The 57,671-nt window shown below is 64.9% G+C and carries 45 protein-coding genes, 2 tRNA genes and 1 pseudogene (1 of these 48 running past the window's edge); 16 read left to right on the plus strand and 32 right to left on the minus strand.

The features are described 5' to 3' along the window. From AC1DGP_RS22465 to AC1DGP_RS22490, 6 genes and pseudogenes are all read right to left on the minus strand, one after another. Window positions 1-163, minus strand: a pseudogene (locus AC1DGP_RS22465) (amino acid ABC transporter ATP-binding protein); the annotation flags it as partial. A gap of 41 nt (window positions 164-204) precedes the next feature. Beyond that, complete coding sequence (locus AC1DGP_RS22470) at window positions 205-1,581, minus strand: amino acid ABC transporter permease (protein ID WP_441490027.1); 1,377 nt, start codon at window positions 1,579-1,581, stop codon at window positions 205-207. Window positions 1,582-1,591: 10 nt separating this feature from the next. Beyond that, entirely contained in the window at window positions 1,592-2,785 is a 1,194-nt protein-coding gene (locus tag AC1DGP_RS22475) for an amino acid ABC transporter permease (RefSeq protein ID WP_441490026.1), read from the minus strand. 135 nt (window positions 2,786-2,920) lie between these two features. Beyond that, a complete protein-coding gene (locus AC1DGP_RS22480; protein ID WP_441505481.1) occupies window positions 2,921-3,943 on the minus strand; it encodes an amino acid ABC transporter substrate-binding protein in 1,023 nt (340 codons plus the stop codon). 159 nt (window positions 3,944-4,102) lie between these two features. Then, the gene (locus tag AC1DGP_RS22485) at window positions 4,103-5,125 is read right to left on the minus strand and encodes an amino acid ABC transporter substrate-binding protein (RefSeq protein WP_476832537.1); all 1,023 of its coding nucleotides are present in this window, start codon (window positions 5,123-5,125) and stop codon (window positions 4,103-4,105) included. Between the two features lie 156 nt (window positions 5,126-5,281). Further along, entirely contained in the window at window positions 5,282-6,295 is a 1,014-nt protein-coding gene (locus tag AC1DGP_RS22490) for an amino acid ABC transporter substrate-binding protein (protein ID WP_476832548.1), read from the minus strand. A 274-nt stretch (window positions 6,296-6,569) separates the two neighbouring features. On the opposite strand from AC1DGP_RS22490, the gene metC reads away from it, so the two are divergent. Both metC and AC1DGP_RS22500 read left to right on the plus strand, forming a co-directional pair. Further along, window positions 6,570-7,760: a cystathionine beta-lyase gene (gene metC, locus AC1DGP_RS22495; RefSeq protein ID WP_441505478.1), complete on the plus strand. Its 1,191-nt coding sequence runs from the start codon at window positions 6,570-6,572 to the stop codon at window positions 7,758-7,760. Window positions 7,761-7,780: 20 nt separating this feature from the next. Next, entirely contained in the window at window positions 7,781-8,503 is a 723-nt protein-coding gene (locus tag AC1DGP_RS22500; RefSeq protein ID WP_441505477.1) for a transporter substrate-binding domain-containing protein, read from the plus strand. Between the two features lie 46 nt (window positions 8,504-8,549). Here AC1DGP_RS22500 and AC1DGP_RS22505 read toward each other — a convergent pair whose 3' ends face one another. From AC1DGP_RS22505 to AC1DGP_RS22550, 10 genes are all read right to left on the minus strand, one after another. Next, the gene (locus AC1DGP_RS22505) at window positions 8,550-8,894 is read right to left on the minus strand and encodes a lipid-A-disaccharide synthase N-terminal domain-containing protein (RefSeq protein WP_113519074.1); all 345 of its coding nucleotides are present in this window, start codon (window positions 8,892-8,894) and stop codon (window positions 8,550-8,552) included. Continuing rightward, window positions 8,894-9,643 carry a glycosyltransferase family 2 protein gene (locus AC1DGP_RS22510; RefSeq protein WP_441505476.1) on the minus strand — a complete coding sequence of 250 codons (750 nt, stop codon included), beginning with the start codon at window positions 9,641-9,643 and terminating at the stop codon, window positions 8,894-8,896. The genes AC1DGP_RS22505 and AC1DGP_RS22510 overlap by 1 nt, the downstream gene beginning before the upstream one ends. A 64-nt stretch (window positions 9,644-9,707) precedes the next feature. Beyond that, window positions 9,708-11,396, minus strand: coding sequence for an ArnT family glycosyltransferase (locus AC1DGP_RS22515; protein WP_441505475.1), 1,689 nt, complete (start codon window positions 11,394-11,396; stop codon window positions 9,708-9,710). Window positions 11,397-11,767: 371 nt separating this feature from the next. After that, entirely contained in the window at window positions 11,768-11,983 is a 216-nt protein-coding gene (locus AC1DGP_RS22520; protein ID WP_441490018.1) for an alkylphosphonate utilization protein, read from the minus strand. 66 nt (window positions 11,984-12,049) lie between these two features. Beyond that, window positions 12,050-12,126, minus strand: a tRNA-Arg gene (locus AC1DGP_RS22525). 37 nt (window positions 12,127-12,163) lie between these two features. Beyond that, the gene (locus AC1DGP_RS22530) at window positions 12,164-12,469 is read right to left on the minus strand and encodes an ETC complex I subunit (protein WP_441490017.1); all 306 of its coding nucleotides are present in this window, start codon (window positions 12,467-12,469) and stop codon (window positions 12,164-12,166) included. A 66-nt stretch (window positions 12,470-12,535) separates the two neighbouring features. Then, a tRNA-Pro gene (locus AC1DGP_RS22535) sits at window positions 12,536-12,612 on the minus strand. 1,452 nt (window positions 12,613-14,064) lie between these two features. After that, on the minus strand, window positions 14,065-14,775 hold the full coding sequence (locus tag AC1DGP_RS22540; RefSeq protein WP_476832538.1) for a hypothetical protein: 711 nt from the start codon (window positions 14,773-14,775) through the stop codon (window positions 14,065-14,067). Between the two features lie 83 nt (window positions 14,776-14,858). After that, window positions 14,859-15,497 carry a transglutaminase-like cysteine peptidase gene (locus tag AC1DGP_RS22545; protein ID WP_476775430.1) on the minus strand — a complete coding sequence of 213 codons (639 nt, stop codon included), beginning with the start codon at window positions 15,495-15,497 and terminating at the stop codon, window positions 14,859-14,861. 251 nt (window positions 15,498-15,748) lie between these two features. Further along, window positions 15,749-16,225 carry a DUF192 domain-containing protein gene (locus tag AC1DGP_RS22550; protein ID WP_441490015.1) on the minus strand — a complete coding sequence of 159 codons (477 nt, stop codon included), beginning with the start codon at window positions 16,223-16,225 and terminating at the stop codon, window positions 15,749-15,751. A 182-nt stretch (window positions 16,226-16,407) separates the two neighbouring features. Between AC1DGP_RS22550 and AC1DGP_RS22555 the strand changes: the two genes are divergently transcribed. The 3 genes from AC1DGP_RS22555 (at window position 16,408) to AC1DGP_RS22565 (ending at window position 19,820) form a co-directional block, all read left to right on the plus strand. Beyond that, on the plus strand, window positions 16,408-18,249 hold the full coding sequence (locus AC1DGP_RS22555; RefSeq protein ID WP_476775431.1) for a hypothetical protein: 1,842 nt from the start codon (window positions 16,408-16,410) through the stop codon (window positions 18,247-18,249). Then, window positions 18,239-18,934, plus strand: a complete 696-nt coding sequence (locus AC1DGP_RS22560; RefSeq protein ID WP_441490013.1) for a CatB-related O-acetyltransferase — start codon at window positions 18,239-18,241, stop codon at window positions 18,932-18,934. The genes AC1DGP_RS22555 and AC1DGP_RS22560 overlap by 11 nt, the downstream gene beginning before the upstream one ends. A gap of 67 nt (window positions 18,935-19,001) precedes the next feature. Next, on the plus strand, window positions 19,002-19,820 hold the full coding sequence (locus AC1DGP_RS22565) for a class I SAM-dependent methyltransferase (RefSeq protein WP_441505397.1): 819 nt from the start codon (window positions 19,002-19,004) through the stop codon (window positions 19,818-19,820). Window positions 19,821-19,933: 113 nt separating this feature from the next. Here AC1DGP_RS22565 and AC1DGP_RS22570 read toward each other — a convergent pair whose 3' ends face one another. From AC1DGP_RS22570 to aspS, 4 genes are read right to left on the minus strand one after another with little or no spacing between them, the layout of a single operon-like run. Beyond that, window positions 19,934-20,833: a glycosyltransferase family 2 protein gene (locus tag AC1DGP_RS22570; RefSeq protein WP_441505396.1), complete on the minus strand. Its 900-nt coding sequence runs from the start codon at window positions 20,831-20,833 to the stop codon at window positions 19,934-19,936. Between the two features lie 43 nt (window positions 20,834-20,876). Further along, a complete protein-coding gene (locus AC1DGP_RS22575) occupies window positions 20,877-21,179 on the minus strand; it encodes a hypothetical protein (RefSeq protein WP_441505395.1) in 303 nt (100 codons plus the stop codon). Between the two features lie 12 nt (window positions 21,180-21,191). Then, entirely contained in the window at window positions 21,192-21,539 is a 348-nt protein-coding gene (locus AC1DGP_RS22580; protein ID WP_441505394.1) for a hypothetical protein, read from the minus strand. A gap of 33 nt (window positions 21,540-21,572) precedes the next feature. Next, the gene (gene aspS / locus AC1DGP_RS22585) at window positions 21,573-23,348 is read right to left on the minus strand and encodes an aspartate--tRNA ligase (RefSeq protein ID WP_441505598.1); all 1,776 of its coding nucleotides are present in this window, start codon (window positions 23,346-23,348) and stop codon (window positions 21,573-21,575) included. 327 nt (window positions 23,349-23,675) lie between these two features. Here aspS and rnd point away from each other — a divergent pair, with 327 nt between their 5' ends. After that, a complete protein-coding gene (gene rnd, locus AC1DGP_RS22590) occupies window positions 23,676-24,815 on the plus strand; it encodes a ribonuclease D (protein ID WP_441490008.1) in 1,140 nt (379 codons plus the stop codon). 198 nt (window positions 24,816-25,013) lie between these two features. Here rnd and mfd read toward each other — a convergent pair whose 3' ends face one another. Beyond that, complete coding sequence (gene mfd, locus AC1DGP_RS22595) at window positions 25,014-28,562, minus strand: transcription-repair coupling factor (RefSeq protein ID WP_476832539.1); 3,549 nt, start codon at window positions 28,560-28,562, stop codon at window positions 25,014-25,016. A 20-nt stretch (window positions 28,563-28,582) separates the two neighbouring features. Beyond that, window positions 28,583-28,879 carry an FAD assembly factor SdhE gene (locus tag AC1DGP_RS22600; protein ID WP_441490006.1) on the minus strand — a complete coding sequence of 99 codons (297 nt, stop codon included), beginning with the start codon at window positions 28,877-28,879 and terminating at the stop codon, window positions 28,583-28,585. A gap of 145 nt (window positions 28,880-29,024) precedes the next feature. On the opposite strand from AC1DGP_RS22600, the gene recG reads away from it, so the two are divergent. Together recG and AC1DGP_RS22610 are read left to right on the plus strand one after the other, a co-directional pair. Further along, window positions 29,025-31,127: an ATP-dependent DNA helicase RecG gene (gene recG, locus AC1DGP_RS22605; protein WP_441505393.1), complete on the plus strand. Its 2,103-nt coding sequence runs from the start codon at window positions 29,025-29,027 to the stop codon at window positions 31,125-31,127. Between the two features lie 189 nt (window positions 31,128-31,316). Continuing rightward, window positions 31,317-32,150, plus strand: coding sequence for an AraC family transcriptional regulator (locus AC1DGP_RS22610; RefSeq protein WP_441505392.1), 834 nt, complete (start codon window positions 31,317-31,319; stop codon window positions 32,148-32,150). 37 nt (window positions 32,151-32,187) lie between these two features. On the opposite strand, the gene AC1DGP_RS22615 is transcribed toward AC1DGP_RS22610, so the two are convergent. Continuing rightward, window positions 32,188-32,871: a DUF502 domain-containing protein gene (locus tag AC1DGP_RS22615; RefSeq protein ID WP_441490003.1), complete on the minus strand. Its 684-nt coding sequence runs from the start codon at window positions 32,869-32,871 to the stop codon at window positions 32,188-32,190. Between the two features lie 166 nt (window positions 32,872-33,037). Here AC1DGP_RS22615 and AC1DGP_RS22620 point away from each other — a divergent pair, with 166 nt between their 5' ends. After that, window positions 33,038-33,436, plus strand: a complete 399-nt coding sequence (locus tag AC1DGP_RS22620) for a YbaN family protein (protein WP_441490002.1) — start codon at window positions 33,038-33,040, stop codon at window positions 33,434-33,436. Window positions 33,437-33,455: 19 nt separating this feature from the next. Here AC1DGP_RS22620 and glmS read toward each other — a convergent pair whose 3' ends face one another. Then, window positions 33,456-35,282, minus strand: a complete 1,827-nt coding sequence (gene glmS, locus AC1DGP_RS22625) for a glutamine--fructose-6-phosphate transaminase (isomerizing) (protein ID WP_441490001.1) — start codon at window positions 35,280-35,282, stop codon at window positions 33,456-33,458. Between the two features lie 107 nt (window positions 35,283-35,389). After that, window positions 35,390-36,769, minus strand: a complete 1,380-nt coding sequence (gene glmU, locus AC1DGP_RS22630) for a bifunctional UDP-N-acetylglucosamine diphosphorylase/glucosamine-1-phosphate N-acetyltransferase GlmU (protein WP_441490000.1) — start codon at window positions 36,767-36,769, stop codon at window positions 35,390-35,392. Window positions 36,770-37,211: 442 nt separating this feature from the next. On the opposite strand from glmU, the gene AC1DGP_RS22635 reads away from it, so the two are divergent. Both AC1DGP_RS22635 and mdoH read left to right on the plus strand, forming a co-directional pair. Beyond that, window positions 37,212-38,648, plus strand: coding sequence for an OpgD/OpgG family glucan biosynthesis protein (locus tag AC1DGP_RS22635; protein WP_441489999.1), 1,437 nt, complete (start codon window positions 37,212-37,214; stop codon window positions 38,646-38,648). A gap of 5 nt (window positions 38,649-38,653) precedes the next feature. Further along, window positions 38,654-40,813: a glucans biosynthesis glucosyltransferase MdoH gene (gene mdoH / locus AC1DGP_RS22640; RefSeq protein WP_441505597.1), complete on the plus strand. Its 2,160-nt coding sequence runs from the start codon at window positions 38,654-38,656 to the stop codon at window positions 40,811-40,813. Between the two features lie 372 nt (window positions 40,814-41,185). Here mdoH and AC1DGP_RS22645 read toward each other — a convergent pair whose 3' ends face one another. The 5 genes from AC1DGP_RS22645 to AC1DGP_RS22665 form a co-directional block, all read right to left on the minus strand. Continuing rightward, window positions 41,186-42,301, minus strand: a complete 1,116-nt coding sequence (locus AC1DGP_RS22645) for an SGNH/GDSL hydrolase family protein (protein ID WP_441505391.1) — start codon at window positions 42,299-42,301, stop codon at window positions 41,186-41,188. Window positions 42,302-42,317: 16 nt separating this feature from the next. Next, window positions 42,318-43,446, minus strand: a protein-coding gene (gene prfB / locus AC1DGP_RS22650) for a peptide chain release factor 2 (RefSeq protein WP_441489997.1) whose coding sequence is annotated in 2 segments (ribosomal slippage) — window positions 42,318-43,376 and window positions 43,378-43,446 — 1,128 coding nt in all. Because the reading frame shifts where the segments join, the coding sequence is not laid out codon by codon here. Window positions 43,447-43,566: 120 nt separating this feature from the next. Further along, the gene (locus AC1DGP_RS22655; RefSeq protein ID WP_476832540.1) at window positions 43,567-44,094 is read right to left on the minus strand and encodes a DUF1697 domain-containing protein; all 528 of its coding nucleotides are present in this window, start codon (window positions 44,092-44,094) and stop codon (window positions 43,567-43,569) included. A 105-nt stretch (window positions 44,095-44,199) separates the two neighbouring features. Then, on the minus strand, window positions 44,200-46,650 hold the full coding sequence (locus AC1DGP_RS22660) for a penicillin-binding protein 1A (RefSeq protein WP_476832541.1): 2,451 nt from the start codon (window positions 46,648-46,650) through the stop codon (window positions 44,200-44,202). A 203-nt stretch (window positions 46,651-46,853) separates the two neighbouring features. Then, window positions 46,854-48,134: an N-acetylmuramoyl-L-alanine amidase gene (locus tag AC1DGP_RS22665; RefSeq protein ID WP_441505389.1), complete on the minus strand. Its 1,281-nt coding sequence runs from the start codon at window positions 48,132-48,134 to the stop codon at window positions 46,854-46,856. A 615-nt stretch (window positions 48,135-48,749) separates the two neighbouring features. Here AC1DGP_RS22665 and AC1DGP_RS22670 point away from each other — a divergent pair. Together AC1DGP_RS22670 and AC1DGP_RS22675 are read left to right on the plus strand one after the other, a co-directional pair. After that, entirely contained in the window at window positions 48,750-51,497 is a 2,748-nt protein-coding gene (locus tag AC1DGP_RS22670; RefSeq protein ID WP_441489993.1) for an Rne/Rng family ribonuclease, read from the plus strand. A gap of 58 nt (window positions 51,498-51,555) precedes the next feature. Next, window positions 51,556-51,921, plus strand: coding sequence for a hypothetical protein (locus AC1DGP_RS22675; RefSeq protein ID WP_441489992.1), 366 nt, complete (start codon window positions 51,556-51,558; stop codon window positions 51,919-51,921). Window positions 51,922-51,925: 4 nt separating this feature from the next. On the opposite strand, the gene AC1DGP_RS22680 is transcribed toward AC1DGP_RS22675, so the two are convergent. Continuing rightward, window positions 51,926-54,193, minus strand: coding sequence for a mechanosensitive ion channel family protein (locus AC1DGP_RS22680; protein WP_441505388.1), 2,268 nt, complete (start codon window positions 54,191-54,193; stop codon window positions 51,926-51,928). 91 nt (window positions 54,194-54,284) lie between these two features. After that, the gene (locus AC1DGP_RS22685; RefSeq protein ID WP_441505387.1) at window positions 54,285-55,475 is read right to left on the minus strand and encodes an aminotransferase class I/II-fold pyridoxal phosphate-dependent enzyme; all 1,191 of its coding nucleotides are present in this window, start codon (window positions 55,473-55,475) and stop codon (window positions 54,285-54,287) included. A 293-nt stretch (window positions 55,476-55,768) separates the two neighbouring features. On the opposite strand from AC1DGP_RS22685, the gene AC1DGP_RS22690 reads away from it, so the two are divergent. The 3 genes from AC1DGP_RS22690 to accB form a co-directional block, all read left to right on the plus strand. Beyond that, on the plus strand, window positions 55,769-56,641 hold the full coding sequence (locus tag AC1DGP_RS22690) for a DsbA family protein (protein ID WP_441505386.1): 873 nt from the start codon (window positions 55,769-55,771) through the stop codon (window positions 56,639-56,641). Between the two features lie 124 nt (window positions 56,642-56,765). Further along, the gene (gene aroQ, locus AC1DGP_RS22695) at window positions 56,766-57,224 is read left to right on the plus strand and encodes a type II 3-dehydroquinate dehydratase (protein ID WP_113512750.1); all 459 of its coding nucleotides are present in this window, start codon (window positions 56,766-56,768) and stop codon (window positions 57,222-57,224) included. 82 nt (window positions 57,225-57,306) lie between these two features. Beyond that, window positions 57,307-57,671, plus strand: partial view of an acetyl-CoA carboxylase biotin carboxyl carrier protein gene (accB, locus tag AC1DGP_RS22700; RefSeq protein WP_441489988.1) — the 5' portion only. 94 nt of this gene lie beyond the right edge of the window; only the first 365 of its 459 coding nucleotides appear in the window; the start codon lies at window positions 57,307-57,309; the stop codon falls past the right edge of the window.

Genomic DNA, 57,671 nt, shown 5'->3' on the forward strand with positions numbered 1-57,671 from the left:
TGCCCGAGCCTGAGGGGCCGCAGATCACCAGCTTCTCGCCGCGCGCCACCTTCAGGTTGATGTCGCGCAGCACATGGAACTCGCCATACCACTTGTTGACCCCGATCATCTCCACGGCCGTATCCGTGTTCAGGGAGGTCTGCTTCAGCGCCGCCGGACGCATCGAGATGTTGCTCTCTGCCATTGCCATGTTCTTGGTCTCCCTCAACGTCTTTGGCCGGCAGCAAGACGGCGTTCGACCGAGATCGAATAGCGCGACATGCCCCAGCAGCACAGGAAATAGAAAATCGCGGCGAAAGCATAGCCCGTCGCGCGTGTCGTCGGCGTCGCCCAGGTCGGATCGACCAGGGTCGCCTCGATGGTCCGCAGGAAGTCGAAGATGCCGACGATGGTGACCAGCGTCGTATCCTTGAACAGCCCGATGAAGGTGTTGACGATGCCTGGAATCACGATGCGCAACGCCTGCGGCAGGATGATCAGGCGCATCATGTTCCAGTAGCCGAGGCCGAGCGACATCGCCCCTTCGTACTGGCCCTTCGGGATGGCCTGCAGGCCGCCGCGAATGACTTCGGCCATATAGGCCGCCGCAAAGAGGGCAACACCGACCAGCGGGCGCAGCAAGCGGTCGGGCGACCATTCCTGCGGCACGAAGAGCGGCAGCATCGTGTTGGCCATGAACAGCACCGTGATCAACGGCACGCCGCGCACGAACTCGATGAAGATCACCGAGAGCAGCTGGATGATCGGCAGGCGGGAGCGCCGTCCGAGCGCCAGCACGACACCGAGCGGCAGCGAAAAGACGATGCCGACCGCCGCGATCAGGAAGGTCACCGTCATCCCGCCCCAGAGGCCGGTATCGACCCGAGGCAGGCCGACGCTCTGGTCCAGAATGGCGATCAGGCCAAAGGCGACAAGAGCCATCAGGATCAGGCGCTTGGGCCGATAGAAACGCTTCCAGGGCGGCAGCTCATGTTCGACTGCGAGCTGTCCGGCTCCGGTGTGGAAGCGCGCCAGCGAAGGCACGAAGGACAACACCATGTACACCGCCGCCAGCGCGACCGTGGCGATGATCAGGTAGCGCAATAAATTGAGCGCACCGGGACCGCCGAGCAGCAAGACATAGGCACTGATCGGCAACAGCACGAAGAAGAAGAAGGCGCCGAGCTTCTTCAGGGGGGCGTTGTTCCAGAGCAGCCAGACGACGCCGAGCGCGAACATCGCAAAGACGATGTTGACGCGCCAGCGCTGGCTGACCGGATAGGAGCCGTAGACGAAATACTGGAAGCGGTCGGCCACATATGCCCAGCAGGCGCCGACCGGCCGGCCGACCTTCTCGGCAAGGCAGGCATCGCGGTTTGAGCCCGTCCAGACCGCATCGAGGAAGTAGAAACGGATAATCTCCGGCAGGCTCGTGACGACGATATAGGCACAGACCAGCGTCAGAATCGTGTTGACGGGTCCGGAGAAGAGGTTGGCCCGGACCCAGGCAAGCGGGCCTGCCACGGATAGCGGAGCTGCTTCCTGCGGCAAGGTTTCGCGACGGATGAAGAAGGCGGAGTTCTCGGTGGTTGCATCGGTCATCGGGGCGCCCTCACCGTTCCACCAGCGCCATGCGCTTGTTGTAGATATTCATGAACAGCGAGGTGACGAGAGAGATCGTCAAATAAACCGCCATGGTGATGGCGACGACCTCGACCGCCTGCCCCGTCTGGTTCAGCACCGTGCCGGTGAAGACCTGGACGAGATCGGGATAGCCGATGGCGACCGCCAGCGAAGAATTCTTCGTCAGATTCAGGTAGTTCGAGGTCAGCGGCGGAATGATCACGCGCATCGCCTGCGGGATCACGACGAGCTTCAGCGTCGGCCCAGGCCGCAGGCCGAGCGCATGGGCTGCTTCCGACTGTCCCTTGGAGACGGCGAGAATACCCGCGCGCACGACTTCGGCGATGAAGCCCGCGGTATAAGTGGTGAGGCCGATCAGCAAGGCCACGAATTCCGGGAAGATCTGGATGCCGCCGCGCAGGTTGAAACCGGCGAGCTCGGGATAGATGAAGGTGATCGGCCGGCCCATCAGCAGATAGACGAAGAAGGGCAGCACAACGACGAGGCCGAGAGCGACCCAGCCGATCGGATACTGCTTGCCGGTTGCCGTCTGCTGCTTGCGGGCCCAGTAACGGAAGGTGATCGCCGCCACGATCCCGAGCAGGAAGGTCAGGACGATCAGGCTGCCGCCAGGCTCGAGTTGCGGATCGGGCAGATAGAGGCCGCGGTTATTCAGCAGGATGCCGGCCGGAAGCGCGATCGACTGGCGTGGGTTCGGCAGCGGCTTGAGCACTGCGTTGTACCAGAAGAACAGCTGCAGCAGCAGCGGCAGGTTCCGGATGACCTCGACATAGACCATGGCGATCTTGGCGAGGATCCAGTTGCTGGACAGGCGCGCCACACCGACGAAGAAGCCGAGGAAGGTCGCCAGCACGATACCGATCGAGGCGACGAGCAAGGTGTTCAGCAGGCCGACCCAGAAGGCCTGGCCATAGGTCGAGCCCGAGGCGCTGAACGGGATCAGCTTCTGGTTGACGTCGAAGCCGGCGGCATTGTGCCAGAAGCCGAAGCCCGAGGCGATCTTCTGCGCCCGGAGGTTCTCGATGGCATTGGAGGCGGCCGAGTAGATGAGGAACCCGACGACGGCCAAGAGGGCAAGCTGATAGACATAGCCTCGAATCTTCGGATCGTAGAGCAGTGAGGCCTTGCCCGGTTGGACCGGCTCCGTCGGTATGGTCGTCACGTGTCACGCCCTTCTTGTTCTTGGGTGGCGGCCGGTGGTCCGGCAATGCCCGCATCGAGCATCGCCAGCCGTCTTTTTGTCCGTGCCGTTCGGCGGTAGCGAGCGCTGCGCGGCGGTCGCCGCGCAGCGCGAATATCAGCGGATCGGCGGCGCGTATTGCAGGCCGCCCTTGGTCCAGAGCGCGTTCTGGCCGCGAGCGATCTTCAACAGCGAGTTGGCGCCGACGTTCCGTTCGAAGGACTCACCGTAATTTCCGACGTGCTTGACGATGCGGACGACCCAGTCGTTGCTCAGGCCGACAGCCTCCCCGAATTTGCCCTCGGTGCCGAGCAGGCGCTTGATCTCCGGGTTCTCGGATTTCAGCATCTCATCGAGATTGGACTTGGTCACACCGAGTTCCTCGGCGTTCAGCATGGCGAAATGGGTCCATTTGACGATATCGAGCCAGGCGTCGTCGCCGTGGCGCACGACGGGACCGAGCGGTTCCTTGGAGATGATCTCCGGCAGGACGATATGGTCGGTCGGGACGCCGAGCTTCAGGCGCTCGGCATAGAGCCCGGACGCATCGGTCGTGAAGGCGTCGCAGCGACCCGATTCATAGGCCTTGATCGTCTCGTCGGCGCTCGCAAAGGCGACGACTTCGTATTTCAGTTTGTTGGCGCGGAAGAAGTCCGCGAGATTGAGTTCCGTCGTCGTGCCCTGCTGGGTGCAGACGGAGGCGCCCGCCAACTTCAGGGCTGAATCGATCCCGAGCTTCTTGCGGACCATGAAGCCCTGCCCGTCATAGTAGTTCACGCCAGCGAAGTTCAGGCCGAGCGACGTGTCGCGCGACATGGTCCAGGTCGTGTTGCGCGAGAGCAGGTCGACCTCGCCGGACTGCAGGGCAGTGAAGCGGTCCTTCGACGAAAGCGGGATGAATTTGACCTTGGCCGGATCATTGAAGACCGCAGCCGAAATGGCGCGACAGAGATCGACGTCGAGGCCGCTCCAATTGCCCTGAGCATCGGGGATACCGAAACCCGCAAGGCCCGGGCCGACACCGCAGATCAATTGCCCCCGGCTCTTCACCTGAGCCAGCAGCCCCGTTTGGGCCTGCGCTCCGCCCGCGAAAGCACCGGTTGCTGCAACGGCGAGCGCTGCACTGACAAACCTGTTCATTCTTATTTCCCCTGTTGCCGGAACGGGTTTTTCCCGTTCTCGAACCTTGCAAGTCTCGGACCAGATTTTTGGGCCCGACCGTACGTCCTTTCAGCGCGCCTCCGTCTTCGGCATCGGTCAATGAAGCGGAGGCAAGAATGCCCCCGCCTAGTCTTTTGTTCAACGCACCGGAGGAGCGTATTGCAGTCCGCCCTTGGTCCACAACGCATTCTTTCCGCGGGCGATTTTCAGGATCGATCCTGATCCGACATTCGCCTCAAAGGACTCGCCATAGTTGCCGACCTGCTTGACGATCCGATAGGCCCAATCCGGGCTGAGGCCGATCGCTTCTCCAAACTTGCCCTCGACACCGAGCAACCGCCGAACCTCCGGATTGGTCGATTTCAGCTGCTCATCGGCATTGGCTTTGGTGATACCGAGTTCCTCCGCATTGAGCATGGCGAAATGACTCCATTTCACCAGGTTGAACCATTGCGTGTCGCTGCTCCGAACGACCGGGMCCAATGGCTCCTTCGAGATGATCTCCGGAAGCACGATATGGTCATCCGGCGCCTCGAATTTCAGCCGTTGCGCATAGAGAGCCGAGGAATCGTCGCTGAAAGCGTCGCAGCGACCGGCCTCGTAGGCCTTGATCGTCTCATCCCCTGTGTTGAAGGCCACCACCTCGTACTTCATGTTGTTGATGCGAAAGAAATCCGCCAGATTCAGTTCGGTCGTGGTGCCCTGCTGGGTGCAGATCGAGGCGCCGCCCAGCTTCAGCGCCGAATCGACGCCGAGCTTCTTGCGGACCATGAAAGCCTGTCCGTCATAGTAGTTCACCGTCGAAAAGCTCAGGCCAAGCGCGGTATCCCGAGACATCGTCCAGGTGCTGGTCCGTGAAAGCAGGTCAACCTCGCCTGCCTGCAGGGCCGTGAACCGGTCCTTTGACGAGAGCGGCACGTATTTGACTTTGCTCGGATCGTTGAAGATCGCCGCGGCGATCGCCCGGCACAGATCGACGTCCAGGCCTGTCCATTTCCCCTGAGCGTCCGGGACACCGAAACCAGCCAAGCCCGGGCTGACGCCGCAATTCAGCTGCCCGCGGTTCTTGACCTGCGCCAAGGTGGTGGTTTGCGCCTGGGCGGCGCCCGCCGCGCAGAGCATGAGGCCTGTGGCTACAACCGCAGTTACGGTCCGTTTCATCTGTGTACTCCCAAGTTCCGAAGCAGGTTCGTCCCGCTCTCGATCATCTTGTCGGCTGGGAGCCAGATATTATGCCGTTTGTCGCAGGCTTCATGGCATGGACGGCGGTTTAGAGGGGGCCTCGGCTGATGCCGAGGCCCACATGTCTAGCTGCGTTCAGCGAACCGGCGGAGCGTATTGCAGGCCGCCCTTGGTCCAGAGACCGTTCTGGCCGCGGGCGATCTTGAGGAGCGAACCCTGGCCGACGTTCTTCTCGAAGGATTCGCCGTAATTGCCGACCTGCTTGACGATCCGGTAGGCCCAGTCGGGGGTCAGGCCGATGCCTTCGCCGAACTTGCCCTCGGTTCCGAGCAGACGCTTGATCTCCGGGTTGGAGGACTTCAGCATCTCGTCGACATTCGCCTTGGTCACGCCGAGCTCTTCCGCGTTCAGCATGGCGAAATGCACCCACTTCACCAGATTGAACCATTGGGCGTCGGTGTTGCGGGTTGCCGGTCCAAGCGGCTCCTTGGAGATGATCTCAGGCAGAACCATGTGATCATCGGGCGCAGTCAGCTTCAGGCGCTCGGCATAGAGGCMCGACGCATCCGTGGTGAACGCATCGCAGCGGCCAGCGTCATAGGCCTTGACCGTCTCGTCCGAGGAGGCGAAGGCGACGACTTCATACTTCAGGTTGTTGGCGCGGAAGAAGTCCGCGAGGTTGAGTTCGGTCGTGGTGCCCTGCTGGGTGCAGACCGACGCGCCGGAGAGCTGAAGAGCCGAGGTGACGCCGAGCTTCTTGCGGACCATGAAGCCCTGGCCGTCGTAATAGTTCACGCCGGTGAAAAGCAGGCCGAGCGCGGTGTCGCGCGACATCGTCCAGGTCGAGTTGCGCACGAGCACATCGACTTCGCCGGACTGCAGGGCCGTGAAACGGTCCTTGGCAGACAGCGGAATGAACTTGACCTTTGTCGGGTCGTTGAAGATCGCCGACGAGATCGCGCGGCAGTAATCGACATCGAGGCCTTGCCAGTTGCCCTGAGCGTCCGGCACGCCGAAGCCAGCAAGACCGGTATTCGAGCCGCAGTTGAGGATGCCGCGGGACTTGACCTGCGCCAGCGTTGCGGGCGCCTGGGCCGTTGCCACCGTAGCGGTCATCGCGAGGCCCAGCCCCGCGATCGCAACTGCCATGAACTTTTCCATCGAACTCTCTCCCGTTGAGGTCTCCCGGCTGGCCGCAGCCAGCGGGCAGTCTTCAGTTGCGTCGCCAGTGGGAGTGCGCGCCCCACTTGTTGCCCATATATTGAGCGACGTTCCCCTGCGTCGATTGCCAGAGCAGCGCATGTGCGTCAAGCAAGGGACCCTTTCCTGGAACGCATCTATCCACCCCTTGCATCACATGCGACTTTCAAAATGTGGTCAAGCCTGACTGCCTCGATCGGGACCTCCCTCCAGCGCCGGCTCCATGAAAAAACTGTCTCCATCTGCGTTCGCGCAGCTTCGCGAAAAGACCCGCCTCGCCCTTGCCGGCCGGGATCCCGCCGACAGCTACGGTTTCGTCAATCCGCCGATCGTGCGCGGCTCGACGGTAATCTACCCGAACATGGAGGATTTCCTGGCGCGCAAGGCCCGCTACACCTATGGCACGCAAGGGAATCCGACGATCGATGCGCTGATCGCGGCGCTCAACACCATGGAAGGCGGTGCGGGAACCGTCGTTTGCCCGTCAGGTCTGCTCGCCTGCACCCTGCCCATGCTCGCGACCCTGTCGTCCGGCGATCACTTCCTGGTCACTGACAGCGTCTATCGGCCGACGCGTCATTTCTGCGACAAGGTCCTGCCGCGCATGGGCGTCGAGGTCACCTATTACGACCCGGCGGCCGGCGCCGACATCGCAAAGCTGTTCAAACCGAATACCAGGGCGGTCTGGACCGAGGCTCCGGGCTCACAGACCTTCGAGATGCAGGACATTCCGGCCATCGTCGCGGCCGCCCATGCCAGCGACATCCTGGTGCTGATGGACAACACCTGGGCGACGCCGCTGTTCTTCGATTCGCATAAATACGGGGTCGATCTCTCGGTTCAGGCCGGCACGAAGTATTACGCCGGCCATTCCGACGTGCTGATCGGCACGATCTCGGCACGTACCCCCGAACTCTACAGGCAGTTGCGCGAGACCTGGGAACTGCTCGGCGTCATCATCGCGCCCGAGGATGCTTTCCTCACGCTGCGCGGCATCCGCACGATGCATATCCGCCTGAAGGAGCAGATGCCCGCCGGTATCGAGATGGCCAATTGGTTCGCCGCCCGTCCCGAGGTGGCGCGCGTGATGCACCCTGCCCTGCCGAACGATCCCGGCCACGATCTGTGGAAGCGCGATTTCACCGGCGCCTCCTCCCTGTTCGCGATCGAGTTGAAGCCGGTGGCGCAGAAGGCTGTCGGCGCGATGCTCGACGGACTTACCCTGTTCGGGATGGGGGCCTCCTGGGGCGGCTATGAAAGCCTTGCCCTCCCCTTCGACTGCAAGGGCTATCGCACGGCAACGGAGCCTGATTTCAAGGGGCCGACCATCCGCTTCCATATCGGACTGGAGGATCTCGAAGATCTCAAGGACGATCTTGATGCCGGCTTTGCCCGCCTCCGGGCAGCGGTGTGATTCCAAAGGCCGGAGCGGCGATGCGAGAGGCGATCATTTTCGCCTATCTCGATGAGCCTCCCTTCTGCTGGCCCGGCCCCGATGGCCGCGCGCTCGGCAGCGATGTCGAGTTGATGACCGAGACCTTGCGGGAGATCGGCATTGTCTCGGTCGAGATGCGCCTGACCAGCTTCTCCGAGTTGCTGCCAGGCCTTGTCGATGGGCGCTGGACCATCACCACGCCGCTCTTCGTCACGCCGGAGCGGAAGAGAAGCGTCGATTTCAGCCGGCCAGTCTGGGCGCTGAGCGACGGACTCCTCGTCAGGCACGGTGATGAAGATCGCTTCTGCAGTTACGAGGCGCTGGCGCAGGATGGAAGCGCCCGCCTCGTTGTGGTGGCCGACCAGGTCCAGGAGCAGTCGGGCCTCGCGGCCGGCATTCCGCGAAACCGCGTCTTGCGCGTCGCGACGCAGGAAGACGCCGTGCAGATGGTCAGGGATCGAGGTGCCGAGGCCTATGCCAGCGTCGCCATGGCGCATCGTGGCTTCCTCGGTCACACCCCCGATGCCTCCCTTGCCATCGTGCCCGTGGCCGCCGAAGCGAAGGACAGAGAACCCGCAAAGGGCGCCTTTGCCTTCGCCAGATCGCAGGCGGATCTGCGGACCCGGTTCGATCAGGCTCTCGACGGGCTGATCGGCAGCGATTGGCACCGCGCCATGATGGCGCGATACGGCTTCGCGGCCAGCGATTTCGAAGTCGGTTAGCTCAGCGGCTTTCCCGCAAGCCGCAATCCAGTGGTCAGGACGTGCTTTAGCCCGGACCGGCGTTGGTATCCTCGCCCCTCGCCCTGGCGCGCAGGACGAATTGCAGGTTGCGGCAATAGACGAACAGGCCGAAGCCCTGCCCGAGAATGAAGACCGGGTCACGGCGGTAAAGCGCATAGACCAGCAGCAGGGCTCCGCCGCCGATCGAGAACCACCAGAAGGTCATCGGCACGACCGACCGCTTGGCCTTCTCGCTCGCCAGCCATTGCACCACGAAGCGCATGGTGAAGAGCGCCTGCGCCACGACGCCAAGCAGAACCCACCAGTCGATATTGTTCACGAAGACGTCGTGAAAATATTCGCCGATCATTTGCTGGAGGTCGATCAGCATCAGAGCGTCTCCGGCACGATCTGCGGCACGCGCTTGCGACGGCGGATCAGCCACCAGACGCCGGCGAGATCAAGAATACCGACCCAGAGCCGGTCGAAGAAGCCATAATTGGAGACACCGGTCAGGCGCGGGCGATCGCGTACGTCGACATGCGTGACCTGGTAGCCCTCCCGCACCATCAGGGCCGGCATGAACCGGTGCAGCGCATCGAAATAGGGCAAGGCGAGATAGGCTTCACGGCGGAAGCATTTCAGCCCGCAGCCCGTGTCGCGGGTGCCGTCCTTGAGAATGCGGCCGCGGACGCCATTGGCAATGCGCGACTGCCATTTCTTGAAGCCGGTATCCTTGCGTCCGACACGCTGGCCCTGGACGAGCCCGGCCTGCAATCCGGCCTTGTGCAGGGCCTGCACCATCGCCGGGATGAAGGCCGGATCGTTCTGGCCGTCACCGTCGAGCGTCACCACGACCGGCGCCCGGGCGTGGCGGACACCGGTACGCACAGCCGCGCTCTGCCCGCAGGATTGTTCGTGGCGGATCGCACGCAGCCAGGGGCGCGTCGTGCCGAGCTCGCGCAGCGCGGCCGCCGTGCCATCGGTCGAGCCGTCATTGACATAGATCACCTCGAAGGCGCCGAGCGTTTGGCAGGCCGCCTCGATATCGGCCAGCAGCGGCCCGACATTGCCGACTTCGTTGCGAACGGGCACGACAACGCTGAGTTGCGGCAAGGTGATGGGTTGTGTCTCGGTCACGAAAGCTTCATCCGGGAAAACGGCGCGCAAACTGCGTCAAGCGCGCAAACAGGGCAAGCAGGTTTCACTGTCGCGCGAACACGGCCATCTCGAGCCGCTTGCCGCCATTGAGATTGAAGCCGGGAATCGAGGTGACGAGACGTGGCGTGATCCCGGCGGCGGCGACGCCGGCATGGAACTCCGCTTCGAAGCGTTTTTCGACGAGCGCGATCCGGCAGCCGGGCTCCTTCAGGAAGGCAGCGGCCGCCGCACCATTCGGCCCCATGGCAAGATCGGTCCCGGTCAGGAAGACGAGGCTCGGCTCGCGATAACCCACGGTCATCACTGCGGGATCGGCACAGCCGACCGCCCGGACGGCTTCCGCCAGACGGGGCGAGAGCTTGAGCGAACGCAGGCTCTCGATCGCAAAGCCGTAGACGCCGATCGAGAGCAGGAGGCTCGCCAGGACGCAGCGCCAGAGCGCACCCTCCAGGTCGCCCTGCCGGAACGCCATGACGACGCGCCAGGCCACGAACAGCGCCAGCGCGAAAACTGGAAGTGCGAGATAGGGTACGGTGCGATCCAGCGTCCAGTTGGCATAGATGATCACGCCGACAAGCGCCGTCGGGACCAGCAGGACCAGCGCGGCGGTCGCGGTCGCGCCACGCCGAAGGCGATCGATGCCGCCATTGACCATCGCCAGAAGCAGCAGCGTCGTGACCGCCGGATAGAGCGGCAGCACGTAATGCGGCAGCTTGGTCGGCACCGCCTCGAAGACGATCCAGGACGGCACGATCCAGGCCAGCAGGAAGATGATCTGCGGCTCGCGGCGACGCACCCAGGCAAAGGGGATCGCCATCGCGGCGAAAGCAGCCGCCGGCCAATAGGTGCCGAAGAAGATCAGCAGATAGAGCCCGGGCGGACCCCAGTGCTTCTCCTGGCCCTCCGCGACCTTGCCCAACATATCGTTGCCGACGCTGGCCGTGAAGAAACTGCCGCCGGTCTTCCAGGCGATCGCCACGAACCAGGGCAGCACGACGAGCAGGCAAAGCAGCAGCCCCCAGGACGGGCGCAACGATGAGAACCAACGCCAGGAGCGCTCGCGGATGCATAGCACGATCGTGGCGAGTCCCCAGACCATCGGCACGATCGGCCCCTTGATCAGCAGGGCAATCGCTGTCGCGCCCCAGAAAACCAGCCAGTTGCGGCGGTCCGGCACGAAGGCGAGCGAGCGGGTCCAATCCAGCCAGGCGCGCGCCAATGCCCCCATCGTCGCCACCGCGCAGGCTGCGAGCACCGCATCGGTCTTGGCGATCCGGGCTTCGACGCCGAGCAGCACAGCAGCGGCCATCAGAGCCCCGCCGAGCAGCGCCACGCCCGGGCTGAAGAAGGCGAGCAGCGCCCAATAGGTCAGCAGCACCGTGGCAACCGCGCCGATCAGCGACGGCACGCGATAGAGCCAGATCTGATGACGAGGGTCCTGGACACCCAGCGCCTCGCCGGCGGTCACAGCCGCGCTCTGCAGCCAATAGATTCCGACGGGCTTCTTGTGCCGCGCCTCCTGCTGGAAGCGGATATCGACGAAATCGCCGGTCTCGAGCATCTGTTTGCTCGCCTGGGCGAAGCGCGGTTCGTCGCGATCGAGCGGCTGGAGGCTCGTGAATCCCGGCAGGAAGGCTGCGAGGGAGAGCAGAAGCAGGAAGACGCAGGCGCGCCAATGGCTGGCCGATGCGAAAACGGAGATGCGGTCAAACACGGGCCGGAGCGAAAGCATTGTCCATCCTCGCGACCGGCCAGGTCGCGTTCATCGCAGGCATGAATGTCGCAAGGCCAGGTATCGACCCAGGGCGCCGCCGGCATGGCGGGGCTTTCGGGCGCGATCAAGGCAAAACGGCCCGCGTCCCGGCGACGCACGCCGTTTACGACGCCACCTCCCCTCCTGCAAGCCAAACGCAGGATATCCCTTGCGGGCGCCGCAACCGCGACGACGAGGCAGGAGGATTATCCGTGGCCAGGCTTCTCTGGCGCAGTCCTCGCGGCCTTCGTCCTTTTCGGCCGGATGATCTTCGACCTACGATGCGCAGGCGCCGTCGATTCCGGCGGCTCCGAAACTCGGGGGAGAAGGTTGGACCCTTCGGGCCAGCGTCAGGCCTTCTTCAGGAATTCCGTTCTGAGCACAAGTCCCTTCACCTTCTCGGCGTTGCACTCGATCTCATCCTCGCTGCCGGTCAGGCGGATGTTCTTGACCAGGGTACCGCGTTTCAAGGTGACGGAGGTCCCCTTCACCTTGAGATCCTTGATCAGCGTCACGGAATCGCCGTCCCTCAGGACATTGCCGTTGCTGTCCTTCACGTCGCTCATCGCGGGAATCCGTCTGTGCGATTCTTGGTGGATCTCAGCGCGTCCCGCGACTGCGATCGATAGAAGTGGCGAGCCCGGCAGGATTCGAACCTGCGACCAGCAGCTTAGAAGGCTGCTGCTCTATCCAACTGAGCTACGGGCCCGTAGTCGAAAGCGCCCGGTCAGGCGCCAAATGGTTGGTCAGTGGGTCCACTGCCCGACACGATTGAACTTGAAGTTATCCGAATAGGCCATGCCGCGCCGCTTCGGCACATGGGGCTGCTCCACCCGATAGGCGATGCCGTTGCGCGTGGCATAGGCCACTGCCTCATCCTCCGTGTCGAACCAGAGTTTCACCTGGCTCTTCATATCGGCAGAGGATGTCCACCCCATCAGCGGTTCGATCTGGCGCGGCTGCTCCGGCTCGAATTCCAGCAGCCAGCGCTCGGTCTTTGCCGTGCCGGACTGCATGGCATTGCGGGCTGGGCGGTAAATGCGTGCGGTCATGCTCTGGCTCGGCCGTCAGCTCGTCATTCCATTGGCCCGCGACAGCGGGCCAGGCGATCTCGAGAATGGTCGGGGCACCAGGATTCGAACCTGGGACCCTCTGCTCCCAAAGCAGATGCGCTACCGGGCTGCGCTATACCCCGACTGTCTGCAAGTGCATCAAATCACTCACGAAACGATCGCACACGCTCCTCGACGGCCACATGCGACGCGCAACGAGATAGCACCGAACTGCCGCCATGGGAACCGTAAGTTCCGATGAAATTCCCAGGCAAATTCGTCAGGCATTTCCCGCCGTGCCTTCGCGCAACCCAGAGCCCGAACGACGAAATTGGCCGTACGGCCGTCGAAGCACACTCAATTCGTTCGCCTTCGCGTGCGCCGACACCCTGCGCGCAGATGCAATCTACCACTTTCGCGCCCTGCCGTTCCTGCAACGGGCTAATGCGAGATGCTGCACTTTCGAGCCCTCTGGCCGGAATGCCTACCTTTTCGGATGACGAGGGAGCCTCGTGCGGGGTGTAGGCAAATCCCCCCTAAGGAGAAACGACCTAGCGTAAAAGCCAAATTGAGCAAAACCAACAAATCTCGATATGTTCAAAAATGAGAAAGCACGAAAAATATTGAAGATGAACTTCGCATTTCAAAGAAAAACCAATTAGCGCCCTGGCGGCTTAATGCCTCCCTGGGCGGGAGGCATTGCTATGAAATATCTAAAATCCAGCATACTGATTGCCGGCTTGCTTGCTACAACATCAACATTATCCTACGCACAGAATCCTGCCGCTCGTGGCCTTCCCGAATATTATGAAGGCCTCGCGATAGACGGCACTCCGACGCAACAGCCCTATCGTTCCTGCGAAAGCAAACTCATCGGAAGCCAGAGGCTCTGGCAGTGCGATCCGTCCGGCCGCAACAGGATGAGTGGACCTGTAGGCCTGGATTGGTCCGCGAGCAGTGCGGCTGCGACATCCGGATCGGCTTCCAGCCTCCCCGGTCCCGGCGGGGTGCGGTATTACAACGCGGTCACGGCCAACGGGCGCAAAACGCGGGCGCCGAGTCGGGACTGTGTCATTCAGGAATATGACAGCGGACCCTTGTGGGCCTGTCCACCGCGCGCCACGGCGGCGATCGGCACCGGGGCGCCCGCCTTCCAGGGGGCTGCCCCTGGCGGCGTTCAGTATTACACCGCTGTCACCCCCAACGGTCGCCGGACGCGCGCGCCCAATCAGGCATGTGCCCTCTACCAGCAGGACGGCGGCGAGTACTGGGCGTGCCCGCCGCTGACAACGGGAGCACTGTCTTCAGGAGCACCCGGCAGCGCCGGAAATCCGGCAGGCAACGGTAACGGCAACGGCGGCGAAGGCGGAAATCCTGCTGGCGGCGGCGCCAGCACAGCGAGCAACAGCAGCGGTTCGGGTTCGGGCGGCGGGTCCGGCGGAGGCGGTGGATCCGGTGGGGGCGCTGGGCCCGGTGGGGGCGCTGGGTCCGGTGGGAGCGGCAGTTCGGGCGGCGGTGGCGGCTCCGGAGGTGACGGCCGTTCCGGCGGCAGTGGCGGTTCCGGCGGTAGCGGTGGCTCCGGTGGCAACGGTGGCTCAGGCGGCGGCCACGGCGGTGGCAATGGYGGYGGTCACGGYGGYGGCAATGGYGGCGGCCACGGCGGTGGCAATGGCGGYGGTCACGGCGGCGGCAATGGTGGCGGCCACGGCGGTGGCAATGGCGGCGGTCACGGTGGCGGCAATGGYGGCGGYCACGGYGGYGGCAATGGYGGCGGCCACGGCGGCGGCAATGGTGGCGGCCACGGCGGTGGCAATGGCGGCGGTCACGGTGGCGGCAATGGCGGCGGCCACGGCGGTGGCAATGGTGGCGGCCACGGCGGTGGCAATGGCGGCGGCGATGGTGGCGGCAATGGCGGCGGTCACGGCGGTGGCAATGGCGGTGGCCAGGGTGGCGGCAATGGCGGCGGTCACGGTGGTGGCAATGGCGGTGGCCAGGGTGGCGGCAATGGCGGCGGTCACGGCGGCGGCAATGGCGGCGGTCACGGTGGCGGCAATGGCGGTGGCCAGGGTGGCGGCAATGGCGGTGGCCAGGGTGGCGGCAATGGCGGTGGCCAGGGTGGCGGCAATGGCGGCGGCCACGGTGGCGGCAATGGCGGTGGCCAGGGTGGCGGCAATGGCGGCGGCCACGGTGGCGGCAATGGCGGTGGCCAGGGTGGCGGCAATGGCGGTGKCCAGGGTGGCGGCAATGGCGGTGGCCAGGGTGGCGGCAATGGCGGCGGTCAAGGCGGTGGCAATGGCGGCAACCACGGTGGCCGGTAACCGCCAGTGTCTTCAGAGCATGTGAAACGAGACACGCCCCGAGTCACTCCGGGGCGTTTGCTGTCTGGCGGCTAACGGCCGGCTTGAGGATGGAACCCGTGTCGCGTTGCTGCGGTGAATCTCGCATTCCCGCCGTCGATCGATTCCCACTGGCGCGGATTGGCCTGCGCCACCCGGCTAAAGAAGACATAGCCTGTTTGCGACCAGAGCAGGATGCGCGATCTCTTGTTGTCCAGAACGAAATCTCCCGAATCGGTCACCACCGTCAGCACGGCATGGCCCTCCCCCTCGGGCGTTCCGACAACCGTCATCAGCAGCGCCGATGACGGCCAACCGCGCTGGATCAGCAGCTTGCGCTTCAGGAGCGCAAAATCTTCGCAATCGCCTCGACCATCCGCCGGTATGCTCCAGACATCTTCCTGACCATGATGCGCCAGGTCGGAGACCTCCTGAATGGTCGCATTCACATGCGCATTCACTTCCTGCAGCTCACCGTGGCGCTGGGGAGAAAGCGAGACGCTACGCACCACAGGCCCCGATCGTGCGCATTCCGCCGGATTCTTCGCGCAGAAGGTGAGGAACGCAGCTGGTGGCGAGGTGCGCCCCCGAGTCGCGGCCGCGATCTGCTCGGCATGGGCGTCATCCGGGCGGCCTCCGGTGATCAGCGCAACGCACATCGCTAGCGTTGCGACCACGGCACGTGTCGTCATGATCCGTCCTTCGCAAGCGTGCTGGGTAGCGGGGATGAAATCCGGGATGACCGCCTTTGATTAAGGAAGTGGGCAATTCTGTGATTCGCCGCCAGATTTCTTCCGCAATCCACAGAGCTTCGACGGCGCGACGCCCTTCATGCGGTGGCCGTCACGGCCCGCGCGTTCACCAGGAATGCAGGAGGAATACAGGCCTGGCCGACCGGTTTCGAGGGACGATCGCAACGCTGCCCTGCGCGCGAAAAACCGCCTCACCGCTTGAAGAGCGGATGCTCCACCTTGTCGCCAGGCTTGATGCCGAGCTTGGCGGCGATGCCGCCATTGATCTCAAGGACCGAGAGCACCGGCTCGCCTGAGGGTATCGTACGGGTCGAGAGCGGCTCGGTCTGCGCGGCGATACGCACGACGGTTCCATCAGCGCGGATAAACAGCATGTCGAGCGGGATGAAGGTATTCTGCATCCACATCGCGACCGGCTCGACCTGGCCGAAATCGAACAGCATGCCGCGGTCCGGCGGCAGGTAATTGCGGTGCATCAGGCCACGCGCTCGCTGATCGGGCGTGCGCATGACCTCGACCTGGAAGACATGGCGCTGCCCGCTGCCGACGATCGCAAGCGTTTCCAGCCCGGTCGCGGGAGCCGCCTGCTGCGCGAATGCCATGACGGGGGCAAGAGCCAGAAGCAGCAAGGCAAGGCAGGCTGCAGGGAATCGTCGGGCGGACCGCATCGTCTCTAAGCTCCATTGCATTCGTCGCCCGCACMGCTCCTGCACAGGCCGGATGGCGGATCTGAGACAGATACGAAAGATCGCAGCGAGGCGGTCAAGTTTTTCCTGCGTCCGCGAGAGCAAGTCGTCTTCCTTTCCTCGCTGCGTTGCGGCAGGTTCGCTGCCGCCATCTGGAGACCGTCATGATCACGTCGACCCTTCGCAGCCCGATGCGCCGCCTGCGCATAACGGCGGCCGCAGCCCTTATCCTCGTTCTGGCGCAGCCGTCCTGGGCAGCCGATTTCCAGATCGACAATATCCGCCTGGACCTTGGCGCGATCGTCGTCGCGATACCGAAGGTCGATGTGAAGGGCTCCAGCCTCGAGCGCGAAGCTTTTGTCTCGTTGTTCAATGGCAGCACCGGCGAGAGCGCGGTTGCCCGGACGGGCCGCCTCACCGCGTCGGAAATCAGTGCGCCCGAATTGACGGTCGAGCAGGTTCTCGGGCCGCAAAGGCAGGTCACGACGTACCGCGACATCCGCTTCAGTGAGATTCGCGACGGCAAGATCGGCCGCGGCTCGGCGGGAGGCGGAGCGATATCCGCGACCGGTGGGCCGACCGGCGCGATGAAGGGCGAGATCAAGCGCATCAGCTTCGAAGCGTTCGACATGCGCCATCTCGCACGCGTGCTGAGCGAGCGCGCCAAACCCGGCGTGGAAGAAGCCATGCAGCCGATCTTCGGCCGCTTCGAGCAGGACGGCTACGCGATCGATCTGGGCCAGCTCGGCAAGATCTCGCTCGGCAAGGCGACCAGCCGCGATTTCAAGATGCGCGTCGGAGACGAGCCGGTCGGAGAGCTCCTGTCGCGGATCATCGCGCAGGCAGAGGCCGACCAGAAGGCAGGGCTCAGCTCGAAGGCCGAGCGCGACCCTGCCCGGCTCGAGGCCGACAAGCGCATGGCGCTTTCCATGTTCTCGCTGTTCGATGCCATCGACTATGGCAGCGGCGAGGTTCGCGATATGGTGATGGCACTCTCCGTTCCGCCGAATCCGGGCGAAGCGCCGGTCGCCATGGACGTGAGAATCGCCAGGATGGCGTATGGCGAAGATGCGCCGGCCAGGTCCGGCTACGCCGTGGAAGGTTTCTCTTTCGCGGGTGCGGGCGCCAAGGCAGGGTTCGAGTCGCTCAGCTATTCCGGCTTTTCGCTCGCGCCCATGTTCAAGGGCCTGAAGGAGGTCCTGGCCAAGCCCGAAACCGAGATCGATTCGCTCGATTTCCGCAAACTGATCCCCAAACTCGGCACGATCCGGCTTGCCGGGCTCTCGGTCGATGTGCCGCAAACGGCAAAGCCGGGTCAGCCAGCGCAGGCCCCGATCCGCGTCGGGCTCGGTACCTTCGAGATTGCTGCCGCCGACCAGATCAACGGCATCCCCACCAAGCTTGCCTTGACGATCGACAAGCTCACCGCTCCGGTGAGCGAGGCAACCGGCAATCCCGCGGCCGCGGATCTGATTGCCATGGGCTACCGCGCCCTCGACCTCTCCGCGAAGCTCGACCTCGCCTGGGACCCCGCACGCAACGAGCTTGCGATCCGTACGCTCTCGCTCGGGAGCGGCGGCATGGCACAGTTCGAGGCCTCGGGTACCCTCGGTAACGTCACCAAGGACCTGTTCTCCAGCGATCTCGCGCTCGCACAGGTTGCGGCACTCGGCGCGACAGCCCGCAGCCTGGATGCCAGGCTGAAGAATCTCGGTCTGCTCGAGAAGTTCATCGAGAACGAGGCCCGCAAGAACAAGCGCAAGCCCGACGATCTGCGGCGCGAATATGCGATGATGGCCAGCCTCGGCCTTGCCGCGGTCCTCGGCCCGTCCGACGCGGCCAAGACCCTGACCGCGGCGGTCTCGCGCTTTGCGGCGAAGCCAGGCACGCTGACCGTCCAGGCCAATGCGAAGGCGACAGGGGGTCTCGGCCTCGCCGACGTCATCACGATCACCGATCCGACCGAGATCTTCGACAAGATCGACCTCAAGGCCAATGCCGAATAACTGGTCTGTCGAGCTTCTTCCCGAAGACGAGTCCTGGCGGCCCTCCGCGATCGCAGCGTGGTGGGCCGGGCTGCCACAGGGCCCGCGCAGTTTTCTGCGCCGGCGCTTCAACCCCGACAACCAGGCCCGGTTGTATCTGGCCAACCTGATCGCTCGGCACCCGGGGCAGATCGTTGTCGGACGCTACACCTATGGGCGGCCGAAGGTGCGCTTCGCCGGAAGCGGGGCGCGCCTGATCATCGGGCGCTACGGCTCGGTCGGAGACGGGGTCGAGATCCTGCTCGGCGGCAACCACCGCACGGAATGGGCGACGACCTACCCATTCCACGACTACCCACGGCTATGGCCCGAAGCGAAGCACCATCCCGGCAATCAGGTCTCGCGCGGCGACGTCGTCATCGGCCATGATGTCTGGCTCGGGTCGCAAGCGCTGATCCTCTCCGGAGTCCGCATCGGTCATGGCGCCGTCATCGGCGCCCGCGCCGTCGTCACGAAGGATGTTCCGCCCTATGGCGTCGTCGCCGGCAATCCGGCACGGCTGCTGCGGCACCGCCTGACGGAGGAGAAGATCGCGACCCTGCTGGCGAGCCAATGGTGGGCCTGGCCCGAGGCCGACATCAGACGACTGATCCCGGTCTTGATGTCCGACAGGATCGAGGATTTGCCTCCGAGAGCCGTTTCCTGATAGTTCGCCGTTCAGGATCGAAGGCTCCCCCTCCGATACGGCCTCCCTCCATTGCCGGACCGCCCCCATGCATGATTCTGCCAACGACAAGGCGCGGGTCTTCCGCAAGGCCTATCTCTCCGCAGTCGAGACCTCGCCGCTGACCGTGCTCGACGTCGGCTCGGCCATTGTCGACGGACAGAGCCTGTCCAACCGCGACGTCATGTCGAACCCGGCCTGGAAACTTGTCGGCATGGACATCGAGCCGGGGCTGAACGTCGATGTGGCGGTGGCCGATCCCTATGACTGGAAAGAGATCGCCACCGGCTCGGTCGATGTCGTGACCTGCTCGGAGGTCTTCGAGCATGCAGAGTATTTCTGGATCACCATCCTTGAGATTTCGCGCGTGCTGAAGGGCAATGGACTCGCGTTCATCACCTCACCGGGCGGCGGTCCGCGGCACCGCTTCCCCGTCGATTGCTGGCGCTTCTACGACGATGCCTTCCCTGCCCTGGCCCGCTATGCCGGGCTGAACCTGCTCGAAGCTCAGGTGCAATGGGTTCCGGCCTATCGAAGGGGCATCCAGTGGCGCGATTCCAGCGCCGTGATGCAGAAGCCGGTCCGGGATGCCGCCGCAAGCCGCCTCGACGTAGCGCGCAGCATGATCGGCAAGAGCCTTCGCGGAGCCGAGCCGGCTCTGACTGAGCTCGATCTCTCGGCCTTGCCGAACACCCCGCTGCCGCTGAGCCCAATCCCTGCCCTGCAGGGCAAAGCCGCCTTTGCCGCACGTGAGGCCGAGTTGCTCTCGGCCGACAGCAATGTGCTGCGCAAGGCACGGCTCGTCTTCAGGCAGTTGCGCGAGATCCGCAGGATCATCACCACCCCCATGAAGGACCTGCACCTCTAAGGCATCGGCCCGAAAAGTGGATTGCGGTTTTCGGGGCAAAGCCGATGCAAACACAAAGGGTGAGATCATCGAACCGGATACGATATCCGGTCCGATGATCTAAGGCGCGCGAGCTATTCGTCCAGGCCCTGCCGCGAGAGCGCCGTCCGTCCCCGCCGCCAATCCAGCGCGCCAGCGGCAGATCCGGCATGCGCCATCATCTTGAGGCGGTTGAAGATCAAGGCGTAACCGACTGTCTTTGCGATGTTTTCGCAAATCGCAAAGGACGACGGCCCGACTTGCCCGTATTTGGCCGAGATATAGGCGTGCGACCAGGCGAGATGCCAGCGTGCGTTGAAACGGCGGCCGGGGCTGGGCTTGCTGGAACGGCCGCGCGCGTGATGCGCCTGTGCATCGTGCACATGCACGAGCGCATGCCCGGCGTCCCTCATGCGGCGGCAAAGATCATCGTCCTCGTAGAACAGGAAGATTCGCGGATCGAAACCGCCCAGCGCTTCGAAGGCCTCGCAGCGGAGCAGGAGGCAGGCGCCCGAGAGAAACGGCAGGCAGGCATCCCCCTCCGGTACAATTGCCGCGCCGGAATGATTGAGATGAGCCGGCGACAGCAGCGAACGCGGCTGGATGAAGACGCGCCCTGACGGCTCGACAATGCGCGGAGCCAGCATCCCGGCATCGGGGTAGCGCCCAGCGGCAGCCAGCAACCCCGCCATGGCGCCCGGCTGCAGCACGAGGTCGGGATTGACGATCAGCGCGTAGGGAGTGCGGCAGGCTGCGATGCCGAGATTGTTGGCTCGGCCATAGCCTTCATTCCTGGGGCTCGCGATCACCGTTGCGCCATGCGCCCGCGCGATTGCGGCCGAATCGTCACTGCTGGCATTGTCGACGACGATGGCAGGCACGCCTTCGCGCCGTAGCGCATCCAGGCAGGCCGGCAGGACATCGGCGCTGTCATAGGCGACGACGACCGCGGTGACGGTTTCTTGGAGCGGGAGCAACTCGTTCGCGGGCGGCATTCCTGCCTTCTGGCCGGGATCGCCCCCGGCAGGCAAGCAGAATTCAGCGCCGTGTGAGACCGGCGAGCTCGTGCTGAACCGCGCTGCGTTCGGCGGCATCGCAGTGGCGCGGCGCCTTGTAGGACTTCACCGCGAGGCTGGCATTGACGACGACGAAACGTCCGCGCTCGGCCGGGGCAAGCCCCGCCATCACACGGCGGCGATCGACGGCGACACCGCAATCATAGCCGCGCGAGACTTTGACGGCCGCAAACTCCGCCGTGCCGGGCACTGGACCGGCAGTCGTCGTACAGGCCGCAAGCGCAGGCAGAAGCAGGCTGCAGAGGAAGGCTCTGGCGAAGGGCATGGCTGATCGCGCTCAGAGCCCGCTGAAATCGCCGGCCCGGACGCGCGCCATGCGTGGCTTCAAGGAGCTGCGTTCTTCCGCAGAGCAGGCTTCGGGCCGGACATCCTGATTGATGGTCGCCGCCTCCGAAACGGTGACATAGGTCGAGCGCGCTCCCGCGATCTGCTCCGGCGTCGCGCCACGGGCACGCTCGGCGTCGAGGAAGCGGTCGAGTGTGCTGGTGCGTGGTGCTCCAGCACGGCAGGCGATCGAGCGCGAGACCAGATTGGCAAGCTCCACCGCCCGCCCCGAGCTTGTGTGGGGCGCAGCGGTGACACAGGCGGTTAGCGGCAGCGCGAGCAGGCAGGCGAGCGCGGACAAGCGCGCTCCGGTCGGGGCAGGCATGGCGGGGGGTCAGCCGTTCTTTTCAGGCAGGTTCAGGCGGATATGGAGCTCGCGCAGCTGCTTCGGGCCGACCTCGGAGGGCGCCCCCATCAGCAGATCGACCGCTTGCTGGTTCATCGGGAACAGCGCGACCTCGCGCAGGTTGCTGGCGCCGGCGAGCAACATGATGATGCGGTCGATACCCGCTGCCATGCCACCATGCGGCGGCGCGCCATACTGGAAGGCCCGGTACATGCCGCCAAAGCGCTCGATCACCGTCTCCTCGCCATAACCGGCGATCTCGAAGGCCTTAACCATCGCCTCAGGGCGGTGATTGCGAATGCCGCCCGAGGCGAGTTCGTAGCCGTTGCAAGCGATGTCGTACTGGAAGGCCTTGATCGCCAGCGGATCGTCCTTCTGCAGCGACTCCAACCCGCCTTGCGGCATCGAGAACGGGTTATGCGAGAAATCGACCCGCTTCTCGTCCTCGTTGTACTCGTACATCGGGAAATCGACGATCCAGGCGAAAGCGAAGGCGTTCTCGTCGATCAAGCCGAGCTCCGAGCCAACCTTGTTACGGGCGGCGCCGGCGAACTTGTAGAACTTGTCGGGGTTGCCCGCTGCGAAGAAGGCAGCGTCGCCATCCTTCAGACCAAGCGCGATGCGGATCGCCTCGACCCGCTCCGGACCGATATTGTTGGCGATCGGGCCAGCACCCGCGCCTTCGCGCCACATGATGTAGCCGAGGCCGGGTTGGCCTTCGCCTTGAGCCCAGGAGTTCATGCGGTCGCAGAAGGCACGCGAACCGCCGCCCGGTGCCGGAATCGCCCAGACCTGGTTCTTCTCGTCTTCCAGGATGCGGGCGAAGACCTTGAAACCCGAACTGCGGAAATGCTCCGACACATCCTGCATCTCGAGCGGGTTGCGAAGATCAGGCTTGTCCGAGCCGTATTTGCGGATCGACTCGGCATAGGGAATGCGCGGCCAGTTCTTGGTGACCGACTTGCCGCCGCCGAATTCCTCGAAAACGCCGGCGATCACCGGCTCCATGGTGCGGAAGACGTCTTCCTGCGTGACGAAGCTCATCTCGACGTCGAGCTGGTAGAACTCGCCCGGCAGACGGTCGGCGCGCGGATCCTCGTCGCGGAAACAGGGCGCGATCTGGAAATAGCGGTCGAAGCCCGCCATCATCAGCAGCTGCTTGTACTGCTGCGGTGCCTGCGGCAGGGCGTAGAAATGGCCGGGATGCAGCCGGCTCGGCACCAGGAAGTCGCGCGCGCCTTCCGGCGAGGACGCGGTCAGGATCGGCGTCTGGAATTCCGAGAAGCCCGAGGTCTTCATGCGGTTGCGCAGCGAGTCGATGACCTTGCCACGCAGCATGATGTTGTTGTGCAGCTTCTCGCGACGCAGGTCGAGGAAGCGATATTTCAGGCGCGTGTCCTCGGGGTATTCGAGATCGCCGAACACCGGCAGCGGCAGCTCGCCTGAAGGACCCAGCACTTCGAGCGCCGCGGCGAAGACTTCGATCGCACCGGTCGCGAGATTGGCGTTCCCGGTCCCCTCGAGGCGAGCCTTGACCTTGCCGTCGATGCGGATGACCCACTCGGCCCGAATCTTCTCCGCTTCGGCGAAAGCCGGCGAGTCCGGATCGATCACGACCTGGGTCATGCCGTAATGGTCGCGCAGATCGATGAAGAGCACACCGCCATGGTCGCGGATGCGGTGGCACCAGCCCGAAATGCGAACCTGATTGCCGATATCGCTCTCGCGAAGGGCGCCGCAGGTGTGGGAGCGATAGCGATGCAAGGTCACGGGACTCGTCTCTCGGAAATGCGAAGGAGCCGGCGCAAGGCCAGCTGAAACCTTCGGCGTAAGCACACGCAGGCGCGCGGATTGTCAAGAATGGCAGCGATAATCGTGATGCGCGAAGCCGGCATTCCAGCTGTTCGCCGCAAGGAGGCGGCAGAGGCCGTCGCACCATGGTGTGAAGGTTTCAATACGTAGACAAGGCAGATGACCTTGTCCGGGCCCCGAAGGACAGGCCCGTTCTTCTGAAGGTCATGCGGCGCCGGCGAGCAGAAGCATGAAACGCGGACTCGACGGACAACCCGTTCCTCCGCTAAGCCGCTAATCATGAGCCTCATCACCACCACACAGGATCTGGCCGAGGCGTGCGCGCGGCTGGCCCAGCATCCCTTCGTCACGGTCGACACCGAATTCCTGCGGGAGACGACCTATTATCCGAAGCTCTGCCTGATCCAGCTCGCCTCGCCCGACGAGGCGGTGCTTGTCGATCCGCTCGCCCCCGAAATCGACCTCGCGCCCTTCCTGGCGCTGATGGCCGACCAGAACGTCGTCAAGGTGTTCCACGCCGCACGGCAGGACCTCGAGATCATCTGGATCATCGGCAAGATGCTCCCGACCCCGCTATTCGACACGCAGGTCGCCGCAATGGTCTGCGGCTATGGCGACTCCGTCGGTTACGAGCAGCTCGCCAACGACCTCGCCAAGGCGCGGATCGACAAATCCTCGCGCTTCACCGACTGGTCGCGCCGACCGTTGACCGAGGCGCAGCTGACCTATGCCGAGTCCGATGTCACCTATCTGCGTGACATCTATCTCGCCCTATCGGCCGATCTCGCCGCCAGCGGCCGTGAGGGCTGGGTTGCCGAGGAAATGGCGATCCTGAATTCGCCAGGCACCTATGAGGTCAGGCCCGAGAACGCCTGGCAGCGCCTGAAGGGCCGGATTCGCAAGCCCAAGGAAGTCGCGCTGCTGATGGAGATCGCCGCCTGGCGGGAGCGGGAGGCGCAAAGCCGCGACGTGCCGCGCCAGCGGGTGCTGAAGGACGATGCGCTGATGGATATCGTTCAGCGCGGTCCGCGCTCGGTCGAGGCGCTGGCGGAGCTTCGCTCCGTGCCGAACGGCTTCGAGCGCTCGCGGGCCGGCGGCGAGGTGCTCGCGGCGATCGAGCGCGGCCTGGCGCTCGATCCCAGGACCCTGCCCCGTCTCGAACGCGAGCGCGGACGCCCGACCAATGGCGCCGTACTCGACCTGCTCAAGGTGTTGCTGAAGGCGACCGCCGATGCCGAACGCGTCGCCCCCAAGATCCTGGCCTCGACCGACGATCTCGAGGCCATCGCCTCGGACGACCTGGCCGATGTACCGGCCCTGCAGGGTTGGCGCCGCGAAGTCTTCGGCAACAAGGCGCTGGCGCTGAAGAACGGGCAGCTGAGCCTGAAGATCTCCCGCGGGCGCGTGACCGTCGCCTGAGCGGCCGATGATCTAACCTTCTGCGCTTGCAGCAGCCTTCCCGAAAGCCGTCCGCGTTTCGGGCCTATGCCTTGCGTCAGAGACGCCCTGTCTCGTCGTCACGAGCGAAGCAATCCCCTCAGGCAGAGGCCGGGATTGCTTCGCCGCCGCGCCCCTCCCATGACAGACGAGGCTAAGGCCAGCGTCTCGTGCTGATGCTCACGCCGCCTTCTTTCGCTCGGCGATGCGCGCCAGATCGGTCAGCAACCGGCGCGTGCCCTTGAGCCGCTGCTCCGCCGTCTCGAAGTCGTCGATGAAGACGACGCGCATGTCGGGACGGACCTTGGCCAGCGTTCCCTGCTTCGCGACATAGCCGACCAGCCCCTCGGGATTGGCGAACTCGTTGTCGCGGAAAGCAACGATGATGCCCTTCGGTCCGGCCTCGACCTTCTCGACATTGGCCCGGCGGCAGAGCGCCTTGATCGCCACGATCTCCAGAAGTTGCTGCACTTCTTCCGGCAGCGGCCCGAAACGGTCGACCAGCTCGGCACCGAAGGATTGGATCTCGCCATCCTCGTCGAGCGTCGAGAGCCGCTTGTAGAGGGTCAGGCGCAGCGTCAGGTCGGTGACATAGTGCTCGGGGATCATCACCGGCGCGCCGATCTGGATACTTGGCGACCATTGGCTTTCGGCAACGATGTCGATGCCGGCCTTGAGCTGCGCCACCGCCTCCTCGAGCATCTGCTGGTAGAGTTCGTAGCCGACCTCCTTGATGTGCCCGGATTGCTCGTCGCCGAGCAGGTTGCCGGCGCCACGGATGTCGAGATCGTGGCTGGCGAGCTGGAACCCCGCACCMAACGTGTCGAGCGATTGCAGAACCTTCAGCCGGCGCTCGGCCTGCTCGGTCAGCTTGCGATTGGCCGGCATGGTGAAGAGCGCGTAGGCGCGGATCTTCGAGCGGCCGACGCGCCCGCGCAGCTGATAGAGCTGGGCGAGGCCGAACATGTCGGCGCGATGCACGATCAGGGTGTTAGCCGTCGGGATATCGAGCCCGGACTCGACGATCGTGGTCGAGAGCAGAACGTCGTACTGGCCCTCGTAGAAGGCCGTCATCACGTCCTCGAGCTGGCCCGCCGCCATCTGGCCATGGGCAATGCCGACCTTGGCCTCGGGTACCTGCTTGTCGAGGAAGTCCTTGACCTCGGCGATGTCCTCGATGCGCGGCACGACATAGAAGCTGCGGCCACCACGATAGCGCTCGCGCAGCAACGCCTCGCGCACGATCAGCGGATCGAACGGCGTGACGAAAGTCCGCACGGCCAACCGGTCGACCGGCGGGGTCGCAATGATCGAGAGCTCGCGCACACCCGTCATGGCGAGTTGGAGCGTACGCGGTATCGGCGTGGCCGACAGCGTCAGCATATGCACCTCGGCGCGGAACTCCTTCAGCCGCTCCTTGTGGTTGACGCCAAAATGCTGCTCCTCGTCGACGATGACGAGGCCGAGATCCTTGAACTCGACGCCCTTGCCGAGCAGGGCATGGGTACCGACGACGATGTCCATGGTGCCGTCGGCGATGCCCTGCTTGACCGCCTTGAGATCCTGAGCCGAGACGAAGCGCGAGGCCTGGCCGACCTTCACCGGCAACCCCGCAAAGCGCTCGGCGAAATTCCGGTAATGCTGGCGGGCGAGCAATGTCGTCGGCACCACGACCGCGACCTGCTTGCCGGCCAGCGCCGTCGTGAAGGCGGCACGCAGCGCCACCTCGGTCTTGCCGAAGCCGACATCGCCGCAGACCAGGCGGTCCATCGGCCGACCGGCCGCGAGATCGTCCAGTACCGCATCGATCGTGTTCTGCTGGTCTTCCGTTTCCTCGAACGGGAAGCGAGCCCGGAATTCATCATAGAGCCCGTCCGGCGGAACGAGGCGCGGCGCCTCCTTCAGCGCGCGGGCGGCAGCGATCTGGATCAGCTTGCCCGCCATCTCGCGGATGCGCTGCTTCAGCTTGGCCTTGCGCGCCTGCCAGCCACCGCCGCCAAGCCGGTCAAGAGGAACCTCGGTGTCCTCCGAGCCATAGCGCGAGAGCAGCTCGATATTCTCGACCGGCAGGAACAGCTTGGCATCGCCCGCATAGTGGATTTCGAGACAATCATGCGGCGCTCCGGCCGCCGTGATGCTCTGCAATCCAATGAAGCGGCCAATGCCGTGATCGACATGGACGACAAGGTCGCCGGGCGCGAGCGATGACAGCTCGGCGATGAAATCCTGCGGCCGGCGCGTCTTGCGGCGCGGGCGCACGAGGCGGTCGCCCAGGATGTCCTGCTCGCCGATGACCGCAAGCTTGCCGGCCTCGAAGCCGGTCTCGAAGCCCCAGACCGCGAGTGCCGTGATGCCGGGCTTCAGATCGAAGGCCGCGCGCAGGGACCCCGTGGTCTGTACGGTCTTGAGGCCATGATCGGCCAGCACATGGGCCAGGCGTTCGCGGGAGCCCTCCGACCATGCCGCAAGGATGACGCGCCGGCCATCGGCCTGCAGCGCTTTCACATGGGCGACCGCCGCATCGAAGACGCTGCCGGCATTGTCGGCGCGCTCGGCCGCAAAGCTTCGACCCTGGCGGGCGCCGAGATCGACGATCAGCTTGCCGTCGCTATCGGGCAGCTGGAACGGCGTCAGCGACGCGACGCCGGCATTGTCGATCACGCCGCGCCATTCGGCCGGGGACAGGTAGAGCGCATCGGGTGGCAACGGCTTGTAGGGCGTCCCTCCCGTGCCGCCCTGGTCGAGGGCGGCCTTGCGCGCATCGTAGTAGTCCTTGATCAGGCTGATGCGCTCGCCGACCGCATCCTCGGCCTGCGCGTCGAGAACCAGCGGCACATCCGGCAGATAGGTGAAGAGCGTGTCGAGCCGGTCGGCCAGCAAGGGCAGCCAATGCTCGAGCCCCGCAGGCCGCCGGCCTTCGCTGACCGCCTCGTAGAGCATGTCGTCACGGCCGGGCGTGCCGAAGCTCGTGATATAGGACTGGCGAAAGCGCTTGATGCTCTCGCTCGTCATCTGCGCCTCGGACATCGGCACGAGATCGAGTCCGCGCAACTGGCCCGTGGTGCGCTGCGTCTCGGGGTCGAAGGTCCGGATCGATTCCAACGCGTCGCCGAAGAAGTCGAGGCGGATCGGCGCAGGCATGCCGGGCGGAAAGAGATCGACGATGCCACCGCGCACCGCGAACTCGCCGGTCTCGCGCACCGTCGAGGTCCGCAGGTAGCCGTTCATGTCGAGCCAGCGTGCGAGTTGCTCTGTGTCGACCATGTTGCCTGGCGCAGCCGAAAAGCTCTCCGAGGCCACCTTGCTGAAGGCCGGCACGCGCTGCAGCGCGGCGTTGACCGTCGTCAGCAGCAGACGCGGCTTGTCGCCTGACTTGGTCTTGGCCAGTCGCGACAACGTCGTCATGCGATGGGCCACGATGGCAGGAGCCGGCGAGACGCGGTCATAGGGCTGGCAGTCCCAGGCCGGGAAGCTCATCACCTCCAGATCGGGCGCCACGAACTGGAGCGCATTTTCCAGAACCTGCAGCCGCTGCCCGTCACGCGCGACGAAGACGAGCATTGCCGCGCCTTCCACCTTCTTCGCCCGGGTCCGGACGAGATCGGCAAGGACGACGGCGTCGAACCCGTCCGGCACGCTGGCGAGCGTCGGCTTGTCGCCCCGCTTCAGCGCGTCGAGGATGCGGTCGATCTGCAGCTTGGCGAGCTGGGCGGGGGGCGGAATGCTCATATCGGATTGTCGCTGCGTGCTCAGACGTGAATCGGCTTGCTGTGGTTGTGGAACGCCTTCAGCCGTCGGAACACGGCCGTATCGTAGTTCACCGGCACCTCGGCCTCTCCTGTGATCCAGGACAGCAGGTCTCGGTCGAGAACCTCGATCAGTTGCTCGAACTCGTCGAGTTCGGCATCGCTCAACGTGCCGATCTCGGCGTCGGCGAAGCGGCCCATGATCAGGTCCGTCTCCCGCATGCCGCGATGCCAGGCACGGAACAGGATCTTGCGGCGGCGCGGATCGAGATCGGCACTGGTGCGGGAAGAGCCACTCATCGTAAGCCTCGCATGAAATGCAAATGGCGGAACGGGCCGGCCCCGTCGCGGAACCTGCCGATGCAGGCTATATAGCGATGGCGTCGGGGCGAGTCAGTGGCCGAACCGCCGCGTTTCCCGCAATTCCGGTTCCCACCCGAGGCAGATGCGTCCTTCCCTGCTTGATCCGCTCTTTGCTCCCGCGACGATATTGCCCGGCGTCGGCCCCAAGCTCGGCAAGCTTCTGGACAAGCTGCTCGGCGACGAGACGCAGCCAGCGCGGGTCGTCGACCTGCTCTTCCACCTTCCCACGGGCGCGATCGATCGTCGCCCCAGCGCCAGCATCGCCGACGCTCCGGTCGGCGATGTCGCGACCTTTTCGGCCCGTGTCACCGAGCATCGCCCGGCCCCGCCCGGCAAGGCCAAAGCTCCCTATCGCGTCATCGTCGAGGACGAGACCGGGGACGTGACCCTGGTCTTCTTCCATGCCGATGTCCGCCATCTCCAGCAGACGTTGCCGGTCGGCGAGTTCCGCATCATCTCGGGCAAGCTCGAGCTCTGGGACGGTATGCGCCAAATGGTCCACCCCGACCGCATCATGGATGCCCGGGCCTTCGCCAGCCTGCCGTCGATCGAGCCGGTCTACGGCCTGACCGAAGGCATCGGGCCCCGCGTCATGACACGCATCGTGGCAGCAGCGGCGGAAAAATGTCCGGAGCTCGCCGAATGGCAGGACCGCAGCTTTCTGCAGAAGGCCGGCTTCGCCTCCTTCGCCGAGGCCATCCGTGCCCTACACCACCCGCCGGACCTGCGCGCCGTCGAGGGTGACACGATCGCACGCAGGCGCGTTGCCTATGACGAATTGCTGGCGAGCCAGATCGCGCTTGCCCTGGTGCGCCGGCAGCAGAAGAAGGCAGCCGGGCGCGTCACCGCCGGTGACGGCCGCATGCTCAAGGCGATCGAAGCAGCCCTGCCCTTTTCGCTCACCGATGGCCAGCGCCAGGCCGTGGCCGATATCCATTCGGACATGGAGAAGCCCGAGCGCATGCTGCGTCTGCTGCAGGGCGATGTCGGCTCGGGAAAGACCGTTGTCGCCCTGATGGCGATGGTCGCAGCCGCCGAAGCCGGCCGGCAATCGGTGTTGATGGCGCCAACCGAAATCCTGGCGCGCCAGCATGCCGAACGGCTGGCGCCGCTGGCAGAAACGGCCGGGCTCAAGCTCGCCCTGCTGACCGGCCGCGAGAAAGGCGCCGGCCGACGCCAGGTGCTCGAGCGGTTGGCGAGCGGCGAGATCGCCATCGTGGTCGGCACCCATGCGCTGTTCCAGGAAGGCGTCGTCTTCCACGATCTCGCGCTGGCGGTGGTCGACGAACAGCACCGTTTCGGCGTCCATCAGCGCCTGATGCTGGGCTCGAAGGGCGAGGCCGTCGACGTGCTGGTCATGACGGCAACGCCGATCCCGCGCACCTTGGCGCTGACCTGGTTCGGAGACATGGATGTCTCGGTGCTCGCCGAGAAGCCGGCCGGCCGCAAACCGATCTCGACACGCGCGATCTCGCTCGAACGCTATGACGAGGTCGTTGGCGCAGTCGGCCGCGCGGTGGAGGCCGGCGCGCAGGTCTATTGGGTCTGCCCGCTCGTTCAGGAATCGGACACGCTCGATGTCGCCGCCGCGCAGGAGCGCTTCGAGGAACTGGGGGGGCACTTCGGCGCCAGGGTCGGGCTGCTGCATGGCCAGATGCCCGGGCGCGACAAGGACGCTGCGATGGCGGCCTTCGTTGCCGGCGAGACGCGCATCCTGGTGTCGACCACCGTCATCGAGGTCGGGGTCGACGTGCCCAATGCCAGCGTCATGGTGATCGAGCATGCCGAGCGCTTTGGCTTGGCCCAGCTCCACCAGCTACGCGGGCGGATCGGGCGCGGCTCGGCCGCATCGACCTGCCTCCTGCTCTATAAGGGGCCGTTGGGTCCGGTCGCGGAAGCGCGATTGACCATCATGCGCGAGACCGAGGACGGCTTTCGGATTGCCGAGGAAGATCTGCGCCTGCGTGGCGAAGGCGAGGTGCTCGGCACGCGCCAGTCCGGATCCCCCGACTGGCGCGTTGCCCGCCCCGAAATCGATGGCGATCTGCTGGCCGCCGCTCGCGATGATGCGCGGCTCCTGATAGAGCGCGACCCGCACCTCGCCGGCGAACGCGGCGAAGCCGTCAGGACGCTGCTCTATTTGTTCGAGAGGGACGTCGCGATCAAGCTTTTGCGCGCCGGCTAGATCGTCGGACCGGATATCGTATCCGGTCCGACGATCTAGCCATCTGTGATTGCATCGGCTTTCCCGAAAACCGCAATCCACTTTTCGGGCCGATGCTTTAGCGCTGGAGATCCTGCGGGAGATCAATCCCGATCAAGCGGCCGTAGCGCGGGATCGGCATCGTCCGGGTGTGCCTTCGTGAGAACCACAATGGACCCAATCAGCAAAGCCGTGTGGTGCGTCGAGAGCCGCTTCGCCTCCGGGATCTCGCTCGACGAGATCGCCTCGGTCAGCGGCGTCTCGCGCTTCCATCTCTGCCGCGCCTTCGGCAACGCGACCGGCCGCTCGGTGATGCGCTATGTGCGCGAACGCCGGCTGACCGAAGCCGCCCGGAGACTGGCGAATGGCGCGCCGGACATCCTCTCCGTCGCGCTGGACTGGGGGTACGGCTCTCACGAGGCCTTCACCCGCGCCTTTCGCGAGCAATTCGGCCTCACGCCCGAAGAACTGCGCGAGCGGCGCGACCTCTCGGCGCTCAAGCTCGTGGAGCCCATCGTCATGGACGCAAGCCCAACCGTTATCCTGGAAGAACCCCGCTCACTGACCGGCAAGAGCATGCTCGTTGCCGGGTTCGGCAGCCGCTACACCTATGAGACCACTGCCGGCATTCCGTCGCTCTGGCAGAAGCTCACCCCGCATTTCGGCCATGTCCCGGGCCAGATCGGGGGCATCGGCTACGGGGTCTGCTACAACGCCGACGACGAGGGCAGCTTCGACTATCTCGCTGGCGTCGAGGTGAAATCCTTTTCCGACCTGCCACCCGAATTCGACCGCATCCGCATTCCCGAGCAGAACTATGTCGTGTTCCTGCATCACGGCCATATCTCGGGCATCAAGGGCACATTCGACGCAATCTGGCGCGACTGGCTGCCGAAGAAGGGCTGGAAAGCCTCGGAAGGGCCGAGCTTCGAGCGCTATGACGAGCGCTTCGATCCGCAAAGCGGTACCGGAACCGTCGAAATCTGGGTTCCGTTGAAGGCCTGACGACCTCCCGGACCAAAAAGGACGGCAAGTCCGCAGATCAGTTCTGGGACTTGCCGTTGCCTGGTGGCGCCTTCGAGCCATTCTCCCCCGGCTGGATCAGCCCGGCGGACATGATGAGCTTGGCGCCGTCCTCCACGGAGATTGAAAGCTCCACCACCTCGCGACGCGGCAGGTAGAAGAAGAAACCCGTGGTCGGGTTCGGCGTGCAGGGCAGGAAGACGCCGATCTGTTCGCTGCCATCCGGCAGCCGTGAGCTGATCTCGGGCGCCGCCTCCTGAGAGATGAAAACGATGGACCACATGCCCGGCTGCGGGAACTGCACCATGCCGACCTTGCGGAACGATGTGCCCGATTGCGAGAATATCGTCTCGAAAACCTGCTTCACGCCCTTGTAGAGGCCGCGGATCACCGGCATCCGGTGCAGGATCGCCTCCCCAGCATCGAGCAGGGTACGCCCGACCAGGTTGGCCGTCAGGAAGCCGAGCAGCGTCAAGCCGATCAATCCGATCACCAGCCCGAAGCCGGGGATCGGATAAGGCAGATAGGTCTCGGGCAGATAATTGTTGGGGATCAGCGGCTTCACCACCCCGTCGATCAGGTTGATGAACCACCAGGTCACCGAAGCGGTGATCGCCAGCGGCCCCGCGATCACGAGCCCGGTCAGGAAATAGCGGCGTAGCCGCGTGCCCGCAGTCGGCCGCAGCAAATCCGGCTGAAGCATGTGGCTGGGATCAGGAGGGCCGTCTAACGTCATGGCGGTCCGGGAATCCGATCTCCACAGGGCGTGCTTGCCTCGGCGGCGCTGCATCGCGATATGAGCAGGATAGCCGAGCCGGTGCTGCTGACCAGCCCCGTCTCACGTGCCGACGCGAATGCGGATGGATTTCGTGACCGAAACACCCCGGCAACTCCGCCGCTGGTACAGGCCGCTGATGTTCGCCGCTGGTTGGGTGTTCACGGGAATCGGGGTTATCGGCCTCGTGCTGCCGCTGATGCCGGGAACAGTCTTCCTGATTCTCGCGGCCTGGTGCTTTTCGCGGTCTTCGCCTCGCTTCGAGGCCTGGCTGCTTGGCCATCCCAGGCTGGGTCCGCACGTCCGTCGCTGGCGCGCAACCGGCGCGATCGACCGTCGGGCGAAATGGATCGCCTGCGGCTCCATGCTGTTCAGCTTCGGACTGGTGGCGCTGAGCGACGCTCCGCCTGTCGCGCTCTGGGCCAGCGGCGCCAGCCTGCTCGCCGCCGGAAGCTATGTCGCGAGCCGGCCGGAGCCGACCCGCCAGGATTGATCACTCGACCGAGGATTGATCACTCGACAGTGACGGATTTTGCCAGGTTGCGCGGCTGGTCGACGTCCTTGCCCATGAAGACGGCCGTTTGATAGGCGATCATCTGGATCGGGACTGCATAGACGATCGGTGCGAAGAGCGGGTCCATATCCGGCATCACGATCGTCACCTCGGGCTCGATGCCACATTCGGCAGCGCCCTTGGCGTCGGTGATCAGGATGATCCGGCCGCCACGTGCCGCGACCTCCTGCATGTTGGAGGCGGTCTTCTCGAACAGCGTATCATGCGGTGCGATGACGATGACCGGCATGTCCTCGTCGATCAGTGCGATAGGACCATGCTTCAGCTCACCTGCCGGATAACCTTCGGCGTGTATATAGCTGATTTCCTTGAGCTTCAGAGCGCCTTCGAGCGCCATCGGGAAGCTCGTGCCCCGGCCGAGATAGAGCACGTCGCGTGCCTTCGACAGCTTTCGGGCGAGCTTCTCGATCTCGGGTTCCAGCGTCAATGCCTGCGCCATCAATCCCGGCAGCGCGATCAGCTCGCGGACATATCGGGCCTCTTCCGCCTCCGAAAGCGTGCCGCGGGCGCGAGCCGCCGCAAGGGCCAGGCTCGCGAGCGCGGTCAACTGGCAGGTAAAGGCCTTGGTCGAAGCCACGCCGATCTCCGGCCCGGCCAGGGTCGGCGCCACGACATCGCTCTCTCGCGCGATTGTCGAGGTCGGCACGTTCACGACGGCAAGGACGTGCTGCCCTTCCTGACGGGCGTAGCGCAGGCAGGCAAGCGTATCGGCGGTTTCACCCGATTGCGAAACGAAGAGCGCGAGACCGTCCTTGGGCAGCGGCGCCTCGCGATAGCGGAACTCGGAGGCGACATCGATCTCGACGGGCAACCGCGCCAGCTTCTCGAACCAGTACTTCGCCGTCAGTCCCGCATAATAGGCGGTTCCGCAGGCCGAGATGGACAGCCGCGACAGCGCCTTCCAGTCAAAGGGGGCATCGAAGGGCAGGCGCACGGTTCCCGCAGCCATGTCCAGATACTTCGTCAGCGTATGGCCGACGACCTCCGGCTGCTCGTGGATCTCCTTGGCCATGAAATGATGGTAGTTGCCCTTCTCGACCAGGAAGGTGCCGGCGGCGACCCGCTGCGCGCGACGCTCCACCTGCGCGCCCGTGACGTCGTAGAAGGTCGCGCCTTTGCGATGGAGCACGACCCAATCGCCTTCTTCCAGATAGGCGATGAGATTGGTGAAAGGGGCCAACGCCAACGCGTCAGAGCCGAGATACATCTCGCCATCGCCGACGCCGACCGCGAGCGGCGAGCCCTTGCGAGCGCCGATCAACAGGTCTTCCTCGCCCTGGAACAGGAATGCGAGGGCAAAGGCACCGCGCAGGCGTGGCAGGCTGGCTGCAACCGCCGCAACCGGATTCTTGCCCCGCTCCATCTCGCTGGTGACGAGATGGGCGACGATCTCGGTATCGGTCTCGGTCTCGAAGACGCGGCCCGCAGCTTCGAGCTCGGCGCGCAGCTCGCGGAAGTTCTCGATGATGCCGTTATGCACGACCGCGAGCTTCTCGGTCGCATGCGGGTGAGCATTGGTCTCGTTTGGCTTGCCATGCGTCGCCCAGCGCGTATGGCCGATGCCGATCATCCCATCGAGCGGCTCGTTCGACAGGCGGATCTCGAGGTTCCTGAGCTTGCCCTCGGCACGGCGGCGCGTGAGCAGACCCTTCTCCAGCGTCGCGACGCCGGCGGAATCATAACCCCGATATTCGAGCCGCCGCAGCGCCTCGACCACCTGAATGGCTACGGCTTCCTTGCCCAGGATCCCCACAATGCCACACATGCCCGACCTCTTTGAGTGTTGCCGTTGCCGGCCCGTGTAGCTGCGAACGCCAAAAACACCCAATCACGTTGAATGTCAGACTGTGAACAGGCGGTTTCGGCGTCGATTCAATCCGTATTCTTGGCCGCGCTCAGCTTCCTGACCTTTGCCCTATCTCGGAACACCTTCGCCCAACCGTCCCGCCCGACTTGCCTGCCGCGAGCGATCGCCAGCCCGTCAGGCGGAACATCGGAGGTGATGACCGAACCGGAGCCGACATAAGCCCCATCGCCGATCGTCACCGGGGCAACCAGCGACGAGTTCGAACCGACAAAGGCGCCGGCACCGATGGTCGTCTTGTATTTGAAGAATCCGTCATAATTACAGGTGATCGTACCGGCACCGATATTGGCCTCGGCGCCGACGCTCGCATCCCCGATATAGGTGAGATGGCTGACCTTGGCTCCTTCCCCGATATCCGCCGCCTTGATCTCCACGAAGTTCCCGACCTTGGCCTTGCGCGCCAGCTTCGCGCCGGGGCGCAGCCGGCCATAAGGCCCGACACTCGCCTGCGGGCCAACCTCGGCGCCCTCCAGATGCGAGAAGGCATGAATCACCGCGCCATCGGCAACGCTGACGCCGGGGCCAAAAACGACATTGGGTTCGATCAGGACATCGCTGCCGATTGTCGTGTCGTAGCTGAAGAACACGGTCTCGGGCGCAATCAGCGTCGCACCCTCCTTCATTACCGCCAGGCGCTTGCGGCGCTGGAACTCTGCTTCCGCAGCAGCGAGTTGGGCGCGGTCATTGACGCCCTGCACTTCGCTTTCGGGGGCGCTCAGCGCGACCACCTTCAAGCCTTTGGCGCGAGCGAGCGCCGGGGCGTCGGTCAAATAGAATTCGTTCTGGGCGTTCGAGCTGCCGATTGAATCGAGAATGGCAAGTGCGTGCCGACCGTCCAAGGCCATCAGCCCGGCATTGCAGAACCGGATCGTCCGCTCGGCCGCGCTCGCATCCTTGTGCTCGACGATCGCTTCCAGCACGCCGTCGCGCATCACAAACCGCCCGTAGCCAGTCGGGTCGGCAGCCTCGAATCCCAGCGCCACAACCGGCGCACCATCGGCGAGCCCAGCCCGCAGCGACAGGAAGGTCTCGGGCCGAACCAGCGGCGTATCCGCGAAGGCGACGAGGATATCGTCATAGCCCTCGGCCAGCGCCGCACGCGCCGCCAGCACCGCATGCGCCGTGCCGCGGCGCTCGGCCTGGACGAAGACGCGTGCCGACGGCAGGAGCGCCTCGACCTCGGCTGCGACGTCCGGCCGATCCGGCCCGATCACCACCGCGACCGCATCTGCCCCCGCCGCAGCAACTGCCGCGAGCGCATGACCGAGCAGCGAGCGGCCGGCCATCTCATGCAGCACCTTCGGGCGCTGCGATTTCATCCTTGTGCCCTCGCCCGCGGCGAGAATAACTGCAAGGCAGGTACGTCCGGGCTGTATTTCGGTCATGATTGTCGGCTTCCCTGCGGATCTAGCCTTTCGCTCCCGTGACCCTGACGGTGTCGCGTGGGCGATTTGGTGCATGGTGGCATTGCGGTCGCCGTGGATAGCCGATCCTGATGGCATTTGCCAAAACCTCCGGAGAGATCTTCGGCCGGCGTATTCGAGGGGCGAGACGCAATGGCAATACCTTTCCGCCGGCAACGCAAACGCGTTGCCCAAGTCGCTGGCCGCACGCAATTTTTAAGCGGCGACCGCTTTTCAGCCAGCCGGGAAATGATCTAGAAGCGCTGGGGTGCGACTGCGCCGCCCGCGTATGTTGGAAATAATGTCGAAATCCTTGAATCGCCGATGGTTTCTGGAGGGTGCGGCGTACAGCCTCGCCGCCGCGCCGCTTATGGGCACGAGCCCTGCATTTTCTCAGGCCAGCTGGGCCGCAACTGTACAGTCGGTGATCGCGGAAGGTCAGCGTTTCGATGCCGCACTGGTTGTCGAGGCCGCCCGCATGCTGTCGCGGCGCCCGATGGTTCCGGTGACGACCAATGATCTGCCCGAAGGCTACGCCACCCTGCCCTTCGACCAGTTCTCCGGGATTCGTGCGCAACCCGGCGGCCTGATCTGGGCTGGAGAGAACCGCGGCTTCACGGTCGAGCCGCTGCATCGCGGCTACGTCTTTTCTGCTCCCGTCAGCCTGTTCACGGTCGAAGACGATGTCGTGCGCCGCGTTGCGTTCGATCGCGGCAAGTTCGACTACGGCAAGGTTGCTCCCCCCCCGGCGGGCGTCGATCTGCAGTTCTCCGGCTTCCGGGTCTCCGCCGGGCTCGAGCGGCCTTACGAGGTTGCGATCTTCCAGGGCGCGACCTTCTTCCGCGCCGTGGCGCGCGGCCAGAACTTCGGTGCGCTGGCGCGCGCGCTGATCCTGCGTCCCGGCGAGACGCGGGGCGAGGAGATTCCCTTCTTCCGCGCCTTCTGGATCGAGCGCCCCAATCCGGCATCGGGCATGCTCGTGATTCACGCCCTGCTCGATTCCGAGAGCCTGTCAGGTGCGGCCCGGATGACTCTGCGCCCCGGCGACGTCACATTCATCGATGTCGAGATGACCCTGTTCGCGCGGCAGGTGTTGGACCATGTCGGCTTCGGCTGCACCACGGGCACCTTCATGTCGGGGCCTCAGAGCCGCCGGACCTTCGACGACGTCCGCCCGGCCGTGCACGAGGTCTCCGGTGTCCAGATGCTCACCGGCGCCGGCGAATGGATCTACCGCCCGGTCAGCAACCCGACCAATCTGCAGGTCTCTTCTTTCGTCGACACCAATCCGCGCGGCTTCGGTCTCGTCCAGCGGGAGCGCGATCCGGCAGCGTTCCAGGATGACGACCAGCGCTTCGAGCTTCGCCCCAGCGTCTGGATGGAGCCGCTTGGAGAATGGGGAGCCGGTTCAGTCCAGCTGATCGAGATCCCAAGCGATTCCGACATCAACAGCAACATCATTTCCTACTGGCGGCCGCGCCAGCCGATCGCCGCGGGCAGCGAAACCACGATCGCCTATCGCCAGGCCTGGTGCTGGCAGCCACCCGAGCGACCACCGCTCGCCCTGGCCACGCGCATGCGTCAAGGCCGCGGCACGCAGGGTCGGCGTCGACGGTTCATGGTCGAGTTCACAGGTGACAAGCTGGCGGACCCCGCTGTGGTTGCCGCGACGCGCGCCAATATCACGGCGACGACCGGGGCGATCCAGGGTTTGCGTCTTTGGCCTTATCCGGAACGCAAGCTGATGCGGGTCCGCTTCGAGGTCGACCCTGGCAATGAGAATCTCTCCGAACTGCGCCTTGTGCTCGAAGCCGGCGGCCAGCCCGTATCGGAAACGTGGTTGAATCGATGGACGTGGTGACCGAGATGCCGCCGCGCGCGGTCGAAACCGCTCCCCGTCCGGGCTTGCCCCGTCCGGAGGCAGCGACCCCGCCTGAGAACCGGCTGGTGATGCCGGTCCAGTCCTTCCGCAGCTGGAAGGCCTCGGAACGCCGCAAGCCCGCCGCACCATTGGCCTGGACGACGCCGTGGCTGAAGCGCCTCTTCGTCTTCGGTGGCGGTCTCGCGCTCACCGCCTATGGCGCCTGGGAAATGTACCATGTCGTGTCGGTCAGCCGCACGACCTTCCTGCAGTACGTCTTGCTGCTGCTGTTCACGGTCAATTTCTCGTGGATCGCACTCGCCTTCACCAGCGCACTGATGGGGTTCTTCGGCCTGCTGTTTAGGACCGGCCGGACCGAACGGGCGGAATCCCTCCAGCATCGCACCGTCGTGGTGATGCCGATCTACAACGAGTCGACCGCGCGAACCTTCGCGGCGCTGGCCGCGATCCGGGAATCGGTAGAGGCCACGGGCCTCGGGGCGCATTTCGACTATTTCATCGTCTCGGACACGACCAATCCTGATGTCTGGATCGCCGAGGAGCGCGCCTTTCTCGCTCTGCGTGAACGGCTCGGCCCCGGCGCGCGCGTCTACTACCGGCACCGCCCGAAGAACCATCACCGCAAGGCCGGCAACATCGCCGATTTCGTCACCCGTTGGGGCGGTGACTACGAGCACATGGTCGTGCTCGACGCCGACAGCCTGATGACCGGCACCTGCATCGTGCGCCTCGCTGTCGCGATGGAGGCCGATCCCGACGCAGGAATCATCCAGTCGCTGCCGCTGATCATCAATCGCAACACCTTCTTCGCGCGGCTGCAGCAATTCGCGGCACGGGTCTACGGACCGGTGATCGCGACCGGCCTCGCCATGTGGTCGGGCCGCGACGGCAATTACTGGGGCCATAACGCGATCATTCGCACCAAGGCCTTCGCCGATCATTGCGGACTGCCCGATCTGAACGGCAAGCCGCCCTTCGGCGGACATGTCTTGAGCCATGACTTCGTCGAGGCCGCGCTGATGCGCCGCGCCGGCTGGTCGGTCTATATGCTTCCCGACCTGACGGGTTCGTATGAGGAGAGCCCGCCCTCCCTGATCGACATATCAGTGCGCGACCGCCGCTGGGCGCAGGGCAATCTCCAGCACTCGCGCATCATCGGCGCGAAGGGTTTCGTCTGGTCGACGCGCCAGCATTTCGCCACCGGCATCATGGGCTATCTCGCCTCGCCGTTCTGGTTGATGCAGCTCGTGGTCGGCATCCTGATCGTGCTGCAGGTCAATTACGCGCGCCCTGAATACTTCACCCAGGAGTTCACGCTCTTCCCGGTCTGGCCGCGCTTCGACCCCGAGCGCGCCTTGAACCTGTTCGCCCTCACCATGGCGATCCTGCTCGCACCAAAGCTCTTTGGGCTGCTGCTGACCCTGTTCGACGGCAAGCTGCGGCGCGCCTGCGGCGGTACCATCCGGCTGATTCTCTCGTCGCTGCTCGAGATCCTGTTCTCCGCCTTCTTCGCGCCGATCATGATGCTGATCCAATCGGGTTCGGTCTTCCAGATCCTGCTCGGACGCGACACGGGCTGGAACCCGCAGCGCCGCGACGACGGCTCGATTCCGTTGAAGGACATCATCCGGCGCCACCGAATGCACACCGCACTCGGCGCCATCGCCGGTATCTCGGCCTTCATGATCGCGACCTCGCTCTTCGCTTGGATGTCGCCGACGATCGTGGGTCTCGTGCTGGCCATTCCGCTGTCCTGGGCATCGGGCCAGCTCGCGCTCGGGCTCTGGCTGAAGCGGCACAAGCTCCTGGTGACGCCGGAGGAAGGCGACCCGCCGGCGATCGCGCTGCGTGCCAATGCGCTGCAGGAGGAATTCGCCAAGGCGGGCTTCGACGAAGCCGACGGCCTCAAGGCGCTGCATGCCGATCCGCGCCTGCGTGCCGAGCACGACATGATGCTCCCCGAGGGGCATCCGCGCCGCCGCGGTGAAGTCGAGCCCGAGCGCGCCGTCGCACAGGCAAAGCTGGTCGACGCGGAAACGATCGACGAGGCCGCGATCTGGCTGAAGCCGAGGGAACGTATGGTCGTGCTTCACGACCGCGCTCTGGTTGGCTTGCTGTCCTCGTTGCAGCCGTCGAAGGACTAGACGGGGAAGCTCGTCAGTTTCGGAGCGACGGCGGGGGACGGGAAACAGATCGCCGGTCGTCGTCTGCCCTGCATACCCGCGACGCTGCGCTTGAGCGTCAGCCATTCGCTACATGGCCGCCTTCTGAGCGCCCGGTCGCTTCGCAAGCGGCTGCGGCCTCAGAGCACGCTGCATTCAAACCAGCATCCCGGCCGGGCGGCTTCGGCGGCTCGGAGCTGTGGCCCATGCGGGAAGAGAGCCTTCACTGGCCCGGTCAGGGTTCCCTGGGCTTTCCGGTCGCCGGAAGATCCGCGGTTCCGCATCATCCCAGCCGAAATCACCAGCCTCGTGCCAACGCGCATTCGCCGTCTGGCGCTTAAGTCCTCGGGCTGCTCACTGCCTGGTGAGGACATCCTGGATCGCCCGAGCGGCGACGGCGTGGCCATTCTCGTTCCAGTGAGCATCCGCCGCGAACTCGAATCGCCGCTGGTTGCGAGCCCAGTCCTCGGCGAAGACGGGGTGCAGGTCGAGGAAGGCGATCCCCGCCCGTGATGCGGCCTCGGCGGCGATACGGTTGAGCTTCAGCGCCGGGCTGTCGGGGCGGCCGGCGTAGATCGCGCTGCGATCGCCATCCATGGCCACCAGCAACTGGGCGCCGATACTGCGGGCCTGCGCCGCAAGGCGGACCATCATGTAATCCGTCGCGGCGCGGATATCGGCCTCGCGACTCAGCACCGACGCGACATCGATATTGGCCGCAAAGCGCGTATCCTCGGCCTGGGCCGGCCCGAGGAACGCATCCAGCAGAGCCTGCGGGCGCACCTGCCAGCGATAGAGGAAATAGCGCGCCGTCGCGGTCTGCCTGAGCCACTCCACGGCGCGGGGACGCCAAGGCTCAGGCGCGATCTCGCCTAGAACCTTGCCGCCCTCGACACGCAGCTTCAGGAAGCTCGACGTATACCGGCCCGGCGTGAAGACAAAGCTCTCGTCGAAGTCGTTATGGACCAGCAGCACGACGATCTGGTCCGGCCTCGCCGCCAGCACCTCACGGTCGATCATCTGGATATATTGGCTGAAGGGTGCCCCGGCGATGGCGTAGCGGTAGACCTCGACGGGGCCCGCGCTGGCAAGGCCACCCTGAATCACGTCGGCGACGCTGCGCCCGACCGGAACCTGCAGGGCCTCGACGAAGCTGTCGCCGACAAAGGCGACCCGTCGACGCCCGGGAATGCGCTCGGCCGGATAATCCGGCAAGGGCGAATTCCACCCCTTGGCGTTGATCGAGAATGGCGCCGCGATCTCGTCGCGCACGCGCCAGACGCCGGTCTGGTTCGGAGCATAGCGCACGAGTTCATTGGCGAAGTCGTTGCGCGGCACGTCGCTGCCCGGCAGCACGAAGCGAAACAGAACAAGCTCGCAAAACGCGAGAAACACCAGCAGGCTGGCCAGCGACACGCCAAGATTGATCAGGCCGTTGCGCAGGCGGGAGCGAGGTTTCTCCACCGTCATGCTCCCGCTCATTGCTCTAGTCGATATCCTCGACTTCGACCTCGGTGCCATAGACGCGCTGCGCGAGCGACGCCTCCATGAACGGGTCAAGATCACCGTCGAGCACGTCCGACGGCGCCGTCGAGCTCACTCCGGTGCGCAGGTCCTTCACCAGCTGATAGGGCTGCAGCACATAGGAGCGAATCTGGTGGCCCCAGCCGATATCGGTCTTGGAGGCCGCCTCGGCATTCGCCTTTTCCTCGCGCTTCTTCAGCTCGACCTCGTAGAGGCGGGCGCGCAGCATGTCCCACGCCTTGGCGCGGTTCTTGTGCTGTGAACGCTCCTGCTGGCAGGTGACCGCAATCCCCGTCGGGATATGCGTGATGCGCACCGCCGAATCGGTCGTGTTGATGTGCTGCCCGCCGGCGCCCTGGGCGCGGTAGGTGTCAATCCGGCAATCCGATTCCTTGACGTCGATAACGATCCGGTCGTCGACGACGGGATAGACCCAGACGGATGCGAAGCTGGTCTGCCGGCGGGCGTTCGAATCGAATGGCGAGATGCGCACGAGCCGGTGCACGCCCGATTCGGTCTTCAGCCAGCCATAGGCATTGTGGCCCTTGAACTGCAGCGTCGCCGACTTGATGCCGGCCTGATCGCCATCCTGATAGTCGAGCATCTCGACCTTGAACTTCCGCCGCTCGCCCCAGCGCCGGTACATGCGCAGCAGCATCTCGGCCCAGTCCTGGCTTTCGGTACCGCCGGCGCCAGGATGGATTTCGACATAGGTATCGAGCATGTCGGCCTCTCCGGAGAGCAGTGTCTCGACCTGCCGGCGTGCCGCTTCCTGCTCGACAGCCTTGATCGCGACTTCGCCTTCCGTGATGGAGGCGGCATCACTCTCCATCTCGCCCAGCTCGATCAGCGTCAGGGCATCGTCGAGATCGCGCTCGAGCTTCAGGATGCCGTTGATCTGGTCTTCGAGCGAGGTCCGCTCGCGCATGAGCTTTTGTGCCTGCTCGGCATCGTCCCAGAAGGTGGGGCCTTCGGAAAGTGCGTTCAGCTCCGCGAGGCGTCGTTGTGCGACATCCCAGTCAAAGATGCCTCCTCAGCAGTCCAATCGACTGCTTGGCGTTATCAAGTTGGGTCTGAACTTCAGGACGCATGATGCCAGCAGAACTTTCCTTGATGGGATTCGATCCGGCATGCCGGACGGAGCTGTTCAGATAGGGGCGAAAGGCGCGGGTGTAAACGGCACAGAATGTTTTCCAGCCTCCGCGAGGCCATCAGCGAGGTGCAGTCATCTCCACGAGCTTCGCCACCGTGTTCATGTTGCGCGCCGTGCCGGGGTCGCAGGCCGGAATGCGCAAGCGTGAATCCGCCATCCCGTCGCCATAAAAGATATAGACTTCGCGCTGGGCGAGATGCACCAGCTCACCCCGGATACCGCGGGCATGGTCCAGGGTGTCAGCGGGAAGCGGCTCGTCGACGAAGATCGCCACCGTGCGGTTACCAGGCTTGTCCGAAAAGGGATTGCGCGCCAGCACCCCGGACATCTCGGCGGCAGATCTGACCAGCACACCGACTGGCTTTCCCGCATGGGTCCGGAGTTTGTCCTCGAGCACCGACTTGATCTGCGCTTCGTCCGCATCGCTCGTGAACACCACATTGCCGCTGGCGATATAGGTGCGCACCTGGCTAAGGCCAGCTTCCTCGCACATCGCCTTCAAAGTGGTCATCGGGAGTTTTCCCGTTCCCCCGACATTAACCGCGCGCAACAGGGCTATATAGGCCGTCATGGCGTCTCGCCGCATGCAGAGTTCGGCCCAATGCCGGCGCCCTCGCCGGCCGGGATACAGAACGCCGGCGCGAGACACGGGGCCGATCTGGCCTTCGCTCCCACGCCGGCGATAACGGATCTAGTACAGGCCGCCGGTGCCGGACCCGACGCTGCGCCCGCCGCCGGGAGAGACGTTGAACGGCGCGCCGCCACCCTCACCCGCAGCACCGATGACCGAGTAGCTGTCGGGCGGAGCGGTACCCGGCTTGAAGGCTTCGAGAATGCCGCCTTCGCCACCGGCACGCATGCCGCTGCGCGGATCGACGCGGATCAACTTGATGCCGGCCGGCACGCGGAACGGCGTCGCCGGCTTGTCCTTCAGCGCAGCCATCATGAAGTCGCGGAAGATCGGAGCGGCATATTGGCCGGCCGTCGCCGAGTTGCCCAGCGACTTCGGCTTGTCGAAGCCCATATAGACGCCGACCGCGAGATCCGGCGAGAAGCCGACGAACCAGACGTCCTTGGCCTCGTTGGTCGTGCCGGTCTTGCCCGCGAGTGGCTTGCCGACCGACTTGACCACCTGCGCCGTGCCGTTCTGCACCACGCCTTCGAGCAGTGAAACCATCTGGTAGGCCGTCAGCGGATCGAGCACCTGGTCGCGATTGTCGATCAGGCGCGGCTCCTTCTGGCTCGCCCATTTGTCAGCATTGCAGCCTTCGCAGACGCGCTGATCGTGACGATAGATCGTGCCACCAAAGCGATCCTGGATGCGGTCGATCAAGGTCGGACGAATGCGCTTGCCGCCGTTGACCAGCATCGAATAGGCCGCCGTCATGCGCATTACGGTGGTTTCACCGGCGCCGAGCGACATCGAGAGCACCGGCAGCATGTCGTCATAGATGCCGAAGCGACGGGCATATTCCGCGATCAGCGGCATTCCGACATCCTTGGCAAGGCGGACCGTCATCAGGTTCTTGGAGAACTGGATGCCGTAGCGCAGGGTGCGTGGCCCGGTCGACTTGCCATCATAGTTCTCAGGCCGCCAGACACCGAGGCCGCCGCCCTGATCGACCTCGATCGGCGCGTCGAGCACGATGCTCGACGGCGTATAGCCGTTGTCGAGCGCAGTGGCGTAGACGAAAGGCTTGAAGGACGAGCCCGGCTGGCGCAGCGCCTGCGTCGCGCGGTTGAACTCCGACTGGTCATGCGAGAAGCCGCCGACCATGGCCAGCACGCGGCCGGAATACGGATCCATCACGGTGATGGCACCGTTGACCTCGGGCATCTGGCGCAGGCGGACCTGGCCGGGCCTGCTGTCAATCGGCTCGACATAGACGACATCGCCGACCGAGACGGCCTGGGCGACGCGGGCGCGTCGGGTCCAGCGGATGCCGTCACCCGTCAGCGTCACGGTATCGCGCTCGGTCCGGAGATGACCGGAATTCTCGCGTCCCGGATGCAGGCCGAGTCGCGCGCTGTCGCCACTGACATCGAGCACGACGGCAAGGCGCCAGGGCGCCACGTCGCCGAGCACCGGCAAGTCGCCGAGCGCAATGCCCCAGTCGCGCGCGCTGATGTCGAGCTTCTGGATGGCACCGCGCCAGCCGCGCGCCTCGTCGAAGCGCACGAGCCCGTCGACCAGCGACTTACGGGCAAGCAGCTGCATCTTGGGATCGACGGTGGCGCGCACGGAAAGGCCGCCCTCGAGCAGCTTCTTCTCGCCGTAGCGATCCTGCAGTTCGCGACGAATCTCTTCGGCAAAATAGCCGGCCGCGATGTTGTTGGGTGAAATCGTACGCGGGTTGACGCCGAGCTGCTGCTTCTTGGCGGCCTCGGCCTCCTCGCGCTTGACCACACCGTTCTCCGCCATGCGATCGAGCACGTAGTTGCGACGCTMGATCGCCCGTTCGCGATTGCGGAAGGGGTGAAGGTCGGTCGGAGCCTTGGGCAGAGCCGCGAGATAGGCGACCTCCTGCAGGTTCAGCTCATGCACCGACTTGCCGAAATAATTCAGTGCGGCAGCGGCAACGCCGTAGCTGCCCTGCCCTGGTGCCGGAGCTCCGAGATAGATCTCGTTCAGGTAGAGCTCGAGGATCTTGTCCTTGGAATAGGTCCCCTCGATGCGCAGCGCGATCAGCGCCTCGCGAATCTTGCGCTCCAGCGACTGCTCCGAGCCGACGAGGAAGTTCTTCGCAACCTGCTGGGTAATGGTCGAGGCGCCCTGCGGCCGGCGACCGGACGCGCGGTTGCGAAAATTCGTGATCGCCGCGCGGACAAGCCCCTCAGGGTCGACACCCATATGCTTGTAGAAATTCTTGTCCTCAGCCGAGAGATAGGCGTCGACGACCAGCTTGGGAATCGCCTGGATCGGCAGATAGAGGCGGCGCTCGCGGGCGAATTCGGCGATCAGGCTGCCGTCACCGGCATGCACACGACTCATCACCGGCGGCTCATAGTTCCGCAGCTGCGCCGAGTCGGGCAGATCCTTCGAATAATGCCAGATGAACCCGCCGGCCACGACCGCGCCGATGACGAATACGATCGTGCCCGCAGCGAATAGCCACCCGAAGAGTCGCAGAATAAACCGCATCTAAGGCCCATGCCCCTGATTGCTGTGCAGTGACCGGTCTCGCCGGGTTCGCCGCAACAGAGCCGATCTCGTGCAAGAAACGGCTGCCACCGTCTCGCTCCCAGCTCTCGTCCTCGTCGCTTCCAAATCAGGTCTATAACACGGCTGAGATGGCGGAACCGTGGCCTAACGACCACAATCTTCGCCAACCGCATCAACAGGTCTCAACGTTGGTTCGCGGCAGCTTTTCCAGCCGAAAGCGTACTGGTGAAATAGCCATCGATCGCGTTGTGGACCGCCCCGACTGCCTGCGCTCGCCAGGATGGCGAATTCAGCAACTCCGCATCCTTGGGGCTCGACATATAGCCGAGCTCGATCAGTACGGAGGGAACATCCGGCGCGGTCAGGACACGAAATCCTGCGGAACGCAAGGGTACCTTGTGCAGCTTGACCGAACCGCCGAGCTTCTCGACCAGATTTCGCGCGAAGACCGAAGAGAATGTCCGGGTTTCCCGCTTGGCGAGATCCATCAGGATGCCCGCGACGTCCTGCACGTCCTCGGCCGCGTCGAGGCCCGCGACGGCATCCGCCTGGTTTTCCTTGGCGGCGAGCCGGGCCGATTCGGCGTCGGTGGCGCGCTCCGAGCCGGTATAGATCGTTGCGCCGCGCACATCCTGCGCCTGCGTCAGCGAATCGGCATGGATCGAGATGAAGAGATCGGCGCCGGCGGCGCGGGCGATCTTCACGCGCTGCCCCAATGGTACGAAGGTATCGTCATCGCGCGTCATCATCACCCGATAGCGGCCGCCGGCTTCGAGTTGCTCCTTCAGAGCCAGCCCGAAGGCGAGGACGACGGATTTCTCGGCGATCGAGGCAACCACGGCACCGGGATCGATCCCACCATGTCCGGGGTCGATCACCACGAGTTGGCGTGTCTCGCCGTGCGGCTTGGGCACTTGAGACGCCGGCCCCTCCTGCGACTGCGGAGCCGGGCGCACCGAAGCTGCCTGGAACTCGGCCCGGCTTGCGCGCTTCAACTCCACGACCAGCTCGCCGAATCCGCCGCGCACCTTGCGGACCTCGGCCTTCGCGACCACGGCTGGCTGAGCGAGATCCAGAATGATGCGGGAACGATCGGCCGTGAACATCCCGAAACGGAAGGCGCTGACGAAGCCGGCACTCTTGCGCGCCGTATTCGGCTGAACCTGGAAATTGACCGATGGCAGGTCGATCACCGCCCGATCGGGCGCGGCCATCACCGAGGCGCTGATCTCGACGGGACGCGAGAGCGCCATGGTGAGCCTGACGACCTCACCGGCCTGCTCGATCCTGGCATCGGTCGCGACTGGAAACTCGTTTGCAGGCCTGGGCGCAGGATTGGCGTTTACCGGCGCGCATGGCGCTAGAATCAACCAGGACCCGAGCATCAGACGGACCACGCCTGAAACCGTCAGCCGGTTCAGGCCAGCGCTGTGGGAATGGAACGTCAGGCGAATGGATCCCATTGGCGTCACCAAGGCTTAACCATAGCGACGCAGAAGCTTAACAGCCGGTTACCACGCAATTGTGATGGCGAGAACCGCCCCGGCGCCACCGCCATGATGTTGCCCAAGCGATGTGACTTGCAAATCACTGTCACCTGTCTGTAATGGGGGTGGTTGCATTGCAGAGCCACCCGTAGCGCGCATCCGGATTCGAGGATCCGTTGGCGTCCGGGACACGGCGAAGCGACAGGCCCTTACAGGACTTGTCGCGGCAGGGCAGCCGCCAACGGATCGTCCGCGGACGGCCTGCGTCAGGCATGAGGTTCGACGCATGGCAGTCTTTCGCGAGCGTGCAAACGCGGTGCAATCGTCTTCGACGCACGCACTGCAGGTTAGGTCAGATGTCGGGGCATACGACGCCGCTTAGCTCATCGGTGCATCGTCCATACCTTCGGGACTGCGGCGGGCTTTTTGCCCGGGCAGGCTTCCCGATCCGCCATCGCGTCCTGATCCCTCACTCCCTCCTGCAACATGCCGGTTCATGCCGGCTCATGCGCGGCGCCCCTGCCCGCGGCAGCGGATATCCTTCCGCAGCCCGGCGGGTCCTGTCGGCGGCTGCGCCAATGGAAATCTCTTATGGCCAACAAGATGCTTATCGACGCAACACACCCGGAAGAGACCCGGGTCGTGGTGGTGCGCGGCTCGCGCGTCGAGGAATTTGATTTCGAATCTGCCAGCCGCAAGCCGCTGCGGGGCAATATCTATCTGGCGAAGGTGACGCGGGTCGAACCTTCGCTCCAGGCCGCATTCGTCGAATATGGCGGCAACCGTCACGGGTTCCTCGCCTTCTCCGAAATCCATCCGGACTACTACCAGATTCCGGTGGCCGACCGGCAGGCCCTGCTCGCCGAGGAAGCACGCGCCGACCGCGAGGAAGAGCGCGACGAGGAACGCCGCGAGAAGCGCGGCCGCCGCGACCGCGGCCGGCGTGACCGCGACGGACGCGCCAAGAAGGCGAGCAACGACGAGACCGTCAGCGCCGATGTCGTCGAGACCGACGGCAAGGAAGCCGCCATGGTCAACGAAGGCGCGCCCGCCTTCGGCGAGTATTTTGCACCGGAGGTCGCAGAATCGAGTGACGAGACCGTCGTCGAGAACGCTGCGCCGCTGACCTTCGAGACCGTGATCGAAGCCTCTGCAGAAGTCGGCGAGGCGTCCGCTGACAACGAGGAAGCGCGCCGTCCGTCCGAGAATGACGAGGACGAGAACGGCGAAGACAGCGACGACCATGGCCACGACGAGCCGCAGGAAGAGCCGGAGCAGCTCGGCGGCGGCGACGCCCTGGACGATATGCCGGAGCGCCCGCGCCACTCGCGCCGCCAGTACAAGATCCAGGAGGTGATCAAGCGCCGCCAGATCATCCTGGTCCAGGTCGTCAAGGAAGAGCGCGGCAACAAGGGCGCGGCGCTCACCACCTATCTCTCGCTCGCCGGCCGCTATTCGGTGCTGATGCCGAACACCGGCAAGGGCGGCGGCATCTCGCGCAAGATCACCAATGCCGAGGACCGCAAGCGCCTCAAGGAAATCGCCCAGGAACTGGAGGTGCCGGAAGGGATGGGCATCATCCTGCGCACGGCCGGCGCCTCCCGCACCAAGGTCGAGATCAAGCGCGACTACGAGTATCTGATGCGGATGTGGGAGAGCGTGCGCGAACTCACGCTCGGCTCCGTCGCGCCGGCGCTCGTCTATGAGGAAGGAAACCTCGTCAAGCGCTCGATCCGCGATCTCTACAACAAGGACATCGACGAGGTTCATGTCGCCGGCGAGGAGGCCTACCGCGAGGCCAAGGACTTCATGCGCATGCTCATGCCGAGCCATGCCAAGAGCGTGAAGGCCTATCGCGACCAGACCCCGCTCTTCGCCTCGTTCGGCGTCGAGAGCCAGCTCGACGCAATGTTCTCGAACACCGTCACGCTGAAGTCCGGCGGCTATATCGTCATCAACCAGACCGAAGCTCTGGTCGCGATCGATATCAACTCGGGCCGCTCGACCCGCGAACACAATATCGAGGACACGGCTCTCAAGACCAATCTCGAAGCGGCGGAGGAAATCTCCCGCCAGCTCAGGCTGCGCGATCTTGCAGGTCTCATCGTGATCGATTTCATCGACATGGAGGAGAATCGCAACAACCGCGCCGTCGAGAAGAAGCTCAAGGACTGCCTCAAGAACGACCGTGCGCGCATCCAGGTCGGCCGGATTTCGGCCTTCGGCCTGCTGGAGATGTCGCGTCAGCGCATCCGCACCGGCGTCCTCGAGAGCTCCTCGGTCCCCTGCCCGCACTGCGCGGGTGCCGGCATGATCCGCTCGACCTCCTCGGTGGCGCTGCAGATCCTGCGCGCGCTGGAAGAGACCCTGATCAAGAGCGCCTCGCACAATCTTTCGGTCCGGACGCGGCCTGAAGTGGCGCTCTATGTCCTCAACCAGAAGCGCGCGCATCTCACCGACCTCGAGACACGCTTCGCCATCGCGATCACGGTCTCGGCCGACGCGACCCTGCTCGGCACCCGCTATTTCGAGGTCGAGCGCGGCGAGTTCGTCGGCAATGAAGGCCGCGTCGTTCCGAGCCCCTTCAAGGCCGAGGCGATCGCGCATGTCGATGACGATGCGCTCGATGCAGCGGCCGAGGCGGAGGCCGCCGGAGGAAGCGAAGACGAGCAGGAAGACGCTACCCAGGCAGACGCCGTTGCGGAACGCGGCGATGGCGAAGCCCGTGGGGACGGCGGACGCAAGCGCCGCCGCCGTCGTCGGCGCCGGCGTGGTGGCGAGCGCGATGCGAACGGCCAGCAGATCGAGGGCGGCAGCGACGCCGAAGGCGATGAAGGCGACGAGGATGGCGACGAGCACGCCGACAGCCCCGCTGTCGCGGAAGCCACCCCGGCTCCCGTAGCCGAGCCAGCCGAAGCGCCTGTCGCCGAGGTTGCAGCCGAAGCCGTCGAGGAGGCCAAGCCGCGCCGCGCCCGCCGCAGCACGCGCAAGATCAAGGCCGAAACCGAGCAAGAGGCAGCCCCCGAAGCGGCGAAGGCAGCCGAGGGCGTGACGGAGACCGTCGCCGCCGAGGCCGCACCGGCCGAGAAGCCGAAGCGTAGTCGGGCACGCAAGAAGGTCGTACCGATCACCGAGGACGGCGTCGCCGCCGAGGCTCCCGCCCCCGCAGTCGAAGCTCCGGCTGCTCCGGTCGAGACGCCGATCACCTCCGAAGCTGAGCCCGCTCCCGAACCTGCCCCGCGTGTCGTCGAGGAACCCGTCGCGGTCGTCCTGACCCCGCCGGATCCGGACCGGCCGAAGCGCGGCGGCTGGTGGAACAAGCTCGCCGGACGCAAGTAAGACTTCCGGCCGCTGCGATCACTCGCAGCGGCCTTCTTCGTTAAGGGGGTGACCGTCGATGCCGCCGCCGAGAAGCTTTGAGCGACTGGCGCTCGTCGTCGTCTGCATCGCGGCGCTGCTCGGTCTCGCCTGGCTGGCTTTGCAGGCGATCGGCTGGTTCGGCGTCGGCTTGCTCGGCCTCTTCATCGCCTTCGTGGCGATCCGCTTCGAGCTCGAGGAAAACCGGCCCGTCGGCCACCAGATGACGCCGGATCTCTATGCCAGCCAATTCCACAAGCATGGCCGTGAGCATGAGGCAGAGCGAGCGGGCTTTCGCACCCAACTCGTCGCCCAGATTTCTGCCGCCCGCCTCGGACTCGGGCTTGGCCTCCTGCTGACAGCCATTGGCTTCGGCTTCTTCTTCATCCTCGAAGCCAGTCGTTGAGACCCTACCCGGCCGAAGGCGCCAGCGGCGTCGGCGGCTGGATGGTCGTGATCGATGCGGCGGCCCCGGCAGAGGCCTGCCCTTCACCGCCCCTGACGGTCACGGCGTTCGAGGCAAAGGCTACGCCGGCATCGTTGAGCGCCTGATACATCCGCTTCAGCGCCTCACGCTGGAGCGCACCGGCCTGAGCCGGCTTGGCGGTGAATTTCAGCCGGATGACGATCGCAGTGTCGGCAATCTCGGCCACACCCTGCATCTTGAGCTGCGCGATGAAGTGAGGTCCGAATTCCGGGTCCTCCAGCAACGCGAGGCCGATCTTCTTGATTGTCTTGCGCGCCTTCTCGATATCGGCGGAGCGGTCGAGCCGGACGTTGAACTTCACCGTTGCCCAGTCGCGGCTGGCATTGGTCAGGGACGGGATCTGGCCGAAGGGCACTGTATGGATCTGTCCGCTCTGATGGCGCAGTTGTACCGAGCGTAGCGAAATCTTCTCGACCGTGCCCTTGAGCCGCCCCGTATCGACGTATTCGCCGACGCGGAAGGCATCCTCGACCATGAAGAAGAAGCCGGAGACGATATCGCGCACGAGCGCTTGCGAACCGAAGGACACGGCGAGGCCCAGGATGCCGAAGCCGGCCAAGAGGGGCCCGATATCGACACCCAGCCGTGATAGCACGACAAGGCTGGTCAGGCCGATCACGGCCCCGAGCACGACACCGCGCAGCACCGGGAGCACCGTGCCGAGCCTGGACGGGACATGGTCGTCTGGGGGAGCTTCCTCGTCTGTCGGCCCTGCATGCACGGCACGCGGCGTATAGGCATCGAAGAAGGCACGCAGGAAGGTCAGCGCGATCCATCCCATGAAGGCCAGGGAGGCGACACTGAGGAGGCGTTGACCGAACGACACGGTATCGGGCGCATCGGCGTCCATGACGAAACCGCTCCAGAGCCGGACCAGCAAATAGAGGGCGCAGAGCCAGACGAAGCCCACCACGCTCGATTGCAAGGTCCTGCCCATTGCACTCGAGAGTGGGGTCTGCTCGCGCTCCACGGAGCGACAGTTCAGCCACGAGCGGATCAGCGCCCCAAGCCCCGACGCCACGATCGGAGCAAGCACGACGATGAACTGCGTGGTCCCCGCCTTGACGCCCCAGTGCGCGCCATCAGGCATGACAGCGGCGCTGCGGCCCACGGCCCAGATCAACACGGCGCTCGCCATCAAGAGCCAGGGCGTCGCCGCAGCAACCAAGCGGCGCAAGCCGCTTGCCGAGGGGCCGGGCTGCGCCAGGCTGACAAGGTCATGCCGTGCGTACCAGAACCACCAGACCTTGTAGGCCGTCAGCAGCAGCGAGGACACCGCGAACCATCCGGCAATCGAGGCAGGATCCGACGCCGAGCCTTCGCCGAGCGCGTTCACGACCAGAACGATATGCCCGAAGAAGGCATAGATCATGATCAGCCCGAAATGCCGTTCGGCACGCGGCAGAGGCAGGATGCGCCGCGCCGGGTTCCCCGGGGAAAGCAGGAACCGCCCGGCCATCGCGAACGACCACAACATCCCCAGTCCGTAGAGTTCGGCCGTGGCGATGTGTTGCGCGAAATCGAGCTGCGGCAGAAGCCACCGCACCAGGGTTCGCCCGGCGAGCCATAGGGCCACGAGCGCGGCGAAATCGTGCGCAAAGCCGATCGAGGAGGCAACGAACCGTTCGAAGAGCGTGTCGTCCCGCGGCACCAGGCGCTTGGCGATCAAGCCGCGCGTCATTTTCCAGAGGATGACGGCGAAAGCCGTGGCGGCAAACAGGACGAGCAGGACGCGGGCCCCCGCCGACATTCCCGTGGCGCCATTCTGATTGGCGGCCCAGGCGCGAGCCCAGTCGCTCGGTATGCGCGTCGCGGACGGGATCGAGGCGTTGCCATAGTCGAACCCTTCGACGAAATGGTTGGCAACCTCCTCCAGCCGCGTTTCGGCAACCGCAACGCGCGTTTCCGCAGGCGCGGGCTTGACAGGTGTGGCCGCTGCCGCCGGTGCAGTTGCGACGGCCTCGCCGGGGCCAGCCATGCGGAGAATGACCTTGCGCCCCCCCGCCTCCAGCGTCGTGATGGTCTTGCGCAGCGCGTCGGGCGCCTCGTCCCCGCGCAGGATCAGGGTCACGCTGTTGTCACCGGACGCCTGGGCGAACGCTGCGGATCCCGATCCGATGAGCAGAAAGGCAAGGAGGACCAGCGCCGCCGGGAGGGCATGACCGCGCGAAGACGCAAAGAAAGCTCGCATCAAAACCGGTTCCCCCTTGTCTGCTCTCCTATGACTTGGACGGGAATACATCCATTTGGCAAGCATTCCGCGCTGGCATCGTTACAGGCTCTCAGCGCCGTTTCAGCCACATGCCCAAGCGCGAGACCGCGTCCTCGCATTCAGCCAGCGAACCGGCGAAGGAAAGTCGCACCGTGCGTGCGCCACGCCCCCCGTCGAAATCGAGGCCGGGGGTGATCGCGACATGAGCCTGTTCGAGCACATCGCGGCAGAAGGCCATGGAATCGTTCGAATATCGTCCGATGTCGAGATAGATGTAGAAGGCCCCGTCGACAGGCAGGAAATCGCCCAGGCCGATTTCAGGCAAAGCCTTCAGCAAATAGGCGCGGTTGGCGGCATAGCCGGCCTTGATTGCCTCGCACTCGGCAGTCGCATCGAAGGCCGCCTCACCCGCCACCTGGCTGAGATACGGCACCGAGATCGAGAAATTCTGCTGCAACCGCTCGATCGTGCGCACCATGCGCTGCGGCACCACGAGCCAACCGACGCGCCAGCCCGTCATGCAGTAATATTTCGAGAACGAATTGACGATGATCGCGTCCTGATCGGCGCTCAGCGCCGTCGTCGCGGGCGTCTCATAGGTCAAGCCGTGATAGATTTCGTCGGAAATGTACCACAACCCAAGCCGGCGGCATTCAGCGGCGACGGCAGCGATCGCGTCTGGTGCCATCACCACGCCGGTCGGATTGGCGGGGCTCATGGTCAGGACGCCCGCGAGCGGGCGCTCGGCGTGACCTTTCGCAATCAGGTCCGGGGTCAGCGCGTAGCGGGTCTCCGGGCCAACCTCGATCGCGACCGGTTCCAGCCCCAACGCGGTCAGGATGTTGCGATAGGCCGGATAGCCCGGCGCCGTGATCGCGACGCGTGCGCCCGGCTGGAAACAGGCGAGGAATGCGAGAATGAAGCCACCCGACGAACCGGTGGTCACGATGACACGATCGGCCGGAATGCTGACGCCATAGGCGTCCTGATAGTGGCGCGCGATACGCGCCCTGAGAGAGTCGGTGCCGAGCGCCTGCGTATAGCCGATGCGACCATGCTCGAGCGCGCGCGCCGCTGCAGCGCGGATGCTGGCCGGTGTCGGCGCGGAAGGCTGCCCGACCTCCATATGCACGACCGAACCACCGGCCCGCTCGATCGCTGCGGCCTGGTTCATCACGTCCATGACGATGAAGGGTGCGACCTCGGCCGCACGAGCGGAGAGCGCGGGCGGCGTCGCTAGGCGGTGAACATCGGTTGTCATGCAGATCTCGCGTCGGGAACCGGCGGAGCCCCGCCCGCCACTTGAAGCAGTGCCCTAGAGCATCAGGAGGGAGCGTGGGAAGCCGTTTGTGGCACAGACGACGACCGGGGGCCTCCTTCGAGAGGCCGGCTTGCGCCTGCCCCGTCTCCAACTCGGCGACAGGAGGTGACCGACCATCGCATTCGCAATGGTGTTGAGCGACGCTGCGCACAGGTCAGGTCATGCTCCCGCCGCAACCGCTGGCAAAGCTGTGAATTGACGCTGCCCGCGCGAGAGCGGAGAAGGGGCGCAAGATGACCGGTTCAACGCTTGCCGTGGCCAAGGGCCGGCGAGCCCGAAAGGATGACGACATGGCTCTGTTCACCCTGCTCCGCCCGGCCTTCGCCGGAATCAGGCGCGCGGGTCTGGTCTTGGGCGGGCTCGGCCTCGCCGTAACCCTGGCCGCCGCTCCGGTTCAGGCGCAGGGACAGCCCCTGTCACCCGAACAGCGCAAGGCCGTCACCGATCTCATTCGCGAGACGCTGCTGAAGAACCCTGAACTGATCCAGGAAGCGCTCGTCGAACTCGAGCGCCGCAATCAGGTCGCTCAGGCCGAGGCACAGCGCAGCGCCGTCGCCAGCGAAAAGGCGAACCTCGTCGATCCCGCGACATCGATCATCGCCGCCAATCCGCAGGGTGATGTCACCCTGATCGAGTTCATGGATTACAATTGCGGCTTCTGCAAAAGGGCGCTCGACGATGTCCGCACCCTCGCCAAGGACGACCCGAAGCTGCGCGTCGTGATCAAGGATTTCCCGATCCTCGGCCCCGATTCGGTCGAGGCGAGCCGTGTCGCCATCGCCGTGAAGAACCAGCTGCAGGGCCAGAAGTACTGGGATTTCCACAACAAGCTGATGGCGACCAAGGGCCGGATCAACGGCGCCAAGGCGCTGGAGATCGCCAAGGACGCCGGCGCCGATGTCGAGCGCGCCCGCAAGGACATGGACGCGCCTGCAACCCGCGCCGCGATCGAGTCCACGGTCGCACTCGGCGATCGGCTCGGCCTGACCGGCACTCCGGCCTTCATCATCGGTGACGAAGTTGTCTTCGGCGCCGTTGGCGCCGCGGCGCTGAAGGAGAAGATCGAAGCCGTCCGCAAATGCGGCAAGGCCACCTGCAGCGGCTGATGAAACCGGCCGGCCTGTGGTGGCTCTCATCGCAGGCCGGCGTCACAGGCTTCCCCTGTCCCGCCGTTCCGGTTAAGACGACGCCGACGCCGCAGCTTCGCGGCTTGAGGAATCAACGCGAGCCATGGTCGCCGTCCACGTCCTGAACGGACCCAATCTGAATCTGCTCGGCACCCGCGAGCCCGGAACCTACGGTTCGGTGACGCTCGCCGGCGTCGAGGAACGCCTTAAGGCGAGGGCCGCCGCTGCCGGGGTCGAGCTGACCTTCAGCCAGACCAATTTCGAAGGTGAGCTCGTCACCCGCGTGCAGCAGGCAGGGCTGGCGGGAGCCGGCATCATCATCAATGCCGGCGCCTACACCCACACCTCCGTCGCGCTGCGCGATGCGATCAAGGGCACCGAGGCCCTCGCCATCGAGGTCCATGTCTCCAACGTGCACGCCCGCGAGGAATTCCGGCACCATTCCTACATGGCACCGGTCTGCGTTGGCGTGATCTGCGGCTTCGGCGTCGCCAGCTACGACCTTGCTTTCGACGCGATCGTGCCGCTTCTCCAGAAGCGCGCGGAAAAGACGGCGGCCTGAACGGGCCGGCTCAATCCAGCAGGGTGGCGCCTCGCGGCTGCCCATCCTCTCAACCAAGACGACGAAGACGGTGAAACCCGCCATGGCGACCAAGAGCCCGATCGATCCCGAACTGGTGCGCGAACTCGCGCAGCTCCTCAACGAGACCGACCTGTCCGAGATCGAGGTCGAGAAGGGTGATCTGCGCGTCCGTGTGGCCCGCACCATCTCCGCAACCGTGCAGGTGCCCGTCGCCTCGCATGCCCCGGCCATGGCCCATGCACCGGTCGCGACCGCGCCGGTCGAGGTCAAGTCGGCAGCCGCCCACCCCGGCACCGTGCCCTCCCCGATGGTCGGCACCGCCTATCGCCGCCCCTCGCCTGAAGCGAAGCCCTTCGTCGAGATCGGCCAGGAGGTAAAGGCGGGTGAGCGGGTCCTTCTCGTCGAGGCGATGAAGACCTTCAACGA

The sequence above is a fragment of the Allobosea sp. 05T433 genome (genome assembly GCF_056396065.1).

Bases quoted from the DNA above. Each gene is read 5' to 3' on its own strand.
- AC1DGP_RS22550 (WP_441490015.1), bottom strand. From the start codon at position 16,225: ATGCGGTCCGCCCGACGATTCCCTGCAGCCTGCCTTGCCTTGCTGCTT.
- AC1DGP_RS22570 (WP_441505396.1), bottom strand. From the start codon at position 20,833: ATGCCGCCCGCGAACGAGTTGCTCCCGCTCCAAGAAACCGTCACCGCG.
- AC1DGP_RS22680 (WP_441505388.1), bottom strand. From the start codon at position 54,193: ATGCGAGCTTTCTTTGCGTCTTCGCGCGGTCATGCCCTCCCGGCGGCG.
- AC1DGP_RS22520 (WP_441490018.1), bottom strand. From the start codon at position 11,983: ATGAGCGACGTGAAGGACAGCAACGGCAATGTCCTGAGGGACGGCGAT.
- AC1DGP_RS22690 (WP_441505386.1), top strand. From the start codon at position 55,769: ATGACCGGTTCAACGCTTGCCGTGGCCAAGGGCCGGCGAGCCCGAAAG.
- metC (WP_441505478.1), top strand. From the start codon at position 6,570: ATGAAAAAACTGTCTCCATCTGCGTTCGCGCAGCTTCGCGAAAAGACC.
- AC1DGP_RS22600 (WP_441490006.1), bottom strand. From the start codon at position 28,879: ATGAGTGGCTCTTCCCGCACCAGTGCCGATCTCGATCCGCGCCGCCGC.
- AC1DGP_RS22655 (WP_476832540.1), bottom strand. From the start codon at position 44,094: ATGCGGCGAGACGCCATGACGGCCTATATAGCCCTGTTGCGCGCGGTT.
- AC1DGP_RS22555 (WP_476775431.1), top strand. From the start codon at position 16,408: ATGATCACGTCGACCCTTCGCAGCCCGATGCGCCGCCTGCGCATAACG.
- AC1DGP_RS22610 (WP_441505392.1), top strand. From the start codon at position 31,317: ATGGACCCAATCAGCAAAGCCGTGTGGTGCGTCGAGAGCCGCTTCGCC.
- AC1DGP_RS22530 (WP_441490017.1), bottom strand. From the start codon at position 12,469: ATGACCGCACGCATTTACCGCCCAGCCCGCAATGCCATGCAGTCCGGC.
- rnd (WP_441490008.1), top strand. From the start codon at position 23,676: ATGAGCCTCATCACCACCACACAGGATCTGGCCGAGGCGTGCGCGCGG.
- AC1DGP_RS22675 (WP_441489992.1), top strand. From the start codon at position 51,556: ATGCCGCCGCCGAGAAGCTTTGAGCGACTGGCGCTCGTCGTCGTCTGC.
- AC1DGP_RS22685 (WP_441505387.1), bottom strand. From the start codon at position 55,475: ATGACAACCGATGTTCACCGCCTAGCGACGCCGCCCGCGCTCTCCGCT.
- AC1DGP_RS22575 (WP_441505395.1), bottom strand. From the start codon at position 21,179: ATGCCCTTCGCCAGAGCCTTCCTCTGCAGCCTGCTTCTGCCTGCGCTT.
- glmS (WP_441490001.1), bottom strand. From the start codon at position 35,282: ATGTGTGGCATTGTGGGGATCCTGGGCAAGGAAGCCGTAGCCATTCAG.
- AC1DGP_RS22480 (WP_441505481.1), bottom strand. From the start codon at position 3,943: ATGAACAGGTTTGTCAGTGCAGCGCTCGCCGTTGCAGCAACCGGTGCT.
- AC1DGP_RS22505 (WP_113519074.1), bottom strand. From the start codon at position 8,894: ATGCTGATCGACCTCCAGCAAATGATCGGCGAATATTTTCACGACGTC.
- AC1DGP_RS22500 (WP_441505477.1), top strand. From the start codon at position 7,781: ATGCGAGAGGCGATCATTTTCGCCTATCTCGATGAGCCTCCCTTCTGC.
- mdoH (WP_441505597.1), top strand. From the start codon at position 38,654: ATGCCGCCGCGCGCGGTCGAAACCGCTCCCCGTCCGGGCTTGCCCCGT.
- AC1DGP_RS22545 (WP_476775430.1), bottom strand. From the start codon at position 15,497: ATGACGACACGTGCCGTGGTCGCAACGCTAGCGATGTGCGTTGCGCTG.
- AC1DGP_RS22560 (WP_441490013.1), top strand. From the start codon at position 18,239: ATGCCGAATAACTGGTCTGTCGAGCTTCTTCCCGAAGACGAGTCCTGG.
- AC1DGP_RS22470 (WP_441490027.1), bottom strand. From the start codon at position 1,581: ATGACCGATGCAACCACCGAGAACTCCGCCTTCTTCATCCGTCGCGAA.
- AC1DGP_RS22645 (WP_441505391.1), bottom strand. From the start codon at position 42,301: ATGACGGTGGAGAAACCTCGCTCCCGCCTGCGCAACGGCCTGATCAAT.
- aroQ (WP_113512750.1), top strand. From the start codon at position 56,766: ATGGTCGCCGTCCACGTCCTGAACGGACCCAATCTGAATCTGCTCGGC.
- glmU (WP_441490000.1), bottom strand. From the start codon at position 36,769: ATGACCGAAATACAGCCCGGACGTACCTGCCTTGCAGTTATTCTCGCC.
- AC1DGP_RS22615 (WP_441490003.1), bottom strand. From the start codon at position 32,871: ATGCTTCAGCCGGATTTGCTGCGGCCGACTGCGGGCACGCGGCTACGC.
- AC1DGP_RS22565 (WP_441505397.1), top strand. From the start codon at position 19,002: ATGCATGATTCTGCCAACGACAAGGCGCGGGTCTTCCGCAAGGCCTAT.
- AC1DGP_RS22670 (WP_441489993.1), top strand. From the start codon at position 48,750: ATGGCCAACAAGATGCTTATCGACGCAACACACCCGGAAGAGACCCGG.
- AC1DGP_RS22665 (WP_441505389.1), bottom strand. From the start codon at position 48,134: ATGGGATCCATTCGCCTGACGTTCCATTCCCACAGCGCTGGCCTGAAC.
- AC1DGP_RS22515 (WP_441505475.1), bottom strand. From the start codon at position 11,396: ATGCTTTCGCTCCGGCCCGTGTTTGACCGCATCTCCGTTTTCGCATCG.
- recG (WP_441505393.1), top strand. From the start codon at position 29,025: ATGCGTCCTTCCCTGCTTGATCCGCTCTTTGCTCCCGCGACGATATTG.